We start from the raw sequence: 55,793 nt of genomic DNA, 5'->3' as shown, positions 1-55,793 counted from the left end.
GCATGGGCAAGACGCGGATCATCGCCGAGACGGGCGCGGGCCAGCACGGCGTCGCGACCGCCACGGTGTGCGCCCGCTTCGGGCTGCCGTGCGTCGTCTACATGGGCGCCAAGGACATCGAGCGGCAGGCGCCGAACGTGTTCCGCATGCGCCTCCTGGGCGCCGAGGTGGTGCCGGTGGAGGCGGGCGCCGGCACGCTGAAGGACGCGATGAACGAGGCGCTGCGCGATTGGGTCGCCAACGTCGACAATACCTACTACCTCATCGGCACCGCCGCGGGGCCGCATCCGTACCCGGCGATGGTGCGTGACTTCCAGTCCGTCATCGGCAACGAGGCGCGCACGCAGATCCTGGAGATGGCGGGCCGCCTGCCGGACCTGCTGGTGGCCGCGGTCGGCGGCGGCTCCAACGCCATCGGCCTGTTCCACCCGTTCCTGGACGACGCGGCGGTGGCGATCACCGGCGTCGAGGCCGGCGGGGAGGGGCTCGACGGCGACAAGCACTGCGCCTCGCTGACGGCGGGCGCGCCGGGCGTCCTCCACGGCAACCGCACCTACCTCCTGCAGGACGACGACGGGCAGATCCTCGAGGGCCACTCGATCTCGGCCGGGCTCGACTATCCCGGCATCGGTCCGGAGCACTCGTGGCTGAAGGAGACGGGCCGCGTCTCCTACGTGCCGATCAACGACGAGGAGGCCCTGGCCGCGTTCCAGCTCCTCGCCCGGACGGAGGGCATCCTGCCGGCGCTCGAGCCGTCGCACGCGCTCGCGCACGTGGCAAAGGTTGCACCGACGATGGGTCGTGACCAAATCGTCCTGATGAATCTGTGCGGGCGCGGGGACAAGGACGTTCACACCGTCGCCGCCGCGATCGACGCCCGCGCTCAGAAGGCCAATTAATTGTACGCTCTCGTTTACATGCTCGACATGACGACGGTTCAGCACGCCATGCCTGCGACCGAGGTCGATCCGGAAAACTGGGCCGACCGGCAGATCGCCGAGATCCTGCTGACCCACGGCGGCGACTGGTGGCACGGCCGGTTCTTCGTCTTCTCCGGCGAGGACGCGCTGTCGTCGATCTACCAGAACGTGGAGCGGCTGCGCACGATCCGCTGGTTCGTGGACGCGCTCGAGAGCATCGAGATCTTCGCCATCTCCCACAATTCCGATATCGGCGCCCTCTTCGGGATCCAGACCAAGCACAGGGGTCACTGATGAGCCGCATCGCTGCGTGTTTCGAGGGGCTCTCGCGCGAAGGCCGTGCGGGGCTGGTGACGTTCGTCACGGCCGCCGACCCGGACATCGAGAGCTCCGCCCGGATCCTCGACGCGCTCGCCGAGGCGGGGGCGGACGTGATCGAGCTCGGCATGCCGTTCACCGACCCGATGGCCGACGGCCCGGCGATCCAGGCCGCGTCGCTGCGCGCCCTCGCGGCGGGCGGGTCCATGACCGTGACGCTCGACCTGGTGCGCCGCTTCCGCGCCAGGAACGACACGACGCCCATCGTGCTGATGGGCTACTACAATCCGATCTACCATCGCGGCGTCGACACCTTCCTCGAAGAGGCGAAGACGGCGGGCGTGGACGGGCTGATCGTCGTCGACCTCCCGCCGGAGGAGGACGACGAGCTGTGCCTTCCGGCGCGCAACATCGGCCTCGACTTCATCCGCCTCGCGACGCCGACCACCGATGACGCACGCCTGCCGGCCGTTCTGGCGAACACGTCGGGATTCCTGTACTACGTCGCCATCGCCGGGATCACGGGAACCGCCAGCGCGGCCACGGTCGACGTCCACCGCGCGGTGGAGCGGCTGAAGGGCGCGACGGATCTTCCGGTCGCCGTCGGTTTCGGCGTCAAGACCCCCGACCAGGCCGCCGCCATCGCCCGCGTCGCGGACGCCGTCGTGGTCGGCTCGGCCATCGTCGACACCATCGCGAAGGCCGCGCCCGGAGAGGCGGCCACCGCGGCCAAGACATTCGTCGCCGCGCTCGCCAGAGGCGTCAGGGACGCCCGGAAGGTTGCTGCATGAACTGGATCTCGTCCGTCGTCCGCCCCAAGATCTCGTCCTTCTGGACGAAGCGGGACACGCCGAAGAACCTCTGGATCAAGTGCCCGGAAACGGGCGAGATGGTCTTTCACCGGGACCTCGAGCAGAACGGCTGGGTCGTTCCGGGGTCCGGGTTCCACATGCGCATGCCGCTGCCGGACCGCCTCGCCTCGATCTTCGACGCCGGCGCCTACGAGCTGCTGCCGCTGCCGACCGTCCCTCACGACCCGCTGAAGTTCCGTGACGAGCGGCGCTACCAGGACCGCCTGCGCGACGCCCGGGCCAAGACCGGGCGCGACGACGCCGTGACGGTCGCCAGGGGCACGCTGGAGACGATCCCGGTCACCGTGGCCATTCAGGACTTCGCCTTCATGGGCGGCTCGCTCGGCATGGCCGCGGGCGAGGCGATCGTGATGGGTGCGCAGACCGCGCTTGCGAACAAGACCCCCTACATCCTCTTCGCCGCCTCCGGCGGGGCGCGGATGCAGGAGGGGATCCTGTCGCTGATGCAGATGCCGCGGACCACCGCCGCGCTCATCGCGCTGCGCGAGGCGGGGCTGCCGTACGTCGTCGTCCTGACCAATCCGACCACGGGCGGCGTGACCGCGTCGTACGCGATGCTGGGCGACGTCCACATCGCCGAGCCGGGCGCGCTCATCGGCTTCGCCGGCCCGCGCGTGATCGAGCAGACGATCCGCGAGAAGCTCCCCGAGGGCTTCCAGCGGGCCGAATACCTCTACGACCACGGCATGGTCGACATGGTCGTCCACCGCCACGAGATGAAGTCGACGCTCGGCCGCCTGCTGCGCGTCCTGCTGCACCGTCCCGCCCTCGCCGTCGGCGCGCTGCCGGCGCCCGAGGCCGTTCCCGAGCCGGAGGCCGCACCGCAGAAGGCCGCCGCCGAGGTCGCCTCCACGACGCCGGAGACCCCGGACGAGGAGACGGCACCCGCCGTCTCCTGATCCATATGGACGCGACCAGTCCGCTTTTGGAGCGCATCTCCGCGCTCCACCCCAAAAGCATCGACCTCTCGCTCGGCCGGCTGGAACGGCTGCTCGAGCGGCTGGACCATCCCGAGCTCCGCCTGCCGCCGGTGATCCACATCGCCGGGACCAACGGCAAGGGTTCCGTCACCGCCATGCTGCGCGCCATGCTGGAGGCCGACGGCCAGCGGGCGCACGTCTACACCTCGCCGCACCTGGTGAGCTTCAACGAACGCATCCGCCTCGGCGCGGAGGGCGGCGGCAAGCTCGTCTCCGACGAGGTGCTGACCGAGGCGCTGGAGCGCGTCGAGGCTGCGAACAACGGCGAGCCGATCACCTTCTTCGAGATCACCACCGCGGCCGCGTTCGTGCTCTTCAGCGAACACCCCGCGGACGCGGTCGTGCTGGAGACGGGCCTCGGCGGCCGGCTCGACGCGACCAATGTCGTGCCGAAGCCCATCGCCTCGGTGCTGACGTCGATCGGCATCGACCACGTGGGCTTCCTCGGCCCGACGCTGGGCGAGATCGCGATGGAAAAGGCGGGCATCATCAAGAGCAACGTGCCGGTGATCTCCGCGCCGCAGAAGGAGCAGGTGACGGCGGTGATCGAGCGCCAGGCCGGCCTGACGCGCGCCCCGCTGCACCTCGGCGGGATGGACTGGACCGCCACGCAGGAGAACGGCCGCCTCGTCTTCCAGGACGAGAACGGGCTCCTCGACATGCCGCTGCCGCGCCTTCCCGGCCGGCACCAGACGGTGAACGCTGGCGTTGCCATCGCCACGGCGCGGGTGACGGGCATCCTGCGCGACCCGGCGTCCATCGAGACGGCGATGAGCACGGTGGACTGGCCCGGGCGCATGCACCGCCTGACGCGCGGGCGCATCTGCGACTGGGCGCCGCCGGACGCCGACATCTGGCTCGACGGCGGCCACAACGCGGACGCGGGGGAGGTGGTCGCGGCCGCGCTCGCCGACCTCGAGGACCGCGTCTCGCGGCCGCTGTTCCTGATCACCGGGATGCTGACGACGAAGGACCCGGCCGGCTTCTTCAAGCACTTCGCCGGGCTGGTGCGCCACGTCTTCACCGTGGGCGTCCCGTCCAGCGACGCGGCGATCCCGCCGGCCGCGCTGGCGGATGCCGCCGCCGAGGCGGGGCTGTCGGCCGAGCCGGTCACCTCGGTGCGCACCGCTCTACGACTTTTGTCGGAGAACTGGCGCTATGAGCCGCCCCCGCGCATTCTGATCTGCGGGTCACTTTATCTTGTTGGCGATGTTTTGGCCCAGAACGGTACTCCACCGACCTAGAGCGCGTGCTAAAACGCCAGTCGGATAAAGCGAGTAGACGCCATGACCCTGGAAGTGGACGCCCTCCTCGATCGTCGCCGGCAGGCGAGGCGGATCGCATTCTGGCGGGGACTGGCGTTCGTCCTGGTCGCGGGCGCGATCGCCGTCGCAGTGGCGATGGTCGTGAAGCCGCAGGGCCAGCACGTCGCCCGCATCACGATCAACGGCGCCATCGTCTCCGACCGGCCGCTGATGCAGCTCATCGAGAAGGTGCGCAAGGACAAGAGCGTCGCGGCGATCCTGCTGTCGATCGATTCGCCGGGCGGAACGTCCGTCGGCGGCGAGCGCCTGTACGATGCGCTGCGCAAGGCGGCTGTGGATAAACCGGTCGTCGCGCATATCAACACGCTGGGCGCCTCCGCCGCGTACATGACGGCGATGGCGGCCGACCACATCGTCGCCCACCGCACCAGCCTGACCGGCTCGATCGGCGTCCTGATCCAGTACGGGCAGGTGGAGAAGCTCCTCGACACCCTGGGGATCGAGGTCGACAAGGTCGCCTCCGGCCCGCTGAAGGCGGAGCCGAGCCCGTTCGACGCGGCGAGCCCGGAGGCCGTCGCCGTTCTGCAGAGCGTGGTGGACGACAGCTATAACTGGTTCGTCTCGCTGGTGGTCGAACGGCGCGGCCTGCCGGAGCCAGAGGCTCGCCGTCTGGCGGACGGCCGGATCTACACCGGCAACCAGGCCCTCGAGGCCAAGCTCATCGACGAGATCGGGGGAGAGGAGCAGGCGGTCGCCTGGCTGGCGCGCGAGCACGGCCTTTCACCCAACATCCCGGTCCAGACCTATAAGGCGAAACGCGAAAGCGACCTTTCTTTGACCGCCCGCATGGCGAACGCGATGATTGATCGAATTTTTGCCGCGATTGGAGTGAGTTTACCGGCAATTACACCAACAAGCTCGGTTGACGGTCTTATGTCCCTTTGGCACGCTTCAATTTCTTCGGACACTAAGGTGAAAAACAATGATTAAGTCCGAGCTAGTCACGCGTCTCCAGCTCCAGAACCCGCATTTGCTCCAGCGGGACGTGGAGGGCGTGATGAATGCGTTCGTCGATGAGATCGCGAATGCTATGAGGGACGGAAACCGCGTCGAGCTGAGGGGCTTTGGAGCCTTCTCCGTTCGGATCAGAGAGGCACGTACGGGGCGCAATCCGCGTACGGGCGAACCGGTGAAGGTGGAGCAGAAGGCTGCACCATTCTTCCGGACAGGAAAGGAAATGCGCGACCGCATCAACGCGGCGGCGCAGGTCCGATCCGGGAGTCGCCCTAGTTTGGGTGAGGACCCCGACGGTCGATACAGCCGCGCGGCGGAATAGCGATCGGTGCGCCGTGCGGCGGGCGTCGCCACGCTGATCATCTCCGCCGTGCTGGTGGGGGTGGCGGTGGCGAACCGGCACACGGTGGTGCTGTATCTCGATCCGCTGCGGGACCCGGGACGTTCGGTCGAGGTGCCGGTCTATGCCGCGCTCCTCGCCGCACTCGCGCTTGGTGTTTTGCTGGGCGGCGTGGCGACACGCCTCTCGGGGAGACGTCGTGTGTTGTCCCGGACTGGTCCGGCACGGGGGGCGCCGTCCGCGTCCCCGCTGCCGGAACGCCCGCTTCTCACCCATCGCAAGTCGGACCGACTGCTGACCTGACCCCCTCATGACGCTCCGCACATCGCACCCGGCCCGGGCGATCCGCCCGGCAGGGCGACATGGCAAGCGTGAGAGGCAATCCTCCGGGCCACCGGGGGAGTTGAGTTCAGCCGGTCCTGACGGCTCGGGACGACCCTGTGGAGGCCTCGGAGAGGCGTGAGGGCTCTTCGCGCATGGTGTACTGGCCACTGGCGCACCACCCGTCGAAGGGGCCTGACGCGGCTTCTGGCCGCCCAGACACGCCTCGCCATCAAGGCGGGGCGCAATCGAGCGTGATGCAGGCATGGGCAGAGACCCGCGCCGCGCGGCCCCCGGCGGCTGCCGGAGGAGCTTCACGGCCTGTCCGACTGCTCTCCCGCCCGACCGTGGGCGCGGCCTGCGGAACTGACCCGACAGAAAACGGCTCGACAGAAAACGGCCCGGGGTCGCGGGACCGCCGGGCCGTGCATTGCGTGCGGCGCCTCCGTGGAGGCCCTCGTCGGCCCCGGCCGCGAGCGGCGGGGCCCCGGGCGATCACATGTGGATCGCGCGGTTGGCGACGGCGAGGGCGGCTTCCTTGATCGCCTCGGAAAGCGTCGGGTGCGCGTGGCAGGTGCGCGCGATGTCCTCGGCCGCGGCGCCGAACTCCATGCCGAGCGTGACTTCGCCGATCATCGTGCCGGCATCCGGGCCGACGATGTGGACGCCGAGCACCCGGTCCGTCGTCTTGTCGGCGAGGATCTTCACGAAGCCGTCCGTCGTGCGGTTCACCTTGGCGCGCCCGTTGGCGGTGAAGGGGAACTTGCCGACGTTGTAGGCGACGCCGTCCTTCTTCAGCTGCTCCTCGGTGCGGCCGACGGAGGCAACCTCGGGGTAGGTGTAGACGACGGAGGGGATCGCCTCGTAGTTCACGTGCGGCTTCTGGCCGGCGATCAGCTCGGCGCAGGCGACGCCCTCGTCCTCGGCCTTGTGGGCCAGCATCGGACCGGTGATCACGTCGCCGATCGCCCACACGCCCGGCACGTTGGTGCGGTAGTGGTCGTCGGTCTTGATGCGGCCGCGCTCGTCCATCGCGATGCCGGCCTCCTCGAGGCCGAGGCCCTTGGTGTACGGCACGCGGCCGATGGCGACGAGGACGACGTCCGCCTCGATCGTCTCCGTGTCGCCGCCCTTGGCCGGCTCGACCGAGACCTTCAGCGTCTTGCCGGAGGTGTCGACGCCGGTCACCTTGCTGGACAGCTTGAACTTGAAGCCCTGCTTGCCGAGGATCCGCTGGAACTGCTTGGAGACCTCGTTGTCCTCCGGCGGGAGGATCTTGTCGAGGAACTCCACCACGGTGACCTCTGCGCCGAGGCGGCGCCACACCGAGCCGAGCTCCAGCCCGATCACGCCGCCGCCGATGACGACCATCTTGCCCGGCACCTGGTCGAGCGTCAGCGCGCCGGTGGAGGAGACGACGCGCTTCTCGTCGATCTCGACGCCCGGGAGGCGGGCGACGTCCGAGCCGGACGCGATGATGGTGTTCCGGGTCTCGATCTCCTGGACCGAGCCGTCCTCGGCGGTGACCTTCACCTTGCCCTGACCGGCGATCGAGCCGGTGCCACGGAAGGTGTCGATCTTGTTCTTCTTGAACAGGAAGTCGACGCCCTTGACGTTGCCGGCGACGCCCTCGTCCTTGAAGGCCAGCATCTTGGCGACGTCGAGCTTGGGCTCCACGGCGATGCCCATGTCGGCGAAGCCGTGGCCGGCTTCCTCGTAGAGCTCGGAGGCGTGAAGCAGGGCCTTGGAGGGGATGCAGCCCACGTTGAGGCAGGTCCCGCCGAAGGTCGGCCACTTCTCGACCACTGCCGTCTTCAGCCCGAGCTGGGCGCAGCGAATGGCTGCCACGTATCCGCCCGGACCCGAGCCGATCACCGTTACGTCATAGGCTGCCATCGTCCGCTCCTTCGAAAATTGCCGCGCTCCACCTGTGCGCTTCCGGGCGGCGGGTCAAGTCTCTCGACTGTAATTGCAGGTCAGAGCGCCCCGAGGAGCAGGGCTATGAGCTCCAGCACGATCCCGAGCATCGACAGGCCGTAGATCATCGAGCGCAGCGGGCCGAGGCCGTAGACATAGGCGGGCCAGTAGGCGACCCGCGCGACCACGTAGAGGACGGCGCCGATGGCCGACAGCGTCGACGTCGCGCCGCCGAGGACGACGGCCAGGGTGACGGCGGCGAACACCGGGAAGGTCTCCAGGATGTTCCGCGCGGCGCGCTCGGCGCGTTGGCTGCGCAGCCCGGTCTGCGGCGCGGTCCCGTCGCGGTTGCCGGCGGCCCACGCGGGCGAGGAGAGGGCGCGGGCGACGGCCGGCGCCAGGATGTAGAAGACGACGAGAATGCCGGCCAGCCCGACGCAGACGAGTTCGGTGGCCATCGCTACGCGGCCTTCGCCCGTCTCACGCGCGCCGACAGGGGCGGGACGTGCGCGAAGTCAGTGAGGGTTTCCCCGGCGTACCGGCTCCCCACGCCAGAAGCCGTGTCGGCGAGCGCCGTGTCGGTGGCAGTCATCGGGATAGGCGCCCATTCGTTGCGGATGGCCGGCCGGATCCTGGCACAGGCTGCCGGCTGCCGAAACCCGGACGGGACGGCAGCCGGCATGATGGGCGCTTGCTGCGCCGCGGCGACCCCTAGAGGTCGAGCAGCAGGCGCTGCGGGTCCTCGATGGCCTCCTTGACGCGCACCAGGAAGGTGACGGCCTCTTTGCCGTCGACGATGCGGTGGTCGTAGGAGAGGGCGAGGTACATCATCGGCCGCAGCTTGATCTCGTTGCCGACGGCGACGGGACGCTGCTCGATGCGGTGCATGCCGAGGATGCCGGACTGCGGCGCGTTGAGGATCGGAGTCGACATCAGCGAGCCGTAGATGCCGCCGTTGGTGATCGTGAAGGTGCCGCCCTGCATCTCGTCCAGCTTGAGCTGGCCGTCGCGGGCGCGCTTGCCGAAGTCGGCGATGGTCTTCTCGATGTCGGCGAAGCCGAGCTGGTCGCAGTTCTTCACCACCGGGACGACGAGGCCCTTATCGGTGCCAACGGCGACGCCCATGTGGTAGTAGTTCTTGTAGACGAGGTCGTTGCCGTCGATCTCGGCGTTGACCGCGGGAACTTCCTTCAGTGCGTGGACGCAGGCCTTCGCGAAGAACGCCATGAAGCCGAGCTTCACCTTGTGCTTCTTCTCGAAGACATCCTTGTACTGCTTGCGCAGCTCCATCACGGCGGACATGTCGACGTCGTTGAACGTCGTCAGCATCGCGGCGGTGTTCTGGGCGTCCTTGAGGCGCTTGGCGATGGTGCGGCGCAGGCGCGTCATGGGGACGCGTTCCTCGCGCTCGGCGTCGTCGCCGGTGCTGGGCGCGCGGCTCTGCTGCGCCGGGGCGGCGGACGCGGACGGGGCGGTCACGCCGCTCTCGAGCGCCTTCAGGACGTCGCCCTTCAGGATCTGGCCGCGCTTGCCGGTGCCCTCGACCTGGTCGGCGGAGAGGCCGGATTCGGCCATCGCCTTCTTGGCGGACGGGGCGGGCGGCATGTCGCCGGAGGCGGCGGGCGCGCTCGCTTTCGGGGCCTCGGCGGCCTTGGCCGGGGCGGGAGCGGCGGCGGGCGCGGCCGCAGCGCCGGAGCCGCCGATCGTGGCGATCAGGCCGCCGACCTCGACGGTGTCGCCTTCCTTGACGGCGAGGCTCGCGATCGTGCCGCCGACCGGGGCCGGGACCTCGACGCTGACCTTGTCGGTCTCGAGCTCGACGATCGGCTCGTCGGCGCCGATGCTTTCGCCGGCGTTCTTGATGATGCGGGCGACCGTCGCCTCGGTGACGCTCTCACCGAGGGTGGGGACGCGGACTTCGGTCGTCGCGGCGGAGGGGGCGGCACCGTTGCCGGACGGGGCCGGCTTCTCGGCCGGGGCGGCTTCGGCCTTCGGCTTCGCCGCGGCACCGGACTCGCTGATCTGACCGAGGAGGGCGCCGACCTCGACCGTCTCGCCGTCCTTGGCGGTGATTTCGGACAGGGTACCGGCGGCCGGGGCGGGAACCTCGACCGACACCTTGTCGGTTTCCAGTTCCAGCAGCGGCTCGTCCGCAGCGACAGTGTCGCCCTCCGCCTTGAACCACTTGGCTATCGTGGCTTCGGTGACGGATTCACCCAGGGTCGGGACGCGAATATCGGTCATGGCGCTCTTGTCGCAATTGTCGCGGCGGCGGTTCGTGAGGCCGGTGCGGGGCCGCAAAATCCGCACCGAGCCCGTGGCTATGTGGACCGATCGGGATCGCGAAGCAAGCGCAACGCCAAGTGATCGGTCCCGGGCTGGAATACCCGGTGGTTACCCGTAGACCTGCTCGAGGAAGGCCTCGAGCTGCTGCTGGTGACGCTTGGCGAGACCTGTCGCCGGCGACGCGGCCGCCGGACGCCCGGCGTAGCGCGGCCGATCGTTGGTCATCTTGGTCTGGCCGAGGCACCAGTCGAGGTACGGCTGCACGAAGGACCAGGAGCCCATGTTGGCCGGCTCCTCCTGGCACCACACCAGCTCCGCGTTCGGGAAGCGCTTCAGCTCGCTGATCACCGACTTGGCCGGGAACGGATAGAGCTGCTCCACCCGCAGCAGGTAGACGTCGTCGACGCCCCGCTCCTCGCGCGCCTCGAGAAGGTCGTAGTAGACCTTGCCGGTGCACAGCACGACGCGGCGGATCTTGTCGTCGGCGGCGAGCTTGAAGTCGCCGGTGCGGCCGAGCTGCGCATCGTCCAGAAGGACGCGGTGGAAGGTGGAATCCGGACCCAGCTCGTCGAGCGTCGACACGCAGCGCTTGTGGCGCAGCAGCGACTTCGGCGTCATCAGGATCAGCGGCTTGCGCAGGTCGCGCTTCAGCTGGCGGCGCAGGATGTGGAAGTAGTTCGCCGGCGTCGAGCAGTTGGCGACCTGCATGTTGTCCTCCGCGCAGAGCTGGAGGAAGCGCTCCAGGCGGGCGGAGGAGTGCTCCGGACCCTGGCCCTCGTAGCCATGCGGCAGCAGGCAGACGAGGCCCGTCATGCGCAGCCACTTGCGCTCGCCCGACGAGATGAACTGGTCGAACACCACCTGCGCGCCGTTGGCGAAGTCGCCGAACTGGGCTTCCCAGGCGACCAGCGCGTTCGGCTCGGCGAGGGAGTAGCCGTACTCGAAGCCGAGGACGGCCTCCTCGGAGAGCATCGAGTTGATGACCTCGTAGCGCTTCTGCTCGCCGCCCAGGTTGTTGAGCGGGATGTAGCGCTCCTCGTTCTCCTGATCGTAGAGCACCGAGTGGCGCTGCGAGAACGTGCCGCGCTCGCAGTCCTGGCCGGAGAGGCGGACCGGGTAGCCGTCCTTCAGCAGCGTGCCGAAGGCGAGCGCCTCGGCGGTCGCCCAGTCGACGCCCTGGCCGGTCTCGATCATCTTGCGGCGGTTCTCCATGAACCGGCCGACGGTGCGGTGGATGTGGAAGCCCTCCGGTACGGTCGAGAGCGCCTCGCCGATGGACTTCAGCTCGTCCATGTCGACGCCGGTGTGGCCGCGGCGCGGGTCGTCCGCGTCATCGCCCGGCTTGATGGCCTTCCAGCGGCCGTCGAGCCAGTCGGCCTTGTTCGGCAGGAACGACTGGCCGGCCTCGAACTCCTCGTCGAGGTGCTTGCGCCAGTCGGCCTTCATCTGCTCGACCTCGTCGTTCGAGACGACGCCCTCGTCGACCAGGCGCTTGCCGTAGATCTCCAGCGTGGACGGGTGCTGGCGGATCTTCTTGTACATGACCGGCTGGGTGAACGAGGGCTCGTCGCTCTCGTTGTGGCCGAACCGGCGGTAGCAGAACATGTCGATGACGACCGGCTTGTGGAACTTCTGCCGGAACTCGGTCGCCACCTTCGCCGCGTAGACCACCGCCTCGGGGTCGTCGCCGTTCACGTGGAAGATCGGCGCCTCGATCATCTTGGCGACGTCGGACGGGTAGGGCGACGAGCGCGAGAAGTGCGGGTTCGTCGTGAAGCCGATCTGGTTGTTGATGATGACGTGGATCGAGCCGCCGGTGCGGTGGCCCTTCAGGCCCGACAGGCCGAAGCACTCCGCGACGACGCCCTGGCCGGCGAAGGCCGCGTCGCCGTGCAGCAGCAGGCCGAGGACCTTCATGCGCTCGGTGTCGTTGAGCTGGTCCTGCTTGGCGCGCACTTTGCCGAGCACGACGGGGTCCACGATCTCGAGGTGGGAGGGGTTGGCGGTCAGCGACAGGTGGACGGAGTTGCCGTCGAACTCACGGTCGGACGAGGCACCGAGGTGGTACTTCACGTCGCCCGAACCCTCGACCTCGTCGGGCTTGAACGAGCCGCCCTTGAACTCGTGGAAGATGGCGCGGAGCGGCTTGCCGAGGACCTGGGCGAGCACGTTGAGGCGGCCGCGGTGGGCCATGCCGACGGCGATGTCGCGGACGCCGAGGTTGCCGCCGCGCTTGATGATCTGCTCCAGCGCCGGGATGACGGCTTCGCCGCCGTCGAGACCGAAGCGCTTGGTGCCGGTGTACTTGATGCCGAGGAACTTCTCGAAGCCTTCCGCCTCGACGAGCTTGTTGAGGATCGCCTTGCGGCCCTCGAGCGTGAAGGCGATGCCCTTGTCCGGCCCCTCGATGCGCTCCTGGAGCCAGCCCTTCTCGTAACCGTCGGAGATGTGCATGAATTCCACGCCCATCGTCTGACAGTAGGTGCGCTCCAGGATGTCGATCATCTGGCGCACGGTCGCGAACTCGAGGCCGAGCACGTTGTCGAGGAAGATCGGGCGGTCCATGTCCGCCTCGGTGAAGCCGTAGGCCTGCGGGCGCAGCTCCTCGTCGCGCATGCCGGTGATGCCCAGCGGGTCGAGGTTGGCGTGGTAGTGGCCGCGCATGCGGTAGGCGCGGATCATCATGATCGCGCGGACCGAGTCGCGGGCGGCGCGGCGGATGTCCGACTCGCCGACGACCTGGCCCTGCTGCTGCGCCTTCTGGGCCACCTTCTCGGTGACGCGGGTCTCGATCTCACCCCAGTTGCCGTCGAGCGCGGAGACCAGCTCGCCGTTCATCGGCACAGGCCAGTCCTGGCGGGCCCACTTCGGACCCTTCGCCTGGACTTCGACGGCGTGCCGGTCGTCCTGCATCTCGGCGAAGAAGGCCTGCCAGCCCGCATCGACCGAGGTCGGGTCGACCTGGTACCGAGCGTACAGCTGCTCAAGGTACTCGGCGTTGCCGCCGTATAGGAATGAGGAATTGAGAAACGCGGCGTTCGCGTCTTGGCGAGCCATGGCAGGGGTCCGTGAGTTTGATGCCCCTATAGCATAGGGTCTTTGGGGCAAAATCTGAACCGTCTAGGCGCCGCCGGGCAGCCACAGTCAAGTCACGATTTCAGCGTTGCCTCCGAACCGTTCGCCTCATGGCTCGGATTGCCGGCTTTCTGGTCAGAATGCCGTGCTTTTTCGGTCAACTGGGCAGACGGCCCGTCATCGTCCCCGTCGCCCTCGGCGACCCGGTCCGGGTAGAGGAGGTCCAGCGTCTTTTCGTCCCGCCGGCCGCCGTAGAACGTCGTTAGCGCACGAGCGAGTGTCTCCTCGCCCGGCTCGACCTCCAGAAACAGCGTCAGGCACGAGCGGACCTTGAGGTCGTCGGGACTGCCGAAGAGCGCGGTGGGGTCGGTGACGCCGGAGGCGAGCGCGGCCTCCGTCGCCTCGATCAGCCGGGCGCCCAGGACCGGATGGTGGAAGTAGGCGGCGGCCTCCTGCAGCGACGCGATGCCGTAGAGGCGCGCGGTCGCCGAGCGGCCGAGGTCGACGTGCTGCGGGAAAATATACCAGATCCAGTGCGAGGCCTTGAAGCCCGTTCCGAGCTCCGAGAGCGCCGCCGCGTAATCCCGCTCCTGTGCCGTTAAGAATCGATCCAGATTAAAGGTATCGGTCACCGAGACTCCCCACGTCGCTTATATTTTTGTTTCCATCCATTTTACACACGGATGCACTCCGGCGCACGCGCTTTCCCTGCGGGACATCGCGCGCGGACGGTGCGTGACGGGGGTCAGAGCGTGCCGTTCGGGCGCAGGCGGTGGACCGATGGGCCGGTTGTCGTTGTTTCGACACGGAGTTGGGGTTGGGTCCGACCGGAAAACATTCCGGAGGTTTCCATGTCATTTCGCCTTTGGGGCGCGGCCGCGCTCGTCCTCCTGTCCGTGCCGGCCGCGGCCGACGGCTTCGCCACGCGCGACCTCAGCAGTCTCTCCGTCGACACCGCCGGCTACGACGGCGGCGCCTTCGTCTTCCGCGCCGCGCCGGAGCGGCTGATGCTGGTGTGCAACGGCTGCGACGCGATGACGGCGGTCGACGTCATCATCGGCACAAACACCGACGGCACGGAGGGGCGGTACCGCAACGGCGATACCCCGATCGAGGAGCTGGAGGCGATATGCCAGTCGCGGGAGCCCGAGTGCAGGATGCAGGCGGTCGAGGTCGGTGACGCGGTCGGCTGGCAGACGACCTATCCGATCGCCAAAATGGGGCTGCAGGGCAGCACCGCGTACCTGATGCGCGATGGCGACACGCTCACCATCCGCTCGGTCGCGGGCGACGGGGCCCGCGCGAAGGCCAACGCCGAGGAGGCGCTGAGCAAGATCGCGCCGCAGGTGGTCGGCCCCTGAGGCCGTCAGGCGGGCGCGCCGTCCGGTGACCGCTCCGGGCGGGAGGCCGATGCCTCCCGGACCGGAGCGTCGCTGGTTCGCCGGCCGGGAACGAAGGCCCGGGCCGGCGGCGTCGTCAGCCCTTGAGGACCTTGACGAGGGTCTTGCCGAGCTGGGCCGGGGACGGGGAGACCCGGATGCCGGCCGCTTCCATCGCGGCGATCTTGTCTTCCGCGCCGCCCTTGCCGCCGGAGATGACCGCGCCGGCGTGGCCCATGGTGCGGCCCGGAGGCGCCGTGCGGCCGGCGATGAAGCCCGCCATCGGCTTCTTGCGGCCCTTCTTCGCTTCGTCGGCGATGAACTGGGCGGCTTCTTCCTCGGCGGAACCGCCGATCTCGCCGATCATGATGATGGACTCGGTCTCGTCGTCGGCGAGGAACATCTCCAGCATGTCGATGAACTCGGTGCCCTTCACCGGGTCACCGCCGATGCCGACGGCGGTCGTCTGGCCCAGGCCCTCGGCCGAGGTCTGGAACACCGCCTCGTAGGTGAGGGTGCCCGAGCGGGACACGATGCCGACGGAGCCGTCGCGGAAGATCGAGCCCGGCATGATGCCGATCTTGCACTCGTTCGGGGTCAGGACGCCCGGGCAGTTCGGCCCGATGAGGCGCGAGGACGAACGGTCGAGCGCGGCCTTCACCTTCACCATGTCCATCACCGGAATGCCTTCCGTGATGCAGATGATGAGCGGCACCTCCGCCTCGATCGCCTCGAGGATGGCGGCGCCGGCGCCCGCGGGCGGCACGTAGATCACCGACGCGTCGGCGCCGGTGGCCTCGCGGGCGTCGCCCACGGTGGTATAGATCGGCAGGGACTTGCCGCTTTCGCTCGTCCAGGTCTCGCCACCCTTCTTGGGATGAACGCCGGCCACCATCTGCGTGCCGTGGTAGGCGAGTGCCTGCTCGGTGTGGAACGAGCCGGTCTTGCCGGTCAGGCCCTGCACGATGACTTTGGTATTCTTGTCGACGAGGATGGACATAAGGTCAGTTGTCTCCGGCTTCCGGCAGGGCGTGAAACGCGAGTGTTGGCTAGACCAGAGGGGGGCGGACCGCAACCGTTTGCCGCGCCAATCGGCGTCGGAAGGCTGCGAAAAGCACGCTTCGCATCCCAAAGGTGCGTATATATCCCCGCGAGCCCCTCTAGATTGCGTGATGGGTGATGCGATTGGGGTGGGCGGCGGGCCCGGGCTGGCGCCGCCGCGGAGCCCGCGGCCGGCCGGCGGACCCGCCGATGTTCGCCCCCGCCGCCTCGGACAGGCCGTGCCGTCCGGGCCGGGCGGGACCGATTGTCTCAACAATAGGGCGGACTTAGGTCACTGGCGAGGTCCCGTTGCGGGTGCCGCCCGGCGCGGCCCCCCTGCTGCGAAGCGCGCCCGTCCGGGCGAGCCGCCGCTTCAGGTCCGTGACCGGCGGCGCGTAGAGAAAGCCGAAGGACACACAACCGTCCCGTCCGTCAACCGCGTGGTGCATCTTGTGGGCCTGCACCAGGCGCTTCAGGTAGCCCCGCCGCGGCACCCAGCGGAACGGCCAGCGCTGATGTACCAGCCCGTCGTGCACGATGAAGTAGAGGATGCCGTACACCATCAGGCCGACGCCGATCTGCCGCAGCGGCCACACCCCGGCGATCCCGAAGGTGATCAGCGCACCCGACAGGACGGTGAAGACGACGGCGTAGAGGTCGTTCTTCTCGAGGACACCGTCGGCCTCCTCGTGGTGCGAGCGGTGCCAGCCCCAGCCGAGCGGGCCGTGCATGACGAAGCGGTGGGTGGCGTAGGCGACCCCCTCCATCGCGACGACGGTGGCGATCACGATGAGGGTGTTGAGGATCATGCCCGCCCCCTCGCGGCGGCGGGGCCGGCCGGCGGGACGGCGCCGGCGGTCATCGCACGGTGCGCGGCGGGAAGGCGCCACCAGGGCGTCGTCGGCGCGAGGTGATGCTCGTGGTGGTAGCCGAAGTGGAAGCAGGTCAGGAGCGACAGCAGCGGCGGGAAACCGTCCGTGCGCGTGTTGTGCCTGTCGGCGAAGGGCGCCGCGTCGATCCGGTGGGGCCGGAAGGTGCCGAAATAGAAGAGCTGCACCGCCGACAGCACCGCGGGCACGGCGTAGAACAGGAGGAGCGCCGGCACCGAGACCCCCGTGGCGAGGATGTAGAGCGCCATCGCCGCCGCCATCGCGCCGAGTTCGCGCCAGCCGTAGTATTCGAGGAAGAAGCGCAGGAACCACGGGGCGAACGCGTCCGGCGCGTCGGCGTGGAAGTCCGGGTCCTGCGGCGATCCGGGGCGGCGGTGGTGCATGTGGTGCTTCGGCAGGAGCCGGTCGTACGAGAACGCCGCGTAGAGGAACAGCGCGACGCGGCCGAAGGCACGGTTGACCGCGGGCCGGCCCGGTGCGAGCGAGCCGTGCATGCAGTCGTGGGCGACGATGAACAGCCCGACCGAGAGCCACGTCTGCACCGCGACGAAGGGGAGGGCGAGCCATCCCGGCGTCACCTGCCAGTCGACGATGAAGATCGCGGACACATGGACCGCGAGCCAGGCGCCGATGATGGCAAGCGCCAGCGTCAGGCCGACGATCGTGTCGCGCTGCCGGGCGCGTGCGGGCGACAGGACGTTCCCGTTCATGGCGGTATGACATACACGGATGGACGCGGCGAGGCGAGGGCATGGCGCAACGACTGATCATCGCGGGCGGCGGCCTCTCGGGTGTACTGACCGCGCTCGCCTTCGCCGACCGGCCGGACGTCTCCGTGACGCTGCTGGAGGCGGGCGAGCGTCTCGGCGGTGCCCACACCTGGAGCTTCTACGCGACGGACCTCGACGCGCCCGGGACCCGCCTCGTCGATCCGCTCGTCGCCCATAGCTGGCCGGGCTACGACGTGCGCTTCCGCGGTCTCTCGCGCACGCTGTCGACGCCCTACCGCTCGATCACCGCGCAGAGCCTCGACCGCGCCGCCCGGCAGCGCCTCGGCGAGCGGGTCCGGCTGGGCACCTCCGTGACGGGGCTCGATGCCGGCGGGGCGACGCTCGGCGACGGCACGCGCGTCGAGGGCGAGGCGGTGATCGACGCGCGCGGGCCGACGCGGCTCGCGGGACTTGCACTGCGCCACCAGGTCTTCCTCGGTCAGGAGGTCCGGCTCGCGGCGCCGCACGGCCTGACGCGCCCGACGATCATGGACGCGACGGTGGAGCAGCTGGACGGTTACCGCTTCGTCTACCTGCTCCCGTTCACCGCCGACACGCTCCTCGTCGAGGACACCTATTATACCGACCAACCGGCGCTCGACCGCGCGACGGTCGCGGCGCGCATCGCCGGCTACGCCGCAGGGCGGGGTTGGCGTGTCACGGAGGTGATCCGCGAGGAGGCCGGTTCGCTGCCGCTCGTCCTGGGGGGCGACGCGCGCGCCCTGTGGGTGGACGCGGCGCCGGATGGCGGGGCGGTCCCGATCGGACTGCGGGCGGGCCTCTTCCATCCGGTGACGAGCTATTCGCTCCCCGTCGCCGTGGAGACGGCGCTGATGCTGGGGGCGATGCCGGGACCGGTCACCACCGCGCGCGTCTCGGAGCGGGTCGGCGACCTGGTGCGCCGGCATGTCGCACGGACGGCGTACGAGCGGCTCCTGAACCGGATGCTCTTCCTCGCCGGCCGGCCGGAGGACCGGCACCTCGTCCTCGAGCGCTTTCACCGCCTGCCGCAGCCCCTCATCGAGCGCTTCTACGCCGGCCGCATGCGCCGGTCCGACCGGCTGCGGGTGCTCCTCGGCAAGCCGCCGGTGCCGGTCGCCGGCGCGCTCCGCGCCCTGCCGGAGCGCTCCGCCGGCTGATCAGCGCGCGGCGGCGATAATCGCGTCCGCCGCCCGCTCCGCGCCGTTCTCGGCTGCGATCAGCGGGGCGAGACGGGCGCTGGTCGCCCGCATCCCGCCGTCGTCCAGGACCTGTCGGAGGATCGGCGCAGCGGAGAGACGGTAGCGCCAGCGAGGCACGACCCGCGCCACGCCCGCCCGGGCCGCGCGGGCCGCATTGTCGGGCTGGTCGTGGGAGAAGGGAACGGCGACCATCGGCACGCCGGCCGCCATCGCGAGCGCGATCGTGCCGATTCCGCCCTGGTGCACCACCGCTGCCGCATGCGGGAAGACGGCCTGGTAGGGCGCGCTTCCCGCGACCATGAGCGCCGGATCGGACGGCAGATCGCGACCTGCGCCCGCGCCCCCGGCGAGGAGGAGGGCACGCACGCCGAGGCGGCGCGCGGCGCGGGCGCTGTCCTCGAAGAAGCGGCGGGCGACGTGGGCGGAGGCGGAGCCGAGGGTGAAGACCACGGGCGGCTCGCCGTCCGCCAGGAAGTCGGCGATCCGCGGATCGAGCGGCGGGCTGCCGGTCTGCAGCACCTGTCCGGTCTGGACGGTGCCGCGCGGCGCGTCCGCCGGCACCGGGCCGAAGAGGGGGGAGTAGAGCGCCAGCACGCCATCGGGCGAATGCTGGCCACGGAAGGCGGGGTGGGCGGGGTAGTCGCCGAGGCCGGCGGCGGCGCGGTAGGCGCGAAGCGGCGCGGCCCAGGCCTCGACGCCCTTCTCGGCGTAGGCGAGCACGCGCGCGTTGTACTGCGGCCAGCCGCGCACGAGGGGGAGCATCGCGAGGCGGGGCGGGTCGAGCGCGCTGTAGAGCATCGCCGGCTGGAACGCCGCGGAGAGCCACGGCACCCCCGTGCGCGCGGCGACGATCGGCGCGGCGAGTGCGAGCGTCACGCTGACGAGGACGTCGGCGCCCGCCACCGCGGCGGAAAGGTCGGCGTCGCTCGCCGCGACCGCCGGGCCGAGATACCTGGTGTAGGCGAAGGCGGGGCCGCGGCGCGGGTGCATGAAGCGGGCGTGGAAGGCGGGATCGTCCGGCCGGTCCGGGCGCATCGGCGCGAAGCCGAGCCCGGCGGCGGCGACGCTGGCGCGATGCGCCGGATGGGTCGCCACCGTCGCGGTGTGGCCGCGGGCCGCGAGCGCCTTGCCGATCTCCAGGAACGGCACAAGGTCGCCGAGCGAGCCGTGGCTGGCGAAGACGACCCTCACGGCGCCACCCGCGCGGCCGCGGATGCGCGCCTCAGCGCATCACTTGACCGGAAACCAGCTCGAATCGATGTGCGGGTCGCCGTTGAAGTTGCAGAGCTCCGCCATCGTCCGGAGCTTGAGGATCCTGATGCGGTTGCCGTCACGGCTGATCAGCCCGTCGTTCTCGATCCGCGACATCGTCTTGGAGACGTAGACGTTGGTGAGGCCGAGCAAGTCGGCAATGTCGCTCTGCGTCAGCGGCACGCGGAAGTCGCGGCTCGCCGAGTTCTCGTCCGTCGCGTCGAGCCGGAAGGCGATCTCGAGGATGAGATAGCACACCCGCTCGTAGGCGCTGAACCGGCCGATGGCGCGGATCCGGTCGAGCAGCGTCGCGTTCTCGCGCACGGTCATGGAGAAAAGGAGCGCCGTAAGCCGCGGCGAGTGGGTGAACACTGGCTCCAGCCCGGCCTTTGGAAATGGGCAAAGGACCGTCGCCGTCAGGCACTTGATGTCATGCCGCGACACCACCAACGCGATCTCCGACAGGTCCACGATGTCCCCGGGATAGAACAATCGCAAGATCTGCCGACGTCCATCGTCCAGCAACGAATAAGAGGCGAGCCAACCCGACTTGACGACGTAGAGTTCCGTGACCGAGCCGCCGGAACGGATCACGATCTCGTCCTTGCGATACTCGCGTTCCTCTTTCTCCAGCGCCGCGAGCATCAGCTCGTCGGCCTCCGACAACGCGGCAAACCGACCCAGCTTGGCGACCAAACAGCTATCGGGCACTGTTCATCAATCTTCCTGTTTGTCGAGCCGGACGGCGTCGGCGGGACACGCGCCATTGTGTATGAAGGCAGTCGCACAACAGATGCAACCTGTCACAGGCCACGTCCGCAAGTCCGGCTGGACAATAATGATGCGCTGCGCGATCAGCGAGAAAGGCAAAGCCGAATCATCGGCGTGGGAGGCTATATGGCACGCGCGATCTTTGCAGCCGTGATCGCGACACTGGTTGCGTCAGGTCTGATCTATCTCAACGGCCAGCTGGCCGACCTGCCGCAGTTCCCGCTTCTGGCGCAAATTCAAAGCTTTAATGCCCGTATCGGCATGCCGCAGACGGTCGAGGCGGCCTGGGCCGCCCACGCGTTCCTGGGCGTCGTCGTCTACGGCGTGATCTTCGCGCTGATCCAGCCGGTCCTGCCGGGGAGCGCCTTCCTCGAGGGACTGACGTTCGGGATCCTGACGTGGCTCGCGATGATGGTCGTCTTCGCCCCGCTGACGGGCCACGAGATCTTCCTGCAGGATGCCAACAATCCGGTGCTGGTCGCGATGAGCTTCGCGTTCAACATCGTCTACGGCATCGTCCTCGGCTTCGTCTTCGCCATCGTGGGCGGCCGGGCGGAAGCCGAATAGGCGCCGGTCCGCGGGCGCCGCGCCGTCCCCGGACCGTGCGGCGTCAGCGGATGCCGGGCTTGTAGGGGAAGCTGCCGTCCGCGGAGCCTATGGTGCGGGCGGGAAAGATCTGGTGGAGCTGCGCCGCGCCGACGATCCGGCCGGGACCCTTGAACGTGTCGACCTGGGCGATCACGACGCAGCCCGACGTCGCGTGCTTCTCCACGTCCGACAGCGGCAGCTCGAGCTTGATCGGCTGACCCTTCCAGATGCCGACCGGGCGCATGTCGCGCACCACGTTGTAGTAGTCGAGCTTGCGGCCGCGGTTCTCGCCCGCGCTGACGGGGACGTGGACCCGGTCGTCGAGCACCATCAGCCAGATCGTGGCGCTCTCGGCGTCGATCTCGGCGTCGCCGAGGTCGATCTCCAGCACGCCGTTGTTGAGGGACAGGTCGATGGGGAGGGGGAGGTCGGACGTCGCGACTTCCTGGTCGATCGCGTCCTTGTCGCTGCCGAGCATCGCCGTCTCGCCGTTGATGACGAGCTGGGGCGTGTAGACGTCGCGGTCGCCGCGCGCCACCGAATACGCCATCTGCCGCTTGGTGTTGATCTCGGTCGCCAGCGTGTCGGACCAGCCGAGATAGTCCCACAGCTTCACCGGCAGCGTCATCGCGAGGACGTCGTCACGTCGGGCGTACTGGGCGATCAGCTTGTCCGCCGACGGGCAGGACGAGCAGCCCTGGCTGGTGAAGAGCTCCAGAACGGCCTTGGGTGACTTCTCCTCCGCCCGGGCCGTCAGGGTCGCGATGCCGAGAAGGACGAGAGCCGACACCAATGTCGACAGAAAATAGGTGGCCTGCTTGCGGTAGGGCACACGCTGCATGCGATCGCTCCATGGTCCGTTCCGGGCACACCGAACGTGAGGTCGTCAGAGGCGGACGTTGATTCAGGGGCGCCGCGTCATCCAGACGCCCAACACGCCATGTTTAGACTGCGGCGGCGCTCCTTTCCAATCAACGCAAGGTGACAGAAGAGGTGGAAAGTCGTGATTGGCGGTTATTCTGGGCCCTTCGGGTCCACGATTTCCGGGTTCACGAACGGCCCGCCGGGTTCGCGCTCGTGGGCCAGCGCCCACCGCACGGTCGGAAAAGCTATGTCTTCATAAGGAATTTCGTCCGGCTCGAAGAGCGCGACCGCCTGGCTCTCCGGCCCGGGGGCAAAGACGGGCGCGTCGAGGTGCGCCCGGTAGATGAGCTGGACCTGCGACAATCTGCGGATGGTGTAGATCGCCAGCAGCGAGTCGATGACGATCGGCGCGGTCGCCTCCTCGAAGGCCTCCCGCAGCGCGCCCTCGACGGGCGACTCGCCATTCTCGAGGTACCCCGCGGGGAGCGTCCAGCGCCCGCGCGCCGGCTCGATGTTGCGTTTGCAGAGGAGGATGCGCGTGCCGTAGCGCACCACGGCGCCGGCGACGATCTTCGGGTTCTGGTAGGCGATGAAGCCGCAGGTGTCGCACACGTCGCGGACGACCGTGTCCCCGTCGGGAACACGGCGGGAGAAGGACGGCGTCACGACCCCGCCGCCTCGCCGTGTTCGCTGATGAGGCGTGTCATCATGTTGCCGAAGGAGCCGGAGAGCGCCTCCTCGGTGAGCGGGCCCACGTGCTTGGCGCGGACCCGGCCCTCGGGGCCGATCAGGAAGCTTTCCGGAACGCCGGTGAGGCCCCACTCGATGGCGCCGCGCCCGTCCGGGTCGACGCCGACCGCGTCGTAGGGATCGCCGAGCTCGGCGAGGAAGCGCTTCGCGTCCTCCGGCTTGTCCTTGTAGTCGATCCCGACCACCGTCAGGCCCGGCGTCCTGGCGAGCTCCACCAGCAGCGGATGCTCGATCCGGCATGGCCCGCACCACGACGCGAAGATGTTCACCAGCGTCACCTTGCCCTTGAAGGTGGCCGGGTCGACGCCGGCCGCGTCCGGGAGTAGGGCGGCGAACGTCGTCGCCGGCGCGTCGCGGCCGATCAGTGCCGAGGGGATGACCGAGCGGTCCTCCCCGTCACCGACGCGCAGCGCGAAGACGGCCGCGAGCCCGGCGAATACCAGCAGGGGGACGGCGAGGAGGAGGCGGCTAGCGCGCACGGCCGATCCTCTCGGCCGAGCGCTCGGCACGCGCGAGGTCGCGCTTCGCCGCGATCCGGCTCAGCACCGCCCACAGGACGAGGCCGAGGATGGCGCTGAAGACGATGGCGTAGGCGGATATCACGTACGGGGCGTACTGGCCCATCAACCGGCACTCCGGGCGGTGCGAAGCCGCAGCGAGCGGGCGCGGCGGCGGATCAGCTCCGTGCGCATCGCCGCGAGATGCAGCGTCATGAAGAGGAGGGTGAAGGCGAGCGCCATCACCAGCAGCGGCGTCAGCATCGAGGCCGGCATCGCCGGACCGTCGAGCCGGATGACGCTGGCGCCCTGGTGGAGCGTGTTCCACCAGTCGACCGAGAACTTGATGATCGGGATGTTCACGAAGCCGATCAGCGTGGCGATGGCGGTGATCCGCGCGGCGCGCACCGGCTCGTCGATCGCCCGCACCAGGGCGATGAGGCCGAGGTACATGAAGAAGAGGATGAGCATCGAGGTGAGGCGGGCGTCCCACACCCACCAGGCGCCCCACATGGGCTTGCCCCAGATGGCGCCCGTCGCCAGCGTCGCGACGGTGAAGACTGCGCCGATCGGCGCCGCGCAGCGCGCCGCGACGTCGGCCAGCGGGTGGCGCCACACGAGGGTGCCCAGCGAGGCGGAGCACATCACGAGGTAGGCCATCAGCGAGATGTAGGCGGACGGCGCGTGGATATACATGATCCGCACCGTCGAGCCCTGCTGGTAGTCCTCCGGCGAGGCCCAGAGCGCTAGGTACAGGCCGACGGCCAGCGCCAGCACCGTCGCCACGCCGAGGATCGGCACCGCGCGGTCGGCGATCCCGGCGAAACGGCCGGGGTTGATGATCGACGGCCGCTTCGCAGCCCCTTCACTTACGACGGACATGACCACTCCTGTGGCGCTGATCGTAATTCGTCCAACTCGGCTTTCAAAGTCCGTCCGAAAGCATCGCATGCGCCAGTCCGCCGCGGACGGCCGCGACCGCGTTTCGCCGCGGCGGGCCGGGCCGGCGCGCGGTCAGTCGGCCTCGCGCAGCGCCGCCGCCGCGGCGATGGGGCCGAGCACCGCGAAGAGGAGCGTCGTCGCGCCGAGGAGCGCGAAGGGCGGGCCCACGGCCCGGCCCGCCGCCGCGGCCTCCACGGCGCCGACGCCGAAGATCACCACCGGGATCGACAGCGGCAGCACCAGCACGGCGATCAGCACCCCGGCGCGCCGCAGCGTCACGGCGAGCGCCGCGCCGACGGCTCCGATCAGCGCCAGCGCCGGCGTGCCGAGGACGAGGCTCGCGAGCGTCACAGCCAGCAGGCCCGGAGGAAGGTTGAGGAGGATGCCCGCGAGCGGCGTCGCGGCGATGAGGGGGAGGGCGGCCGCCGTCCAGTGCGCCGCCGCCTTGGCGAGGACCACCAGGACGAGCGGCGTGTCGGCGAGGCGGAGCTGGTCGAGCGTCCCGTCCTCGTGGTCGGCCTGGAACAGCCGCTCGAGGCCCAGGAGCAGCGCCAGCAGCATCGCGATCCACAGGAGCGCCGGGCCGATGCGCGCCAGCAGAGGAAGGTCCGGCCCCAGCGCGAACGGCGCGACCGCCGTCACCGCCAGATAGAAGATGACCCCGACGCCGCCGCCGCCGCCCGCGCTCCACGCGAGGCGCACGTCGCGCATGTAGAGCGCGAGCAGCCTCATTCCGCCTCCGCCACGGCCGGGGCGGCGTCTTCGGACGGCGCGGCGGCCGAGGTGAGGTCGAGTGTCACGGTGTCGATACCGAGCGGCTCGTGCGTCGCGGCGAGGATCATGCCGCCGCCGGCGACGTGCTCGGCCATCAGCGCGGCAAACGCCGCGCGCGATGCGGCGTCGAGCCCGGCGGTCGGCTCGTCGAGCAGCCAGACCGGCCGGCGCACCGCCACGAGCCGCGCGAGCGCCAGGCGGCGCCGTTGCCCCTGGCTGAAGAGCTGCGCGGGCGTGTCGATCAGCGTCAGCAGACCGACGCGGTCGAGCGCGCTCTCTATCGAGGCATCGATATCCACAGCACCGGCGGCTTCGGCCGCGTTGCCGGACCAGTCGCCGATGTCCGGGGCGTCGAGCGTGCGGATCCAGAATCGCACGTTCTGGTCGGCGGTTAGCGGCAGCTTGATCGCATTCTGGTGTGCGACGAGATGCATCGCCCGGAACGGCGGGCCGTCGACGCCGGACAGCCGGATGGTGCCGGAACGCGGGCGAATCAGCCCGGCGACGGTGCGCAGCAGGGTCGACTTGCCGGCGCCGTTCGCGCCGACCACCGCCATCGCCTGGCATCCGGCGACGCGGAGGCTTATGTCCTTGAGAACCCGCCGACCGCCCCGTTCGACGTCGAGTCCGTCAACTTCTAGAGACAGCATGGCGCGCTAATTGTATCGAGTGGGCCGCTGCCGCTTGATCATGGCGTCGATTGGGCGTTTGTAGCGGCAAGTTGCAAATCGTTCCAATGAAGGGGGCCGCCGTGACCCGCTCGCTCGACAGCTTCAAATGCCGAACAGAACTCCAGGTCGATGGCAAGACCTACACCATCTTCGACCTCAAGGCCGCCGAGCGCAACGGACTTTCCGGAGTCTCCCGCCTGCCGATGTCGCTGAAGGTCCTCCTCGAGAACCTGCTGCGCTACGAGGACGGCAACACCGTCACCGCCGACGACATTAAAGCCATTGCAAAGTGGGTCGAGGACAAGAAGTCCGACCGCGAAATCGCCTACCGCCCGGCCCGCGTGCTGATGCAGGACTTCACCGGCGTTCCCGCCGTCGTCGACCTCGCCGCGATGCGCGACGCGACCGAGAGCCTCGGCGCCGACCCGAAGAAGATCAACCCGCTCGTCGAGGTCGACCTCGTCATCGACCACTCGGTCATGGTGGACCACTTCGGCACCCCCTCGGCCTTCAAGCAGAACGTGGAACTCGAGTACGCGCGCAACGGCGAGCGTTACCAGTTCCTGCGCTGGGGCCAGTCCGCCTTCAACAACTTCCGCGTCGTCCCGCCGGGAACCGGCATCTGCCACCAGGTGAACCTCGAGTACCTCGCCCAGACCGTCTGGACGCGTGAGGTCGACGGCGAGCTGCAGGCCTTCCCGGACACCCTCGTCGGCACCGACTCGCACACCACCATGGTGAACGGCCTCGCCGTCCTCGGCTGGGGCGTCGGCGGCATCGAGGCGGAGGCGGCCATGCTCGGCCAGCCGATCTCGATGCTGATCCCCGAGGTCATCGGCTTCAAGCTGCACGGCAAGCTGCCCGAAGGCACCACCGCGACCGACCTCGTGCTGACCGTCACGCAGATGCTGCGCAAGAAGGGCGTCGTCGGCAAGTTCGTCGAGTTCTACGGCGCCGGCCTCTCGGCCCTGTCGCTCGAGGACTGCGCGACCATCGCCAACATGGCCCCCGAGTACGGCGCGACCTGCGGCTTCTTCCCGGTCGACGACGACACGATCCGCTACCTCACCTCGACCGGCCGCGAGCAGCACCGCATCAACCTCGTCAAGGAGTACTCCAAGCTCCAGGGCATGTACCGCACCGACGAGACCGAGGACCCCGTCTTCACCGACACGCTGGAGCTCGACCTCTCCACGGTCGTCCCCTCGCTCGCCGGCCCGAAGCGCCCGCAGGACCGCGTCGCGCTGACCGACGCCGCGTCCGCCTTCAAGGATGCCGTCGTCGGCATCAAGGGCGGCGCCAAGTCCAAGGCGCCGGAGACGGCGGCCGCGGGCGGCGACGCGCGCTACATGGCCGAGGGCGCCCAGGCCGACCAGTCCGCCTACCCGGGCCACGTGGTCGAGGGCGAGGAGTACACGCTGTCGGACGGTGACGTCGTCATCGCCGCCATCACGTCGTGCACCAACACCTCCAACCCGTCGGTGCTGATCGCCGCCGGCCTCGTCGCCAAGAAGGCGCACGAGAAGGGGCTGAAGGTGAAGCCGTGGGTGAAGACCTCGCTGGCGCCCGGTTCCCAGGTCGTCACCGACTATCTCGCCAAGGTGGGCCTGCAGGAGCACCTCGACGCGATGGGCTTCGACCTCGTCGGCTACGGCTGCACGACCTGCATCGGCAACTCCGGCCCGCTGCCGGAGAAGATCTCCAAGACCATCAACGAGAACGACCTCGTCGCGTGCTCGGTGCTCTCCGGCAACCGCAACTTCGAGGGTCGCGTGAACCCCGACGTGCGCGCCAACTATCTCGCCTCGCCGCCGCTGGTGGTCGCCTATGCGCTCCTCGGCACGATGACGAAGAACATCACCACCGAGTCGCTCGGCAAGGACAAGGACGGCAACGACGTCTTCCTGAAGGACATCTGGCCGACCTCCCAGGAGGTCGCGGAGATGGTCCGCACCGCGATCACCCGCGAGATGTTCGACACCCGCTACGCCGACGTCTTCAAGGGCGACGAGAACTGGCAGGCCGTGAAGGTCTCCGGCGGCCTCACCTACGACTGGCCGCTGTCCTCCACCTACGTGCGCAACCCGCCCTACTTCGAGGGCATGGGCATGGAGCCGGAGCCGATCGAGGACATCGAGGACGCCCGCATCCTGGCGCTCTTCCAGGACTCGATCACGACCGACCACATCTCCCCGGCCGGCTCGATCAAGCCGTCCTCGCCCGCCGGCACCTACCTCAGCGAGCACCAGGTCGGCGTGAAGGACTTCAACTCCTACGGTGCCCGCCGCGGCAACCACGAGGTCATGATGCGTGGCACGTTCGCCAATATCCGCATCAAGAACCAGATGGTGAAGGGCGTCGAAGGCGGCGTGACCTACCACCAGCCGGACGGCGCCGAGATGCCGATCTACGACGCGGCGATGAAGTACCAGGACGAGGGCGTCGACCTCGTGGTCTTCGCCGGCAAGGAGTACGGCACGGGCTCCTCGCGCGACTGGGCCGCGAAGGGCACCCGTCTCCTCGGCGTGAAGGCGGTCATCGCCGAGTCGTTCGAGCGCATCCACCGCTCGAACCTCGTCGGCATGGGTGTGCTGCCGCTGGTCTTCACCGGCGGTGACACCTGGGAGTCGCTCGGCATCACCGGCAAGGAGCAGGTCTCCATCCCCGGCCTCGCCGACCTGAAGCCGCGCCAGACGATCACCGCCACCGTCACCTACGAGGACGGGTCGACGAAGGACATCGAGCTCCTCGTGCGCATCGATACCGCCGACGAGCTCGCCTACTACAACAACGGCGGCATCCTGCACTACGTGCTGCGCGGCCTCGCCAAGGACAGCGCCGCGGCGGCGTAAGCCTCGCGGAAGGGGCGGCCCTCGGCCGCTCCGCCTCACAGCGCGAATGCCGCTCCCCCGGGGCGGCGAAAAGGGGCCTCAGGGCCCCTTTTGTCTGTCCGCTCGTATGTCCGCCGGTGCGCCGGTGGTGTCTAATGATCCTCCCAGAACAGATAACGGGAGGATCACTCATGGCCGTCACCGACGCCCCCAGCGACCAGACTTTCGTCCACACCCACCTCGCCGACACCGCCTTCAAGGAAGGGCTGCGCCCGTACGCATCCTACCGCGACCTCGGCATGGCGCGGGGATCGGCCGGACGGGCGACCGCGCACGTCATCCGCTTCCACCCGCCCTGCACGGACGAGGTGCGCGTCTGGCACACCCACGACGTCGAATTCCAGATGGTCTACGTGCTGAAGGGCTGGGTCGTCGCGGAGATGGAGGGCCACGAGCCGGTCAAGATGGTGGCGGGCTCCGCCTGGATGCAGCCGCCGAAGATCCGCCACCGCCTGGTGGACTACTCGGACGACTGCGAGGTGCTGGAGGTGGTCCTGCCCGCCGACTTCGAGACCGAGCTCGTCTGACGGCCGGTGCCACGAGCCGCATCGCGGCCCAAATCACGCAAGATGCGCGGCCCGCGTCACGCAAGCCGGACCGCAACGCGTCCCGCGTTACGCAGGGCGGACCGGACGTCGCCCCAATGACGCAAGACGCCCGGCGCCGCAGGGCGGCTCCGGGCGTTAGTTGCGGCATGGCGCGGCGGCGGCTGCGCCGCCCGCGGCGTCGTCGCCGGGGATCAGAAGGTGGTCTCGACCACGTCGCTCTTCGCCGCGTCCTGCACGTTGCGGCCGAGCAGCGCGGCGGTCATGTAGTGCAGGAACTCGCCGGTGCCTGCCTTCCAGATCTGCGCCGGGCCGAGGTCGAAGCGCAGCAGCGTGAGGTCGGGATCCTCGCGGCCCTTGTCGAACCACGCCCCCACCGCGGGCGACCAGAACCTGTCGATCACCGCCGGGTCGTTATCGATGCTGAGCGTGCCGTGGATGCAGGCGAAGAGGTCGTGCCCCTTGGCCGAGAAGTTGATCACGCCCGCATGCGTCGCCGACAGCGACTGGACGAGGCGGTTCTGCCGGTTGGTGTAGAAGTAGATGCGGTTCGGCAGGTCGTCGTCGAACTGCGCCGTCATCGGCTGGCTGTGCGTCTCGTCGACGCCGTTGAGGCCGAGCATGACGAAGCGGCTGTGGTCCAGCGTCTCCCAGAACTTGTCCTTCAGGGTCTGTGCGTCGGTCATATCCGTGTCTCCTGATGTTGCAGGGGAAACGGCGGACCGGGGGACAGGGTTGCGTCGGCGCGCTGTCGCGGCGGCATGATGGCCGGGGACGCGGCGGAAACGCTGGGCTTACGCCTCAGAAATTGTTGTTGAGGAGGGCGGCGATGAGCAGCAGGCCGATGGCGACGCCGATCCAGCGCCCGATCCCGCCCTGCGACTCGCTCGGCTCCTGCAGGCGCGGGCGGCGCGCGGGGACGGAGTATACGTCCGTCTCGAGGCGCCGCGCGCCCGGTGTCGCGGTGTGGCTGGCGGTCGGCTCCGCGACCTCCGCCTCGTCCTGCGTGGGAGCCGCGTCGACGAAGCCGCCGGTGGCGTCGGTGGCGGCGGTGGTCGGCTCCAGCGTCTTCACCTCGTAGGCGACGGGTCTGGAGGGGATGCGCTCCGGCTCGGCCACGGGCTCGACCTCCGGTGTCTTCGGCTCGTCGACCGTGTCGCCGTCGAGCAGGGTCTGCAGTCGGGAGAAGAACTCCGCCGTCAGCGTGCGTGCCGTGGTCTCGAGGCGCAGCACCTCGACGCTGGCGAGCGGACCCTCGAGCTCGAGGGTCACGTGATAGGCGAGGTTGGTGGCGTCCTCGTCGATCGCGGCGAGCGCGACGTGGGCGCTGCCGGCCGCGGTGCCGTTGGCGCTGTCGGCCTGGCCGCGCAGGGAGTAGCCCGACGGCGGATCCTGGTTATAAAGCTGCACAACTCCACTGAGGGTCGGCCGGAAGGGGCCGACCTTCAAGGTCGCGGAAAGGTCGAAGGTGTTGCTGTCGACTTTATTGAGGGTCTGGATCCCGGGGATCGCCTGGCGCAGAACGACCGGATCGTGGAGTGCATCGTAGACGCGCCACTGACTGGCACCGATGACCCTTTCACCCGAAAATTCCACGCGTGCGCTCCACCCGGCATCGTCGTGCGCAATCAATAAAGGACGGCCCCAATGGCGTCAAAAGCTTCGAGCCCGGTTCCGACTGCTTGCCCGATCTGTCTGGGTACGTCGTTAACGCTGGGACCGAACGGGCGGCTGTCGCCGAACGGCACGATGCCGCGGTGCGCCGGCTGCGGCGCCCTGGAGCGGCACCGCGCCTTCCGCACCGTGTTCGACGCCATCGTCCCGGTGCTGGCCGGGTCGCGGGTCCTTCAGTTCAGCCCGGACACCTGCGCCCCGCGCGAGCCGTTCGCCCACTTTGAGATCTCGGAATTCAACGGTCCGAACCACCTCGACATGGCCGACATCGCGAGGCCGGCCGCGAGCTACGACCTCGTCATCGCCAACCATGTGCTGGAGCATGTGGAGGACGACATGGCCGCGCTCGGCGAGCTCGGCCGCATCACGGCGGACGAGGGCGTGGTCTTCCTCTCCGTGCCCGATCTCCTGCGCGTCGCGCGCACCAAGGAGTACGGCTACGCGCGGGAGGACAAGTACGGCCACTGGCGCCTCTACGGGCCCGACATCGTCGAGCGCTGGCGCCGCGCGGTGCCGGACTGGCTGGGCCTCGGCGTGGTCGCGCGGGACCCGATCACCGACGAGCCGGACCGCGCGACGCTCCTCTCCCGCAGCCCGGAGCGCATCGCGGCCCTGGCGGGCGCCCTCACGGACGCCGGCCTGGAGCCGTTCGACGCCTTCGCCCCCGCCCGCGTCCACTGAGGCGGGCGCGCAGGGGAGGCGCCCCGGAAGCGTGCCGCGAGGCCCGACCGGCGGACCGGCCGGGCGGCGGGGCGGTCAGCTCTTCGGCGCGGCCGGGCTGAACTTCGGGATCGCCATCTCCGACGCGGGCTGCGCCTCGATGCCGGGCCAGTTGTGCTCGGACTTCTCGAGGTTGCCGCCGATGTCCTCCTCCCAGAAGGTGACGACGTTGGGGGTGATGTTCAGGTAGAGCTTCCCGTCGACGATCCGCCACAGGTCGGGATTGCCGGGCACCTTGCCGCCCTGGGCGACGCCGTAGGCGCAGTGGCCGTCGTACTGCGGCGCGTACTTCGCCGGATCCTCCTGGAACCTTGCGAGGTTGTCTGCGTTCGCGAAGGCAAAGGTGGAGCCGTTGTACTCGGCGGTGAAGGCCTTCGACCCCGGCACTGCGGCCGGCTGCGGGGACCCTACGGGGGCCTGTTTCAGGTCGAAGTAGGCGACGACGTCGTAGCCCGAATTCGCGAACCCGGTCGCGTTGACGTACTGCTCGCCCGCGAAGGCGGGGACCGTCAGGAAGGCTGCGAGGGCAGCCAGGGCATAACGCATCATGGATCTCTCCTCTGAGGTTGCCGCCAGCCGCCTTTCTCCCGTTCTTCGTTGTTCGGGCGGCCGCGCGCCACTCGACATAGGCAACGCTCTTTCGCGCCGCTGTTGCCTCGCGCGAATCCAACGAACATTTGATAGCCACGTGCGTTATAGATTTTCGTTCCAGGAAGGTGCCACGACAGGACGGGCATCTTCCCACCGACCAAGAGGATGGGGACCATCATGCTTCAATCGTTAGCGGATTGGCTCGGGCGCCTGACGCACGCCGACACAGCGGAAGAGGGCTTCTCCGTCGCCGACCCGCGCCTGTCGGTGGCGGCGATCCTCGTCCACATCATCGCCATCGACGGCATCGTCACCGACGAGGAGAAGACGCGCCTCAGCGAGGTGCTGCGCTCGCACTACGAGCTGTCCGAGGCCGAGACCAGTGACCTCATCGAGGAGGCCACGCGCCGCGACGACGAGGCGGTCGACCTCTACAGCTTCACCTCGATCCTGAAGCGCGAGCTCGACGAGGAAGGCCGGCGACAGGTTGTGATGATGATGTGGGAAATGGTGTACGCCGACGGGGTTGTTTCCGAGTTCGAAGATAACATTGTCTGGCGTGTGGCCGAGCTGATCGGAGTCTCCTCGCGTGACCGGGTGACGTTGCGCAAGGAGATCGAGGAGAAGCAGCAAAAAGGCCAGTAGCGTCGGCAATATAGGTCTGGTAGCATCAAGCCATGGCGTCTGAACATTCGCACGACACGGACCAGTCTCGACCCATGGCCGCTCCGCCGGCCGAACGCCCCATCCTCACCGTTCTGCACCAGGCGCACTCGACGCCGGGACGCGTCGGCCAGGCGCTCGTCGCCCGAGGATACAAGCTCGACATCCGCCGCCCGGCCCTGGGCGACCAGCTTCCGGAGACGACCGAGGAGCACGCCGGCGTGCTCATCTTCGGCGGCCCGATGAGCGCCAACGACACCGACGCGTTCGTCAAGAAAGAGATCGACTTCATCAACGTGCCGCTGCGCGAGGGGACGCCCTTCCTGGGCATCTGCCTCGGCGGCCAGATGCTCGCCAAGACGATCGGCGGCACCGTCGGCCCCCACCCGGAAGGGCAGGTGGAGATCGGCTACTACGACATCACGCCCACGGCCTCCGGCGAGGCGCTGATGGAGTGGCCGAGGAAGGTCTACCAGTGGCATCGCGAGGGCTTCAAGACCCCGCGCGGCACCGACCTCCTCGCCTCCGGCCACCACTACGAGGAGCAGGCCTTCCGCGTCGGCAGGAACGCCTACGGCATCCAGTTCCACCCCGAGCTCACGCTCGCGATGATGCACCGCTGGACGACGCGCGCGGCCGAGCGGATGAAGCTCCCCGGCGCCCGGCAGCGCGGCGACCACTTCGCCGGGCGTGCCGTCTACGACGGTCCCGTCCGCGCATGGCTCCACAACTTCCTCGACCTCTGGCTCGCCAGCGGCTCGGCAAGGGCTACCCAGTCCACGGTCCGCGATACCGAGGCGTCCGATGCGCCTCCGGGAACGGAGACCAATCCGCGCCGCTGCGCCATCGCCTGACGCCGCACGAGGCGCTGGCCGTCCCGCGCGGGCCGGCCGCCCCATTCATCGCCGCAACCGCTCCGGCCCCGGTTTTCCGGGGCCTTTCCGTTTGTGCGGCCGGCCGATCCCCCGATCGCGCTCTCTCCAGCGGCGCCGGTCCGGCTGCCGGACCGGCAAAAGAAAAGGCGGCCGCGTCGTACGCGGCCGCCTCGGTGCGGTTGAAGCTCTTGCGCCGCTCAGCCTCCGCGAGGCGCGGCGCGGGGCTTACTTGACGGCGGCGACGATCTTCTGCGCGGCGTCGTCGAGGTCGTCGGCGGAGGTGATGGCGAGGCCCGAGCCGTCCAGCAGCGCCTTGCCCTGCGCGACGTTGGTGCCCTCGAGGCGCACCACCAGCGGCACCTTCAGGCCGACTTCCTTCACCGCGGCGATCACGCCCTCGGCGATGACGTCGCAGCGCATGATGCCGCCGAAGATGTTGACCAGGATGCCCTTCACGTTCGGGTCGGCGGTGATGATCTTGAACGCCGCCGTCACCTTCTCCTTCGAGGCGCCGCCGCCGACGTCGAGGAAGTTGGCGGGCTCTTCGCCGTAGAGCTTGATGATGTCCATCGTCGCCATGGCGAGGCCGGCGCCGTTGACCATGCAGCCGATGGTGCCGTCGAGCGCGACGTAGGCGAGGTCGTACTTGGACGCCTCGATCTCCTTGGCGTCCTCCTCGGTGAGGTCGCGGAGCTCGGCCACCTCGGGGTGACGGAACATCGCGTTGCCGTCGAACGAGACCTTCGCGTCGAGAACGCGGATGTGGCCGTTCTCCATCACGATGAGCGGGTTGATCTCGAGGAGGCTCATGTCCTTCTCGGTGAATGCCTTGTAGAGCTGGCGGGCGAGGGTCGCCATCTCACCCTTGGCCGGCTCCTCGAGCGCGAGGGCCTGCTGGATCTTGGCGACGTCCGTGTCCGTCACGCCCGCGACCGGGTCGATGTTCACGGTGACGATCTTGTCCGGCGTCTCCTCGGCGACGGCCTCGATGTCCATGCCGCCCTCGGTCGACACCACGAAGGCGACGCCGCCGGCCGAACGGTCGACCAGGATGGAGAGGTAGAGCTCGCGGGCGATGTCGGCGCCGTCCTCGATGTAGAGGCGGTTCACCTGCTTGCCGGCGGGGCCGGTCTGCTTCGTGACCAGCGTGTTGCCGAGCATCTCCTTGGCGTTGGCGACCACCTCGTCGATCGACTTGGCGAGGCGCACGCCGCCCTTGGAGTCGGGGCCGAGCTCCTTGAACTTGCCCTTGCCGCGGCCACCGGCGTGGATCTGGCTCTTCACCACGTAGAGGGGTCCAGGGAGCTTCGCGGCAGCGGCGGCAGCCTCGTCGGCGCTGGTGATCGCGACACCTTCGGCGACCGGAGCGCCATAGGTCTTCAACAGCTGTTTGGCCTGATATTCGTGAATGTTCATGAGATCCTCGGGTCGCGTCGACGTCGATGGCGCTGCTTCGCTGTCGCCCCTGATACCAGACTTTCGGTCGTCGTCCACGCTCAAGGGGCGAATGGAGCGGCCAAGCACATGTCGATGTGCTCGCATTCCGCCTCGAGCGCAACATTCCACTTCACGGAAGTGCCCGTGACGGTGAAGCCGAGCTTCTCCAGAACGCGGCAGGAGGCAACGTTTCCCGCAAGGTAGCCGGACTGGAGCCGGCCGAGGCCGAGAGTGCCGAAGGCATGGGCGACGACCGCCGCGGCCGCCTCGGTCGCGTAGCCCCGGCCCCAGAAGGGCGGGCCGAACCAGTAGCCGAGGAGCCCCCCGTCCGCCCCCACCGGGGAGATGCCGACGATGCCGGCGAGGGGGCCGCCCGCCGCCTCGCGCACGGCGAAGCACGCGTGGGCGGGGGCGATGTCGCCGAGGAAGACGTCCGCATCGGCGGCGGTGTAGGGATGCGGCACGCGCACCAGCCAGCGGCTCACCGAAAGGTCGCCCGCATAGCTAATGACCGCGGCCTTGTCGGTCAGGCGGGGGGCGTCGAGGACGAGCCGCGCGGTGCGGATCTCGGGTACCGGCGACCAGTCCATCGGGGCGTGCCTTCGGTCGGAAACGGGGAGGGCGCTCGCCGGATCATAGCGCCGGAGAGCGCGGAGGAAATGCGTCGGCGCTCAGGCGCCCGCGTCCGTCGCGTCGCACTGGGCGGTCGCGGCGTTGATGGCCGCGTGGGAGCCGGCGAGCGGAACGTCCACCACACGCCCGTCGGCGGCGTTGCCGATGACCGACGCCTTCAGCGTCATTCCCTTGCGCAGGCGCTCCATCAACTCGTCCTGCCGCGTCACCTTGGTGACCGGGAACCAGGCCTTGTCGTGGTCGGAGAACTCAAGCGAGGCGATGCGCGTCATCACGTGCCCGTCGACGTCGAACTGCAGGCCGCCGATGATGCGGGGCTCGGCATAGGAGACGCCGGTCACGTGGATCGCGAGGGTCTGGGCCGAGTCGCACGTCACGACCAGCTTGATCGTCTCGGGCGGCGGCGGCGGCGGCGGCGTTTCGGGGAAGGCGGTCGACCGCTGCCCGTCGTCCACGGTGTGGACACTGAGGTCCGGCCATTCGTTTTCACCCGGTACGCGGATGTAGGCCGCCGGCGTATCGTCGGTCTCCGCCGTGGCGTTCCAGGTGTCGGCCGCGCGGGCCGGGAGGGATGTCGAAGCGGTCGCGATCACCAGGACCGCGGCTGCCGTACGCAACGCTGTGTACATGGATCCTATCCATCAACTCGATGTCGTCACCGAGCGCGGACCCGTCTCCCGACCGGGACCCGTTTCACGCATGTCCCGCCCGGAGGTGCCGCGATCGTCCATGGTCGGATCGCGGCGCCCGGCCGCCCGTCACTCGGTCGCTCATGTCCGCCCGGCGCCTCGGAGGCCGCCGTGCGAACCGCGATAGGTGGACCAAGGTGCGGCCCAATTGCAACACTCCGGCGTGCACGGCAGGGCTCACGAAACGGTGCCGGCGCCTCGCAGGCCCGGCGACGTCCGGAATATCACTTTGATATCAATGGGAGGCCGCGCGATGGGCTGCGCCGACTTGTCCGAGGCGGTGCGCCGTCGGATGCGGGGAAATCAACAGCCGTCGATGACCTTGTTGATCGCGTCGCCGGACCCCTTCAGCGACACCGTGAAGGCGTCGCCCTCGCGAAGGGGCGGGTCGAAGTCGTACGTCACCGTGCTGCCGCGCTTGAGCGCGGTGAGCACCTCGTCCTCGGTGGAGACGACGGCGGTTGCACGCCAGGCGGCATCGCGCTCGCTGAACACCAGCAGCGCGTCGCGGACGTAGGTGTCGTCGTCGACGGTGAACCGGATCTTCTGCGATCCCGTGGGCTCGCTCATCGCGTAGAGGGCCGGGCTCAGGATCACGTTGGATCCCGAGGTGCACGACACGGTGAACCCGACGGCGTCCGTGTCGGGCACGCCCCAGAACGCGACGTTGCCCGACGGCGCCTCCTGGACGAACCAGCGAGGCTCGTTTGCGGCGCTCGTCACAACGAGCGCCGCGCCAAAAGCCGCTGTCAGGACCGATCGACTACGCCAGCGACGTGTCGATCGACTTGCAGGCATCGAGCAGGCCCTTCACGGCGTCCACCGACTTGTCGAACTGGGCCTTCTCCTCGCCCTGCAGCTCGATCTCGACGATGCGCTCCACACCGCCGGCACCGATCACCACCGGCACGCCGACGTAGAGGTCGTCGACGCCGAACTGGCCCGACAGGTGCGCCGCGCACGGCAGCACGCGCTTCTTGTCCTTCAGGTAGGACTCGGCCATCTGGATCGCCGCCGCGGCCGGGGCGTAGAAGGCGGAGCCCGTCTTCAGCAGGCCGACGATCTCCGCGCCGCCGTCTCGGGTGCGCTGGACGATGGAGTCGAGCTTCTCCTGCGTGGTCCAGCCGAGCTTCACCAGGTCCGGGAGGGGAACGCCGGCGACGGTGGAGTAGCGGGTCAGCGGAACCATCGTGTCGCCGTGGCCGCCGAGCACGAACGCCGTCACGTCCTCGACGGAGACGTCGAATTCCATGGCGAGGAAGGTGCGGAAGCGGGCCGAGTCGAGCACGCCGGCCATGCCGACGACCTTGTTCTCCGGCAGGCCCGAGAACTTCTGCAGCGCCCAGACCATCGCGTCGAGCGGGTTGGTGATGCAGATCACGAAGGCGTCCGGGCAGTTCTCCTTGATGCCCTGGCCGACCGAGCTCATGACCTTGAGGTTGATGCCGAGAAGGTCGTCGCGGCTCATGCCGGGCTTGCGCGGCACGCCGGCCGTCACGATGACGACGTCGGCGCCGGCGATGGCGCTGTAGTCGTTGGCGCCGGAGAGCCGGGAGTCGAAGCCGTCGATGGGCGAGGACTGGTAGAGGTCCAGCGCCTTGCCCTGCGGGGTGCCTTCGGCGATGTCGAACAGGACGACGTCACCCAGCTCCTTGAGGCCCGCGAGGTGTGCGAGCGTGCCGCCGATCTGGCCAGAGCCGATGAGAGCGATTTTCGAGCGTGCCATGTGCATTTCCGAGGGAATTGTACGGTATCGCCGAGGGGCTAGCGCGTTCCCCCATCCCCCGCAAGCAAGTTTAAGCGGCATCGGGATGGAGCGGGGGGCCGGGGAGGGCCCCGAAACCGGCCGCATCTGCACGCCCACGTAGTTCGATGGCATGCAATGCAACCGCTGCGGGCCGGGCCGGCGGAGCGGCGCGCGTCACCGTGCGGCGGGCGGGGGGTCAGGTGAGGGGAGTCGATTCGAGGTCAGACAGGTAGCTCGCCGAGCGCATCTCGTGGAGGCGCGAGGCGGTGCGGGCGAAGGCGAAGCCCTCGTAGCGGCCACCGTCCTCGCCGGCGTCGAACAGCGCGTCCGGCTCGGCAGCCGCCGTGACGATCAGCCGGACCTTCTGGTCGTAGAGGACGTCGACGAGGTTGATGAAGCGCCGCGAGGTCTCCCGCCGCGCCGGCGACAGCACCGGGACATCCTCCAGAAAGATGGTGTGGAAGCGCTTGGCGAGGGCGATGTAGTCGTTGGCGCTGCGGGGCGCCTCGACGAGCTCGGCGAAGGTGAAGCGCGCCATGCCGCCGGCCGCCCGCGGCACCGCCAGCGAGCGCGAGGCGACCTTGACGGTGGCCGGCTCGGCGGTGCGCTCGCCGAGGAGCGTCTGCCACAGCCGCTCGAAGCCCTCGTCGCCCGGGCCGAACCAGACCCGGAAGTCCTTCAGCCGGTCGAGCCGGTAGTCGACGTCTGCGTCGAGGCGGACGACGTCGACGTACTCGCGCAGGAGGTGGATGAAGGGGACGAAGAGCTGGCGGTTGAGGCCGTCTCTATAAAGGTCGTTCGGCGCCACGTTGGAGGTCGCGACCAGAGTGACCCCGCGCGCGAAGAGCTGGCGGAAGAGGCGGGCGAGGATCATCGCGTCGGCGATGTCGGTCACGGCGAACTCGTCGAAGGCGAGGACGCGCGCCTCCTCGGCCATGTCGTCGGCCGCTTTCTGGACCGCGTCGTCGGCCTTCTCCTTGCGCAGGGCGGCGATCCTTCCGTGCGCCTCCGCCATGAAGTCGTTGAAGTGCATGCGGCGCTTCTTCTCGACGTCGATGGTGTCGAAGAAGAGGTCCATCAGCATCGTCTTGCCGCGCCCCACCTCGCCCCAGACATAGAGTCCCTTCACCGCGCGCGGTGTGCGGCCGAGCCGGCGCCGGAAGAAACCGCCGACGCCGCCCTCCTGGGCCGAGAGGTCGCTCGCCACGTCGTCGAGGGCCGCGGCCACGGCGAGCTGCGCGGGGTCGTGCTGCACCTCGCCTTCGGCGACGAGAGCCTCGTAGCGTTGGGTCACGCGGTTGGTCATCAGGATATGTCGTCCGCAGTTAATTAAGGAGGCGCTGTCTGGTGGGTGGATCCGTCTTGCCAGAAAGTGCGGTACGCCAAAAGCCTTGCCCCGCGGCGGGGGAGTGGTACCGGTCGTGCCCGGTTCAACTGGGAGGACGGCGTGGCCGAATACGAAACGATCCTGACCGAGACCGACGGCGCCGTGGGCATCGTCACCCTCAACCGCCCGAAGGCGCTCAACGCCCTCAGCGCGCAGCTGGTCGACGAGCTGGTCGACGCCCTCGGCGCGTTCGACGCCGACCCGGCCATCGGCTGCATGATCATCACCGGCTCGGAGAAGGCCTTCGCCGCCGGCGCCGACATCACCGAGATGGCGACCAAGTCCTTCTGGGACGCGTTCGGCGACGACTTCCTGGCGAAGTGGGACCGTGTCGGGACGATGCGCAAGCCGGTGATCGCGGCGGTGCAGGGCTTCGCACTCGGCGGCGGCTGCGAGATCGCCATGATGTGCGACTTCATCATCGCGGCGGACACGGCGAAGTTCGGCCAGCCGGAAATCAACCTCGGTGTCATCCCCGGCGTCGGCGGGACGCAGCGCCTGACGCGCGCCATCGGCAAGGCCAAGGCGATGGACATGGTGCTGACCGGGCGGATGATGAGCGCGGAGGAGGCGGAGCGGTCCGGCCTCGTCTCGCGCGTCGTCCCGGCGGCGGAGCTGATGGACGAGGCGAAGAAGGCGGCGGCGACCATCGCCTCGCGCTCGCTCCCGTCGGTGCTCGCCGGCAAGGAGAGCGTCAATCGCGCCTTCGAGACGACCTTGTCTGAGGGTTGTCGGTTCGAACGGCGGATTTTCCATGGACTCTTCGCCACGGACGATCAAAAAGAGGGCATGGCGGCCTTCGTGGAGAAGCGCAAACCCTCCTTCCGGAACCGCTGAAAAAGAGCAAAAGACTTGACGTGTGCCTCTTGAAGCGATAGGCGCGCGCTTCAATCTTGTCATGCGAGCGAGCGGATGCGGTGCGGGACGCGCCCCCCGGCGCCCGCTCGCCGTCATTGGAAGAGTACATGGCTAACACGAAGTCCGCACAGAAGATGGTCCGCAAGCTGAAGAAGCGGACGGAGATCAACGGTGCCCGCCGCTCGCGCATGCGCACGTTCGTCCGCAGGCTCGAGGACGCGATCAAGGCCGGCGACAAGGGCGCCGCGCAGGAGGCCTTCCAGGCCGCGCAGCCCGAGATCATGCGCGCCGCCCAGAAGGGCATCCTTCACAAGAACACCGCCTCCCGGAAGATCTCGCGCCTCGCGAGCCGCGTGAAGGCGATCGCCTGAGCTGAGACGCTCTGCCGGGTGGTCACGCTCGGCGGCCCTGTCCGGCGGTCCGGTCGGCCGCCCGCCGACGCCGGGGCCAGCAAACATCCTCGCTCGATGACATTCCGCCGGACGGAGCATTCGCTTCGCCGGCGAAATTGTTTGCGGGGGACGGCAGCCACCGTTCTGCCTCAATTTTGAGCGGTACCCCGCGGAACCAAACTCCGGTTTCGGACATTGTTCGAGGGGTTAGCCCGACCGGGCCCTGTGGACAGAATCATGTCCCCCGAGTGGCCGCCAGCGCATCCCAACCTTGGGTTCGGTCATTTTTGTCCGCAACCGGATGCCCGTTTCCACTCCCTCCGGTGGTTAGCCGGCAACCTTTGCGGACGGCGCGGCAGCCGCCTGTCCGGACGTGTCAGCTGGGGACAAAGCGAACGTCCGGTGGTCCCGGGAGCTGACAACATGTCACGGTTCCGTCATGTAAATCTCAGTTTCACCGGATATGGTTTCCGTGACCGGTCGGACGGAGAGATGGGAAAATTCCCATCGCCCCTACGGTGTCGGGTGTGAGAGGGTCGCAACCTAAAGAAGAAAAGTTGGCCATCGACGTGACAAATTTTAGCGATGTCCGTGTGATTTTTTGCCAGCGAAGTTAACGGCTCCACCCGCCGATTCCGTCAGCCGGTCAACCAAAAAAATTTCCGATCGGGTACAAATTCACGCCTGATTGCGAACCCCTTTGCGTGCCACGCGTTTTTCGAAGGCCGCTATGCAAAAGCGCCGGCAGGTGCGGATTTGCTAAACAATTCGTCGGATTCTGCTGCGCCGAGGTGCTTGCCCTCGCTGTCCCCTCGTGCGAGAAGTTAATCAGCCGACGGGGCAACGAACCCCGTTGGAAATAGACAAGCCCAGGTCGTCCGCGAAACTGGGCAGTTAACGTCGAAGAGGGTCATGGGCATGTCGGTGAATGCAATTTCAGGTTGCGGTATCGCATCTGCTTTTTGCGTCACCGGTCCGGCTTAGCCACGGTTCGCGTTCCTGTAGCGATCCCTTTAAGAAGGCTTCCGGTACCCAAAACCGGGCGACTGTTCGCCCGGAGGAGGAATATTGTCCATGATGCAGAGCGAACATTCACCCATTGCCGAGGTCACGCCGGCGGAGACGTTCCAGGAGCTGACGGCGGACCCGTCGGCTCGTCTGGTCGACGTCCGGACGAAGGCCGAATGGGCCTATGTCGGTCTGCCCGACGTCAGCTCGACCCCGTCGCGTGAGCCCGTCCTCCTCGAGTGGCAGGTGTTCCCGACGATGGCGGTCTCGGACGATTTCGGCCAGACGCTCCAGAGCGCCTGCCCTGACAAGTCGACAGCGCTGTACTTCATCTGTCGCAGCGGGGCGCGCAGCCTCGCCGCCGCGAGGCTGATGAGCGCTCTCGGCTACGAAAGGTGCTTCAACGTGACCGATGGCTTCGAAGGGCCGCCGGACGCACACGGGCACCGTGGAACTGTCGCCGGGTGGAAAGCCTCCGGGCTTCCGTGGCGGCAGAATTAACGACCAAAGACCCACGCGTCGTCAGTCGAGTCCTTGCGGAGCGCACCCGGGCGCCCGGCGGGGAGGGTTTGTGCCGAGTTCAAGCGGTGTCCGGGCAAGAAATTCATACACGGGACCTTCAGGAGTAGTGCGAACGATGGAGCCAACCCAAGCATCGGCCGGAACGACTCAAAGCAACGATAGCGATATTTGGTCTCAGATTAAGTGTGAGCTTCGGTCCGTCCACGGCGAAGACATCTACACGTCGTGGTTCGAGCGGATCGAGTTCGAGAGCGCGTCGGAGAAGGTGGTCGACCTTTCGACTCCGACGTCGTTCATTCGCCACTGGGTGCAGACGCACTATGCGACGGACATCGTCCAGCGCTGGCGCGCCCTGCGCCCGGGGATCGGCGAAGTGCGCTTCAAGGTGCGCAGCTCCCTGCGCCCCAAATCGGCTCCCACCCGCCGCAGCGGTCCCGCCGCGGGTGCCCCCAACACCGTCGATCAGACCAGCGGGTCGGCCGCCCCGCGCCGTCAGATCGACGGCCCTCAAGTTCCGCCGAACTCGGCTGGCGGCCTCGAGGGCTCGACCTTGGAGCAGCGATACACGTTCGAGAGCCTCGTCGAGGGGCCGTCGAACCAGCTCGCGGTCGCGGTGGCCAAGAAGGTCGCCTTTGCGCAGCCCGGTGAACGGGCCGCCTACAACCCGCTCTTCGTCACCGGCGCCGTCGGGCTCGGCAAGACGCACCTGTTGCAGGCGATCGCCTCCGCGACGGGGACCGTCAACCCGGCTCGCCGCACGCTGTACCTGACGGCCGAGCACTTCATGTACCGCTTCGTCTCCGCGGTGATGAACCGCACGACGATCTCGTTCAAAGACATCCTGCGTGATATCGACGTCCTGCTCATCGACGACATCCAGTTCCTGAATGGCGCCAAGGTGCAGGAAGAGTTCGGGCATACCCTGACGACCCTCGTCGACAGCCAGCGCCAGGTGGTGATCGCCGCCGATCGGGCTCCGGCCGATTTGGAGGGTCTCGATGCGCGGGTCCGCTCGCGCCTCAGCGGCGGTCTCCTCGTGGAACTGACGCCGCCGGACTACGGCATGCGCAAGGCGATCCTCGAGCAGCGGATCGCGGCCCAGCGCGAGATGTTCGACGACCTCAACTTCCCGGAGGAGGTCATCGACTTCGTCGCCCGCTCGATCACGACCAACGGGCGCGACCTCGACGGTGCGGTGAACCGCCTCGTCGCCCACAACCAGCTGACCTCGGCGCCGATCGACCTCAAGATGGCCGAAAACGCGCTGCGTGATCTGCTTCGCGCCCGTGAGAGCAAGAAGCCCAAGATCGAGGACATCCAGCGCGTCACGTCGCAGCACTTCAATGTGTCGCGGCAGGACCTCGTTTCGGCGCGCCGCACCAAGGTGATCGTGCGCCCGCGGCAGATCGCGATGTATCTGTCCAAGACACTGACGCCGCGCTCCCTGCCGGAGATCGGCCGCCGCTTCGGCAACCGCGACCACACGACCGTCCTGCATGCGGTCCGCAAGGTCGAGGACCTGATCACGAAGGACACCCAGATGGCCGAGGACATCGAGACCTTGAAGCGTCTCCTCGACCAGTAAGACACCAGCGTTCCGTATCAGTGAAGGCCCGGATCCCTCCGGGCCTCTTTTTTTGCCCCGAGCGGGGATCAGTGCCCTTCGGGGGGCTGACATTCTCGGCAATTTGTGGACCGATGGTGCCGCAGACGCGTTGCCGGGTGCCAAGTCTTGCAACCACGGCCACCATCTGGTCAACGTACCCTCCCAGCGGGTATCCCCGCGCCTTTCCGACGGACTCCCGGTATGCGTGCGACCCTCGAACGGGCCCATCTGTTGAAGCCCCTCAGCCACGTCCAGCGGGTCGTTGAGCGCCGCAACACGATCCCCATTCTGTCAAACGTGCTCATCCGGGCCGATGGGGCGTCCCTGACGCTGAAGGCCACCGACCTCGACCTCGAGCTCGTCGAGACCGTGGAGGCCGGGGTCGAGCAGCCCGGCGCCATCACCGTCCCGGCCCACATGCTGCACGACATCGTGCGCAAGATCCCCGAAGGCGCCCGCATCGCGCTGGAGACCAACCCGGACGGGTCGACCATGACCCTCACCGCCGGCCGCTCCCGCTTCGCCCTGCAGATGCTGCCCGAGAGCGACTATCCGGACATTTCCGGCGGGGAGTTCACCAACTCGTTCAAGCTGAAGGCCGCCGACTTCAAGTGGCTGATCGACCGGACGCAGTTCGCGATCTCCACGGAGGAGACGCGCTACTACCTGAACGGCATCTACTTCCACACCGTCGACACGCCCCACGGGACCATGTTCCGCGCCGTCGCGACCGACGGGCACCGCCTCGCCCAGGCGCAGATCGAGGCGCCGGACGGCGCCGCCGGGATGCCCGGCGTCATCGTACCTCGCAAGACCGTCGGCGAGCTGCAGCGCCTGATGGACAATCCCGAGGTCGAGCTCACGGTCGAACTGTCCGACACCAAGATCCGGGTGTCCTTCGCCAACGTCGTGCTGACGTCCAAGCTCATCGACGGCACCTTCCCGGACTATGACCGGGTGATCCCGAAGAACAACACCAAGATCATGCACGTCGACCGGCTGGACTTCGCCTCCGCCGTCGACCGCGTCTCCACCGTCTCCTCGGAGCGGGGCCGCGCGGTGAAGCTGTCGCTGACGGACGGCGCGCTGACCCTCTCCGTCATCAACCCGGATTCGGGCACCGCGACGGACGAGCTGGTGGTCGACTTTGACAGCGAGCCGCTCGATATCGGCTTCAACTCGAAATACCTGCTCGACATCACGAGCCAGCTCTCCTCCGAGAACGCGACGTTCGCGCTCGCCGATCCCGGCTCGCCGACGCTGATCCACGACGGTGACGCGGAGAAGACCCTTTACGTGCTGATGCCGATGCGCGTCTGAGGACGCGCCGATCCGCGTGGCACTCCCGGAGCCGCCGCCCGCACGCGTCCGCCTGACGCGCATCGGCCTCTCCAATTTCCGCAACTACACCGAGGCCCGCCTCACCACCTCGCGCGACCATGTCGTGCTCGCGGGACCCAACGGGTCGGGCAAGACCAACGTTCTCGAAGCGATCTCGCTGCTCTCGCCGGGGCGCGGGCTGCGCCGCGCGACCTATGCCGAGATGGTCCGCCAGGGCGCGCCGTTCGAGACCGGCTGGGCGGTGTCCGCGCGGGTCGACAAGGGCGGGGAGGAGAGCGCCATCGGCACTGGCCTCCAGGGGGAGGGAAGCCGGCTGGTGCGGATCGACGGCGCCGACGCGCGGCCCGACGACCTCACCCGCGTCGCCCGGATCCTGTGGCTCACCCCGGCGATGGACGGCCTCTTCAGCGGCGGCACCTCCGACCGCCGGCGCTTCCTCGACCGGCTGGCCCTCGCGCTCTTTCCCTACCACGGCCGCCGCGCCAACGCGTACGAGCGCGCCATGCGCCAGCGCAACAAGATGTTCGAGGACGGCGTCTCGGATCCCTCCTGGTACGAGGCGGTGGAGCGCGAGATGGCCGAGCACGGCGCCGCGATGGCCGCCGCGCGGGTCGAACTGATCGTCAAGCTCAACGCGGCGCAGGCCGTGCGGGCGGCCGCCGGCGGCGATTTCCCGCAGGCGGTCCTCGCGCTGAACGGCGACGAGGGGGATGCGGACGGGGCCGCCTTCGCGCGGCGCCTGCGCGACGGGCGGACGCGCGACAGGGCGGCGGGGCGGACGCTCTCCGGGCCGCACCGCGTCGACATGTCGGTGACGCATGTCGAGAAGGACATGCCGGCGGCGCTCGCCTCGACGGGGGAGCAGAAGGCGCTCCTGATCGGCATCGTCCTCGGCCACGCGGCGCTCGTCACCCGCGTCACCGGCGAGACGCCGATCCTCCTCCTCGACGAAGTGGCGGCGCACCTCGATCCCGGCCGGCGCGCCGCGCTCTACGACACGCTGGACGGGCTCGGCGCGCAGACCTTCATGACCGGCACCGACGATTCGCTCTTCACCGCGCTCGGGGACCGCGCCGACCGCTTCCGCGTCGAGGCGGGGACGATCACGCCACAGAACGACGCCTGAGCGGCCCCTGTGCTCCGCCACCGCGATGGACGCGGCCGCACGGCGGTCGAGGCGTCAGGTGGCCGGCGACGGGTGCCGGCGGGGGCGGGTCCAGAGGCCGTCGCGCGGGATGGACGCCCGGGGCGGGCTGATCGCGGGCCCGAGGGCACCGGCAATCAGGCGGAACTTTTCCGAACCGCTGGTGCCGACACGCTCGGCGAGACCCTCCGGCCCCGCGGCTTGCCGCCGGACGCCGATCTCGCGGTACACCCCGCTCGCCGCCGCCACGGCCCAGCGGGCGCGCAACGGAAGGTGCATCAGCCCGGCGCGGGCGGAGCGGTAGTAGGGCTCCGCCGCCCGCACGAGGCGGACGGCGACGCGGTGGACCTCTCCGGCGTGGCCGGGATGGCCGAGCGCGCCGGGGGAGGCCGGCACGCCCGCCTCCGCGAGCCAGTCCGACGGCAGGTAGATCCGGCCCACCGCGGCGTCCGCAACCACGTCCCGCGCGATGTTGGTCATCTGGAAGGCGAGGCCGAGGTCCGAGGCGCGGTCCAGGGTGTCGTCCTCGCCGGGCGCGACGCCCATCACGAGCGCCATCATCACCCCCACCACGCCGGCGACCCCGTAGCAGTAGGCGGCGAGGTCATCGAGGGTCTCATACGTTCGCCCCTCGACGTCCATCGCGAAGCCGTCGAGGTGGTCGTGGGCCAGCGCGCGGGGGATCGCATGCCGCTGCGCGACCTCGGCGAACCCGGCGAACACGGGCGAGGACGCACGGCCGGCGAGCGCCTCGTCGGTCGCCCGGCGCAGCTCGGCGAGGCGCGCGGCCGGGTCGTCGACCGGCCGCTCCCCGTGACCCAGCACCTGCCCGTCGATGACGTCGTCGGCGTGGCGGCACCAGGCGTAGAGGCGGGCGACGTCGTCGCGCAGGGCGCGCGGCATCAGCGTCGAGGCGGCCGCGAAGCTGCGCGAGCCCCGGGCGATGGTCGCGCGGGCGGCCGCCGCGTCGCTCATTCGGCGGCGAGCGGCATCGGCACGGCGTCGCCGACGATGAGCCGCGCCGTCGCCTTCGCCGAGCCGACGACGCCCGGCACGCCCGCGCCCGGATGCGTCCCCGCCCCGACGAAGTAGAGGTTGGAGTAGACGTCGTCCCGGTTGTGGCAGCGGAAGAAGGCGGACTGCGTCAGGATCGGCTCCAGCGAGAAGGCCGAGCCGAGGTGCGCGTTGAGTTCGCGCGAGAAATCCGCCGGCGTGAAGGTGCGGCACGTCACCATGGTCTCGCGCAGCCGCGGGATCGCCCGCCGCTCGACCTCGGCGAGGATCGCGTCGCGGTAGAGCGGGCCGACCTCGTCCCAGTCGATCGGCGCCGCGCCGAGGTGCGGCACCGGGGCCAGCACGTAGTAGGCGCTCATCCCCTCCGGCGCCATCGACGGGTCCGTCTTCGTCGGCGCGTGGAGGTAGAGCGAGACGTCCTCTGGCAGGCCGGGACCGGTGAAGATCTCGTCGATCAGCTCCCGGTAGCGCGGGCCGAACAGGATCGTGTGGTGCGGCAGGTCGCTCGGCACGTCCCGGTCGAGGCCGAAATAGACCACGAACAGCGAGTTCGAGTAGCGCTTGCCGGAGAGCCGCCGCGTCTCGGCCTGACCCCGCGCGGTCTCTCCCAGCAGCGTCTTGTAGGTGTGCATGACGTCGGCGTTGCTGGCGACGAGGTCGGCTCGGAGCCGCTCGCCCGTGGCAAGGCGCACGCCGGTGACCCGCTCGCCCTCCGTCTCGATCCGCCGGACGGGGGCGGAGAGGCGCATGGTGCCGCCCAGCTCCTCGAAGAGCTGCACCAGCGCCGCGATCAGCGCCCCGGTGCCCCCCTCGGCGAACCAGACCCCCCAGCGCCGCTCCAGCGCGTGGATCAGCCCGTAGATCGCGCTGGTGGCGAACGGGTTGCCGCCGACGAGGAGCGTGTGGAACGAGAACGCCTGGCGCAACCGCTCGTCCTCGATGAAGTTCGCGACGCGCGCGTAGAGTGTCCGGTAGCTCTTCAGCCGGACGAGCTGCGGGGCGACGCGCAGCATCGAGCCCATGGACAGGAACGGGGAGGCGCCCAGCTTGACGTAGCCCTCCTCCAGCAGCGCCTTCGAGTAGGCGAGGAAGCGCGCGTAGCCCTCCACGTCCCTGGGGTTGATGTCGTGGATCTGCCGGTCGAGCTGGTCCTGGTTGTTGACGTAGTCGAACACCGTGCCGTCCTGCCAGCGGAGCTGGTAGAAGGGCGAGACGGGGACCAGCGAGACGTACTCGTCCATCGTCCGGCCGGTGAGGGAGAAGAGTTCCTCGAGGCAGGTCGGGTCGGTGAGGACGGTGGGGCCGGCGTCGAAGGTGAAGCCGGCGTCCTCGTAGACATAGGCGCGGCCGCCGGGCTTGTCCCGCGCCTCCAGCAGCGTCGTGGCGATTCCGGCCGATTGCAGCCTGATGGCGAGGGCGAGACCCCCGAAGCCGGCTCCAATGACGATCGCACGCTGCATCCCACTCTCCCGAATCACGCGTGGAGAACTAGTGGACGGTTGCGCGCGGCCAATGTTGGGCGACACCGTGGCGCTGCTGCCTTTCGCCGCTGGTCCTCCACCGTCCGCCGCTCATGCCGCGGCGAGCACGTCGGCGAACGATGCGAGGTCGGGGGGGAGGGGCGAATCGAAGCTCATCACCTCGCCGGTCAGCGGGTGGGCGAAGGTGAGGTGCGCGGCGTGGAGCGCCTGCCGGCCGAGCGCCTGCGCGGCGGCCTTCGCGGCGGGCGGGAGGCGGTTCGCCTTGGTGGCGAAGCCGGCGCCGTAGACCGGATCGCCCACCAGGGGCGTGCCGATCGCGGTCATGTGCACGCGGATCTGGTGCGTGCGGCCGGTCTCCAGCTCCAGCTCCATCTCCGACACCGGGCCGAGGGTGCGCAGGGTGCGGTAGTGCGTGATCGCCTCCTTGCCGCTCGCCCGCACGGCGAAGCGCTGGCGGTCGGTGGGGTGGCGCGCCAGCGGCTTGTCGATGACGCCGTAGGGCGGCTCCGGCGTGCCCCAGGCGAAGGCGCGGTAGCGGCGCCGCAGCGGGCCGGTGCGTCCATGGTCGGCGAACTGCGCCGCCAGCGACTGGTGCGCCGCGTCCGACTTCGCGACCACCATGACGCCGGACGTGTCCTTGTCGAGGCGGTGGACGATCCCCGGCCGCGCCACCCCGCCGATCCCCGACAGCGACCCCGCGCAGTGCGCCAGCAGCGCGTTGACGAGCGTCCCGGACGCATGACCCGCGGCCGGATGGACCACCATCCCTGCCGGCTTGTCGAGGACGAGGACCGCGTCGTCCTCGTAGAGGACGTCGAGCGGGATCGCCTCGGGGAGCGGTTCGGCGGGTGCCGGCGGGGGGACGACGAGCGTCACCGCGTCATCTGGCGACAGGCGCGTGGACGGGTCGAGGAGCGCTTGGCCGTTGAGTTTTGCGGCGCCCGACTTTATCAGCGCCTGCACGCGGGTGCGGCTCAATCCAGAGGCGGCGGCGAGGAGCGCATCGGCGCGCCCGCTCGCTTCCATGGTGTAGGTCTCGCCGTCTTCCAACGCGAGATCGCCGTCGGCGAAATCGCCATCGTCTGCAGGAGCACTGGTGTCGTCACCTGAGGTCGAAGAGGTCGAGGAGCCGCTGGATCCGGCGGTGGAGCGGGTCCGTCGCAAACTGGTACGCCTTCTGATGGTGTCTTCCGGGGTCATGGTGATCGGCTTCGCCGCCGTCGCCATCGCGGTGTTCTACCGTCTTTCCGCCAACAGCGCGCGGCCCAATTCGGAGGCTGTGGCCATCGCGGTGTCGCCGGCCGACCTCGTCTCGGTCTCGATGGGCGACGGCACGATCGCCTTCACCATCGGCGGGGCGACGCCGCGGGTGGAGGTGCGCCGCGTCTCCGACGGCGAGCTGGTCCAGACCTTCGCGCTCGGCACGCCCGCCGCGACGCCCGAGTAGGCGTCAGCGCCGGACGAGGGCGGCGATGTCGTCCATCATCGCCTTCGCCCCGGTCTGCGCGCGTTCGAGGTAGGCGGCGATCGCCGTGCGCTCGGTCGCGGTGAAGTCCGGGACGGCGGCGAGCACGGCGGGGTCCATGGAGAGCGCCTCGCTGGCGGTGATGTGGCGCTCGTCGCTGCCCAGCGCATCGACGATGGCGCTGCGGATCTTGCCGGTGTTGGACTGGATGGCGCGGAACGGCCGCCGCGCGAGGATCGAGAACATCAGCCCGTGGAAGCGCCCGGTGAGCACCCGCTCCGCCGCGGCGACGCGCGCCAGCACGTCCTGCGGGCGGCTTTTCCGGGCGAGCCGGTCGCGCACGAAGGGCAGCTTGCGGATGCGGTAGAGCGGGCCTGCGAGGACGCGCGGGTCCATCCTGAGGAGCGGCAGCCCCTCCGCCGCGGCGACCTCGGCGAGGCGCAGGTCGATCGCCGGCTCCACCGAGTCGATGACGAGGGTGCCCGTGCGGGGGCCGGCCGGCGGCTCGTACGGCATCGCCAGCGACAGGTCCGGCACCATCCGCGGCCGGCCGATGTGCGGGGCGAGGTAGTCCGCGCTCTCCCCGTCGCGCACCACCACGAGGTCGAACGCCGCCAGCGCCCGCAGCGAGGCCTCGTCGAGCGCGGCCACGGTGGCGTTGATGAGGATCAGCGGGCAGCCGCGCTCGGCCTTCATGGCGACCGCCGCCTCCAGCAGGCGGCGCACCTTGGGGCGTGCGTCGGTGTGGTGGATGCCGCCCTCGCCGTGCAGCACGATGGCGTCGACGTCGCCGAACCGCGCCTCGTCCGCCTTCGTCGGCGTGCGCAGGAACGGCGTGCGGGCGGCGATCGTGTGGCCCGCCTCGGCGAAGAGGCGGTCGATGTTGGTCGACGCGAGCCGGCTTCCGGGATGGAGCGACCCCGAGGTGTCGCTCAGGAGCGCGACTCGTGCCATGGCGCTACGCTCCGGGCAGCGTCAGACCAGCGCGCCGCCCTGGACGACCACGACGGGCGTGCCCACCGAGACGCGCTCGTAGAGGTCGATCGCATCGCGGTTCAGCATGCGGATGCAGCCGGAGGACATCGCCTTGCCGATGGAGGACGGGTCGTTGGTGCCGTGCAGGCGGTAGAGCGTGTCGCGACCGCCGCTGTAGAGGTACATGGCGCGCGCGCCGAGCGGGTTGGCCGGACCGCCGGGCATGCCGCCGGCCCACCGGCGCAGCTCCGGCTGGCGCTGGATCATGCGCGACGGCGGCGTCCACGTCGGCCACTTGGCCTTGCGGCCGATCTTGGCGCGGCCGCCCCACGAGAAGCCCTCGCGCCCGACGCCGATGCCGTAGCGGATCGCCGTGGTGCTGTCGACGATCAGGAAGAGATGCCGGCCTGCCGTGTCGACGACGATGGTGCCGGGAGAGTACTTGCCCGAATGCGACACGAACTGGCGCCGGAACTCGACCGGGATGGTGCTGTACTCGACCGGCGGCAGGCGGAACTCCTCGCGGTCGGGCGAGCCGAGCTGGGGAACGGGGCGGTAGCCGAGTGCGGCCGACTGGAACGACTCGCCGCTCACGCAGCCCGAAAGGGCAGCGGCTGCACTGGTCGTCCCCAGGACGAGGAACGTCCTGCGATTCATGAAGTCACTCGGCATTATCCGTATCCCTTTTCCGGCAGGTCACGGCACGCGGCGTCGCGCCATGATCAACTCACTGTTGATGCGGAATTAACGCCCGATCTCAAGGCGCGGACGGCCTTCCTCAACTTCTCGTGAGCCCTCGAAGGGCACGCCGTCCGCCGGGTGTGGTGATGTTGCAACGGTGAGGCGCCCTGCGCTTATGCCGCCGGCCGTCCGGAGCTTCCTCCGGCGGGGCGGCCGACAGGGTCAGGCCAGGATCTCCCGCGCGATGATCATACGTTGAATCTCGCTGGTGCCTTCGTAGATCGTCGTGATGCGCACGTCGCGCGCGTAGCGCTCGACCGAGTGGTCCTTGATGTAGCCCGCGCCGCCGTGGAGCTGCAGGGCCACGTAAGTTGCGCGCTGCGCCGCCTCGCTGGCGTAGAGCTTGGCCATCGAGGCCGCCTTGCCGAACGGCTCGCCCGCATCCTTCAGCGCGGCCGCGTTGAGGATCAGGAGGCGCGCCGCCTCGAGCTCGGTCTCGGTATCAGCGAGCATCCACTGCGGGCCCTGCATCGCGGCAATGGGCTTGCCGAACTGTTCCCGCTCCCTGATGTAGGCGATGGCCGCGTCCGTCGCCGCGCGGGCGATGCCGAGGGCGAGCGAGGCGATGCCGATGCGCCCGCCCGCGAGCTCGCTCGCGGCGATGCGGAAGCCGCCGTTCAGGGGGCCCAGCAGCGCGCCGGCTGGGATGCGGCAGTCCTCGAAGTGGACCTCGTTGGTGGCCGAGCCGCGCTGGCCCAGCTTGTCCTCCTCGCGGCCGATGACGAGGCCCGGGGTGCCGGCCTCCACCAGGAAGGCGGAGATGCCCTTGCCCTTCGGTGCCGCAGGGTCGGTGACGGCCCACACCACGAAGAGCCCGGCGTAGGCGGCGGAGGTGATGTAGAGCTTGCTGCCGTTCAGCACCCACTCGTTGCCGGACATCTCCGCCCGGGTCTTCAGCCCCGCGGGGTCGGAGCCGGCCCCGGATTCGGTGAGGCAGAAGGCGCCGGCCGGATAGGTGCCGTCGGCAAGGCGGGGGAGGTAGGTCTCCTTCTGCTCCTCCGAGCCGACGGCGGCGATGACCTCGCCGACCATGTTGGTGACCGAGACGGTCACCCCTGTGGCGGCGCACGCCTTGCCGAGCGCCTCGACGGTGAGGGCGAACGCGGCGGCGCCGGCTTCCGTGCCGCCGTACGCGGCCGGGACGTTGACCGCCATGAAGCCGTTCTCGGCGAGGCGCTTCAGGTTGGCGAGGAAGGCCTCGCGCGAGCCCGCGGCGCCGCGGTCGAGCGCGACGGCGTTGGGGGCGATGTGCTCCTCCGCGATCCGGGCCGCGGCGTCGGCGATCATCCGCGCGTCGTCGTTGAGCAGCATGGGGCGTTCCTCTTTGTTCTGTCGTCTTGCTGTGGTGGCGGGCGGGTCCGCCGCGGGTGCGGACGGCGCTGCGCGCCGGCATCCTAGCTCAAGGCGAGGGGCGTTCCTCCCCTCGCGCTCCCCTCCGCCTCGCCGGCGGGCAGGGTTTGACGGGGCGTCCGGTGCTCGGGCTGCGCCCTGCGCTCCGGGTCCCCCTCAAACCCCTGTCCAGGCTGGGTCGGGCTGCGACCTCGTCAAGGGTGAAGGCTTCGCCCGCACTGCGTGCGCCCTTGACGAGCCCGCAGCCCTCGGAGCGTCAGCAATCCGTCAGCGGGGGGCCATGCGGATGGCGCCGTCGAGGCGGATCACCTCGCCGTTCAGGATCGGGCTCTCGACGATGAATTTGGCGAGGTCCGCATATTCCTCCGGCTTGCCGAGGCGCTTGGGGAAGGGGACCTGCTCGCCGAGGGAGGCCTGCGCCTTCTCCGGCAGGCCCTTCAGCATCGGCGTCTCGAAGATGCCGGGCGCGATCGTGGCGACGCGGATGCCGAACTGGCTCATCTCGCGCGCCAGCGGCAGCGTCAGGGCCGCGACGCCGCCCTTCGACGCGGCGTAGGCGACCTGGCCGACCTGGCCGTCGAACGCGGCCACCGACGCCGTCATGATGATGACGCCCCGCTCGCCGTCCGCCGTGATCGGGTCGAGCCCGGTCATGCCGATCGCCGACAGCGCGGACGCGCGGAAGGTGCCGATCAGGTTGATGTCGATGGTCTTGGCGTAGAGTTCGAAGGAGTGGAGCTCGCCGCGCGAGATCGTCTTGGCCGCCGGCGCGATCCCCGCGCAGTTGACGAGGATGCGCTCCTGGCCGTGCGCGGCGCGGGCCTCGGCGAAGGCCGCCTTGAGGCTCTCCTCGCTCGTCACGTCCGCCTTGTGGTAGGTGCCGCCGATCTCCCGGGCGACCTCGGTGCCGTCGTTGAGGTCGAAGAGGGCGACCTTGGCGCCCTCGGCGGCGAGACGGCGCGCCGTGGCCGCGCCGAGACCGGAGGCGCCTCCCGTGACGACCGCGGCAGGGGCTTCGGAGAGCTTCATCGATCGTTCCTTTGCGAATTTTATGAAACGATGTTTGCCCGAAGCTCCGGCGGGCCCGCAAGGGTCGTCTGACGATCCGCCGCGCCGTGCCGTGGCGCGTGGCGGCGCGGGCAGGGCCGCCAGCGAGACGAGGGGCGCCAGCGAGTGGAGGGCCGCCAGCGAGGCGAGGGGGCGCCTGCGAGCGGCGTCGAGGCGGAGGGCGGCGCTCAGGCGGCGCGGCTGGTGCCGATCTCGACCTTGCCGTTCGTCAGGTGGATCGTCTGCCCCTGGGTGGCCACCTGGGCGCCGGGGAGCTGCGTCGCGACCTCGCGCGCCACCATGTCGAGCGCGTCGTCGCTGCGGGACGGGTCGTGGTGGAAGATCATCGGGATCGCGACACCCGCGCGGGCGGCGAGGTCGAGCGCCTGCGTCGGCGTCGAATGGCCCCAGCCGACGTACTTCGGGTATTCCTCCTCGAGGTACATCGCGTCGTAGATCATGAGGTCGGCGCCGGTCACGAACTCGGCGATGGCGTCGTCGATCATGTCGTCGCCGTGCTCGTGGTCGGTGATGATCGCGATCGAGGAGCCGCCCCACTCGATCCGGTAGCCGCAGCCGTTGCCGGGGTGGTTCAGCCGGGTCGAGGCGATCGAAAGGCCGGAGTCGAGGGTGAAGGTCTGGCGGGCGCGGAAGGAGCGGAACACCGTGTTGCGCAGCGCCGAGGTCGCGACGGGGAAGATCGGCGGGCTCATCATCCGCTCGACGATCTCCTCCAGCGTGCCGCCGGGGGGGATGTGGCCGGCCCACAGGCTGACGGCGCAGTTGGGGTCGTAGGCGGAGCAGAAGAACGGCAGCCCGCACAGGTGGTCCATGTGCGTGTGCGTGAACAGGACGTCGAGCTGCTCGATGCCCTCCTGGGCGAAGGCGGCGCCGCAGCTTCGCGCCCCGGAGCCGCAGTCGATCAGGAGGACATGCGATCCGGCGCGGATCTCCAGACACGTCGTCTCGCCGCCGTAGCGCAGGGTGTGCGGGCCGGGCGCCGGGATCGAGCCGCGGGCGCCCCAGATGGTCAGCGAGAGCGTGTCGGGGTTGCGCTTCGTCACGTGTTGGCAACCGCGGCGCGCAGGCGGCCGAATTCGCGGGTCGTTCGCTCCAGACGATGGGCCAGGGCCCGCATCACCTCCAGCGCCATGTCCGGGAAGTTGCTGAGGAGCTTGAAGAAGTGTTCCTTGGTGACCGCCAGCGCGACGACGTCGGATGTCGCTCGTACGGTGGCGGTTCGGGGCACGTCGATCAGGAGAGCGATTTCGCCGACGAAGTCGTTCTCCGAGACGGTGGCCACCAGTTGTTCCCCGCTGG

At 69.2% G+C, this 55,793-nt stretch carries 57 protein-coding genes and 1 pseudogene (2 of these 58 running past the window's edge); 23 read left to right on the top strand and 35 right to left on the bottom strand.

Translation table 11 applies throughout. The annotated features are described in order from the left end of the window. The 8 genes in view from trpB to DLJ53_RS23415 are tightly spaced (at most 42 nt apart) and all read left to right on the top strand, a layout consistent with a single transcriptional unit that may run on beyond the window. Positions 1-899: the 3' portion of a tryptophan synthase subunit beta gene (trpB, locus tag DLJ53_RS23450; RefSeq protein WP_111349701.1), read on the top strand. 328 nt of this gene lie to the left of the window's left edge; the window shows 899 of its 1,227 coding nt (coding positions 329-1,227); its start codon lies off the left edge, out of view; the stop codon is at positions 897-899. Further along, positions 900-1,214 (top strand): hypothetical protein, encoded by a 315-nt coding sequence (locus DLJ53_RS23445; protein WP_111349699.1) that lies wholly within the window; start codon positions 900-902, stop codon positions 1,212-1,214. It begins immediately after the preceding gene. Next, complete coding sequence (trpA, locus tag DLJ53_RS23440; protein WP_404801182.1) at positions 1,211-2,029, top strand: tryptophan synthase subunit alpha; 819 nt, start codon at positions 1,211-1,213, stop codon at positions 2,027-2,029. Before DLJ53_RS23445 ends, trpA begins: the two co-directional genes overlap by 4 nt. Then, complete coding sequence (accD, locus tag DLJ53_RS23435) at positions 2,026-3,009, top strand: acetyl-CoA carboxylase, carboxyltransferase subunit beta (RefSeq protein WP_111349695.1); 984 nt, start codon at positions 2,026-2,028, stop codon at positions 3,007-3,009. Before trpA ends, accD begins: the two co-directional genes overlap by 4 nt. A gap of 5 nt (positions 3,010-3,014) precedes the next feature. After that, positions 3,015-4,334, top strand: coding sequence for a bifunctional folylpolyglutamate synthase/dihydrofolate synthase (locus DLJ53_RS23430; protein ID WP_111349693.1), 1,320 nt, complete (start codon positions 3,015-3,017; stop codon positions 4,332-4,334). A gap of 42 nt (positions 4,335-4,376) precedes the next feature. Next, positions 4,377-5,345, top strand: coding sequence for a signal peptide peptidase SppA (gene sppA, locus DLJ53_RS23425; protein ID WP_111349691.1), 969 nt, complete (start codon positions 4,377-4,379; stop codon positions 5,343-5,345). Beyond that, the gene (locus DLJ53_RS23420; RefSeq protein ID WP_111349689.1) at positions 5,338-5,691 is read left to right on the top strand and encodes an integration host factor subunit beta; all 354 of its coding nucleotides are present in this window, start codon (positions 5,338-5,340) and stop codon (positions 5,689-5,691) included. Before sppA ends, DLJ53_RS23420 begins: the two co-directional genes overlap by 8 nt. Before the next feature lie 6 nt (positions 5,692-5,697). Beyond that, positions 5,698-6,012, top strand: a complete 315-nt coding sequence (locus DLJ53_RS23415; RefSeq protein WP_111349687.1) for a DUF1049 domain-containing protein — start codon at positions 5,698-5,700, stop codon at positions 6,010-6,012. A gap of 513 nt (positions 6,013-6,525) precedes the next feature. Here the strand turns inward: DLJ53_RS23415 and lpdA are convergent. The 5 genes from lpdA to DLJ53_RS23390 form a co-directional block, all read right to left on the bottom strand. Beyond that, the gene (gene lpdA, locus DLJ53_RS23410; protein WP_111349685.1) at positions 6,526-7,926 is read right to left on the bottom strand and encodes a dihydrolipoyl dehydrogenase; all 1,401 of its coding nucleotides are present in this window, start codon (positions 7,924-7,926) and stop codon (positions 6,526-6,528) included. A gap of 80 nt (positions 7,927-8,006) precedes the next feature. Continuing rightward, complete coding sequence (locus DLJ53_RS23405) at positions 8,007-8,405, bottom strand: MAPEG family protein (RefSeq protein ID WP_111349683.1); 399 nt, start codon at positions 8,403-8,405, stop codon at positions 8,007-8,009. A 253-nt stretch (positions 8,406-8,658) separates the two neighbouring features. Next, positions 8,659-10,191, bottom strand: a complete 1,533-nt coding sequence (gene odhB / locus DLJ53_RS23400; RefSeq protein WP_111349681.1) for a 2-oxoglutarate dehydrogenase complex dihydrolipoyllysine-residue succinyltransferase — start codon at positions 10,189-10,191, stop codon at positions 8,659-8,661. A gap of 150 nt (positions 10,192-10,341) precedes the next feature. Next, entirely contained in the window at positions 10,342-13,290 is a 2,949-nt protein-coding gene (locus DLJ53_RS23395) for a 2-oxoglutarate dehydrogenase E1 component (protein WP_111349679.1), read from the bottom strand. 92 nt (positions 13,291-13,382) lie between these two features. Further along, positions 13,383-13,940: a DUF1810 domain-containing protein gene (locus DLJ53_RS23390; protein WP_111349677.1), complete on the bottom strand. Its 558-nt coding sequence runs from the start codon at positions 13,938-13,940 to the stop codon at positions 13,383-13,385. 219 nt (positions 13,941-14,159) lie between these two features. Between DLJ53_RS23390 and DLJ53_RS23385 the strand changes: the two genes are divergently transcribed. After that, positions 14,160-14,669: a hypothetical protein gene (locus DLJ53_RS23385; RefSeq protein ID WP_111349675.1), complete on the top strand. Its 510-nt coding sequence runs from the start codon at positions 14,160-14,162 to the stop codon at positions 14,667-14,669. Positions 14,670-14,784: 115 nt separating this feature from the next. Here the strand turns inward: DLJ53_RS23385 and sucD are convergent, their stop codons facing one another. The 3 genes from sucD to DLJ53_RS23370 all read right to left on the bottom strand — a co-directional run bounded on the left by sucD (position 14,785) and on the right by DLJ53_RS23370 (position 17,328). Beyond that, the gene (gene sucD, locus DLJ53_RS23380) at positions 14,785-15,687 is read right to left on the bottom strand and encodes a succinate--CoA ligase subunit alpha (protein WP_111349673.1); all 903 of its coding nucleotides are present in this window, start codon (positions 15,685-15,687) and stop codon (positions 14,785-14,787) included. Positions 15,688-16,015: 328 nt separating this feature from the next. Further along, entirely contained in the window at positions 16,016-16,537 is a 522-nt protein-coding gene (locus tag DLJ53_RS23375) for a sterol desaturase family protein (RefSeq protein ID WP_111349671.1), read from the bottom strand. Then, positions 16,534-17,328 carry a fatty acid desaturase gene (locus DLJ53_RS23370; RefSeq protein ID WP_111349669.1) on the bottom strand — a complete coding sequence of 265 codons (795 nt, stop codon included), beginning with the start codon at positions 17,326-17,328 and terminating at the stop codon, positions 16,534-16,536. Before DLJ53_RS23370 ends, DLJ53_RS23375 begins: the two co-directional genes overlap by 4 nt. Positions 17,329-17,369: 41 nt before the next feature. Here DLJ53_RS23370 and crtY point away from each other — a divergent pair, with 41 nt between their 5' ends. Beyond that, on the top strand, positions 17,370-18,527 hold the full coding sequence (gene crtY / locus DLJ53_RS23365; protein WP_111349666.1) for a lycopene beta-cyclase CrtY: 1,158 nt from the start codon (positions 17,370-17,372) through the stop codon (positions 18,525-18,527). Here crtY and DLJ53_RS23360 read toward each other — a convergent pair whose 3' ends face one another. Both DLJ53_RS23360 and DLJ53_RS23355 read right to left on the bottom strand, forming a co-directional pair. After that, positions 18,528-19,760, bottom strand: coding sequence for a glycosyltransferase (locus DLJ53_RS23360; RefSeq protein ID WP_111349663.1), 1,233 nt, complete (start codon positions 19,758-19,760; stop codon positions 18,528-18,530). 39 nt (positions 19,761-19,799) lie between these two features. Next, complete coding sequence (locus DLJ53_RS23355; protein ID WP_111349661.1) at positions 19,800-20,516, bottom strand: Crp/Fnr family transcriptional regulator; 717 nt, start codon at positions 20,514-20,516, stop codon at positions 19,800-19,802. Between the two features lie 201 nt (positions 20,517-20,717). On the opposite strand from DLJ53_RS23355, the gene DLJ53_RS23350 reads away from it, so the two are divergent. Then, positions 20,718-21,158 carry a DUF6789 family protein gene (locus tag DLJ53_RS23350; protein ID WP_111349659.1) on the top strand — a complete coding sequence of 147 codons (441 nt, stop codon included), beginning with the start codon at positions 20,718-20,720 and terminating at the stop codon, positions 21,156-21,158. A gap of 43 nt (positions 21,159-21,201) precedes the next feature. Here DLJ53_RS23350 and DLJ53_RS23345 read toward each other — a convergent pair whose 3' ends face one another. The 7 genes from DLJ53_RS23345 to ccmA form a co-directional block, all read right to left on the bottom strand. Further along, a complete protein-coding gene (locus DLJ53_RS23345; protein ID WP_111349657.1) occupies positions 21,202-22,020 on the bottom strand; it encodes a DUF1223 domain-containing protein in 819 nt (272 codons plus the stop codon). A 173-nt stretch (positions 22,021-22,193) separates the two neighbouring features. Further along, positions 22,194-22,709: an NUDIX hydrolase gene (locus tag DLJ53_RS23340; RefSeq protein WP_111349655.1), complete on the bottom strand. Its 516-nt coding sequence runs from the start codon at positions 22,707-22,709 to the stop codon at positions 22,194-22,196. Next, positions 22,706-23,272: a DsbE family thiol:disulfide interchange protein gene (locus DLJ53_RS23335; protein ID WP_202913311.1), complete on the bottom strand. Its 567-nt coding sequence runs from the start codon at positions 23,270-23,272 to the stop codon at positions 22,706-22,708. The genes DLJ53_RS23340 and DLJ53_RS23335 overlap by 4 nt, the downstream gene beginning before the upstream one ends. Next, positions 23,262-23,417 (bottom strand): heme exporter protein CcmD, encoded by a 156-nt coding sequence (gene ccmD, locus DLJ53_RS23330; protein WP_111349651.1) that lies wholly within the window; start codon positions 23,415-23,417, stop codon positions 23,262-23,264. Before ccmD ends, DLJ53_RS23335 begins: the two co-directional genes overlap by 11 nt. Next, the gene (locus DLJ53_RS23325) at positions 23,417-24,172 is read right to left on the bottom strand and encodes a heme ABC transporter permease (RefSeq protein ID WP_111349648.1); all 756 of its coding nucleotides are present in this window, start codon (positions 24,170-24,172) and stop codon (positions 23,417-23,419) included. The genes ccmD and DLJ53_RS23325 overlap by 1 nt, the downstream gene beginning before the upstream one ends. Positions 24,173-24,304: 132 nt before the next feature. Then, on the bottom strand, positions 24,305-24,958 hold the full coding sequence (gene ccmB / locus DLJ53_RS23320) for a heme exporter protein CcmB (RefSeq protein ID WP_111349952.1): 654 nt from the start codon (positions 24,956-24,958) through the stop codon (positions 24,305-24,307). Between the two features lie 2 nt (positions 24,959-24,960). Then, positions 24,961-25,656: a heme ABC exporter ATP-binding protein CcmA gene (gene ccmA / locus DLJ53_RS23315; RefSeq protein WP_111349647.1), complete on the bottom strand. Its 696-nt coding sequence runs from the start codon at positions 25,654-25,656 to the stop codon at positions 24,961-24,963. Positions 25,657-25,757: 101 nt separating this feature from the next. Here ccmA and acnA point away from each other — a divergent pair, with 101 nt between their 5' ends. Both acnA and DLJ53_RS23305 read left to right on the top strand, forming a co-directional pair. Further along, a complete protein-coding gene (gene acnA / locus DLJ53_RS23310) occupies positions 25,758-28,529 on the top strand; it encodes an aconitate hydratase AcnA (protein WP_111349950.1) in 2,772 nt (923 codons plus the stop codon). Positions 28,530-28,768: 239 nt separating this feature from the next. After that, positions 28,769-29,095, top strand: a pseudogene (locus DLJ53_RS23305) (cupin domain-containing protein); the annotation flags it as partial. 212 nt (positions 29,096-29,307) lie between these two features. On the opposite strand, the gene DLJ53_RS23300 reads toward DLJ53_RS23305, so the two are convergent. Both DLJ53_RS23300 and DLJ53_RS23295 read right to left on the bottom strand, forming a co-directional pair. Beyond that, positions 29,308-29,799, bottom strand: coding sequence for a pyridoxamine 5'-phosphate oxidase family protein (locus tag DLJ53_RS23300; protein WP_111349643.1), 492 nt, complete (start codon positions 29,797-29,799; stop codon positions 29,308-29,310). Positions 29,800-29,914: 115 nt separating this feature from the next. Further along, positions 29,915-30,709: an SRPBCC family protein gene (locus DLJ53_RS23295; protein WP_162409495.1), complete on the bottom strand. Its 795-nt coding sequence runs from the start codon at positions 30,707-30,709 to the stop codon at positions 29,915-29,917. A 153-nt stretch (positions 30,710-30,862) separates the two neighbouring features. Between DLJ53_RS23295 and DLJ53_RS23290 the strand changes: the two genes are divergently transcribed. Next, positions 30,863-31,468, top strand: coding sequence for a class I SAM-dependent methyltransferase (locus DLJ53_RS23290; RefSeq protein ID WP_202913309.1), 606 nt, complete (start codon positions 30,863-30,865; stop codon positions 31,466-31,468). 75 nt (positions 31,469-31,543) lie between these two features. Here DLJ53_RS23290 and DLJ53_RS23285 read toward each other — a convergent pair whose 3' ends face one another. Then, positions 31,544-32,056: a YHS domain-containing (seleno)protein gene (locus DLJ53_RS23285; protein ID WP_202913308.1), complete on the bottom strand. Its 513-nt coding sequence runs from the start codon at positions 32,054-32,056 to the stop codon at positions 31,544-31,546. Positions 32,057-32,275: 219 nt separating this feature from the next. Here DLJ53_RS23285 and DLJ53_RS23280 point away from each other — a divergent pair, with 219 nt between their 5' ends. Together DLJ53_RS23280 and DLJ53_RS23275 are read left to right on the top strand one after the other, a co-directional pair. After that, positions 32,276-32,743 carry a tellurite resistance TerB family protein gene (locus DLJ53_RS23280; RefSeq protein WP_111349946.1) on the top strand — a complete coding sequence of 156 codons (468 nt, stop codon included), beginning with the start codon at positions 32,276-32,278 and terminating at the stop codon, positions 32,741-32,743. Positions 32,744-32,817: 74 nt separating this feature from the next. Then, positions 32,818-33,615: a glutamine amidotransferase gene (locus DLJ53_RS23275; RefSeq protein WP_111349638.1), complete on the top strand. Its 798-nt coding sequence runs from the start codon at positions 32,818-32,820 to the stop codon at positions 33,613-33,615. A gap of 246 nt (positions 33,616-33,861) precedes the next feature. Here the strand turns inward: DLJ53_RS23275 and sucC are convergent, their stop codons facing one another. The 6 genes from sucC to zapE form a co-directional block, all read right to left on the bottom strand. Next, positions 33,862-35,052, bottom strand: a complete 1,191-nt coding sequence (sucC, locus tag DLJ53_RS23270; RefSeq protein ID WP_111349636.1) for an ADP-forming succinate--CoA ligase subunit beta — start codon at positions 35,050-35,052, stop codon at positions 33,862-33,864. Between the two features lie 80 nt (positions 35,053-35,132). Next, complete coding sequence (locus tag DLJ53_RS23265; RefSeq protein ID WP_111349634.1) at positions 35,133-35,663, bottom strand: GNAT family N-acetyltransferase; 531 nt, start codon at positions 35,661-35,663, stop codon at positions 35,133-35,135. Positions 35,664-35,744: 81 nt separating this feature from the next. Continuing rightward, positions 35,745-36,335 (bottom strand): hypothetical protein, encoded by a 591-nt coding sequence (locus DLJ53_RS23260; protein WP_146620070.1) that lies wholly within the window; start codon positions 36,333-36,335, stop codon positions 35,745-35,747. A 363-nt stretch (positions 36,336-36,698) separates the two neighbouring features. After that, on the bottom strand, positions 36,699-37,118 hold the full coding sequence (locus DLJ53_RS23255) for an invasion associated locus B family protein (protein WP_111349631.1): 420 nt from the start codon (positions 37,116-37,118) through the stop codon (positions 36,699-36,701). A 40-nt stretch (positions 37,119-37,158) separates the two neighbouring features. Then, positions 37,159-38,121 (bottom strand): malate dehydrogenase, encoded by a 963-nt coding sequence (gene mdh, locus DLJ53_RS23250; protein ID WP_111349629.1) that lies wholly within the window; start codon positions 38,119-38,121, stop codon positions 37,159-37,161. 217 nt (positions 38,122-38,338) lie between these two features. Beyond that, positions 38,339-39,448: a cell division protein ZapE gene (gene zapE / locus DLJ53_RS23245; protein ID WP_111349628.1), complete on the bottom strand. Its 1,110-nt coding sequence runs from the start codon at positions 39,446-39,448 to the stop codon at positions 38,339-38,341. Between the two features lie 141 nt (positions 39,449-39,589). On the opposite strand from zapE, the gene DLJ53_RS23240 reads away from it, so the two are divergent. From DLJ53_RS23240 to recF, 6 genes are all read left to right on the top strand, one after another. Further along, the gene (locus tag DLJ53_RS23240; protein WP_111349626.1) at positions 39,590-40,366 is read left to right on the top strand and encodes an enoyl-CoA hydratase; all 777 of its coding nucleotides are present in this window, start codon (positions 39,590-39,592) and stop codon (positions 40,364-40,366) included. Between the two features lie 128 nt (positions 40,367-40,494). Then, positions 40,495-40,758 carry a 30S ribosomal protein S20 gene (gene rpsT, locus DLJ53_RS23235; RefSeq protein ID WP_111349625.1) on the top strand — a complete coding sequence of 88 codons (264 nt, stop codon included), beginning with the start codon at positions 40,495-40,497 and terminating at the stop codon, positions 40,756-40,758. Between the two features lie 1,095 nt (positions 40,759-41,853). Beyond that, positions 41,854-42,288 carry a rhodanese-like domain-containing protein gene (locus tag DLJ53_RS23230; RefSeq protein ID WP_211100661.1) on the top strand — a complete coding sequence of 145 codons (435 nt, stop codon included), beginning with the start codon at positions 41,854-41,856 and terminating at the stop codon, positions 42,286-42,288. 136 nt (positions 42,289-42,424) lie between these two features. Beyond that, complete coding sequence (dnaA, locus tag DLJ53_RS23225) at positions 42,425-43,894, top strand: chromosomal replication initiator protein DnaA (protein WP_111349623.1); 1,470 nt, start codon at positions 42,425-42,427, stop codon at positions 43,892-43,894. Positions 43,895-44,116: 222 nt separating this feature from the next. Beyond that, the gene (gene dnaN / locus DLJ53_RS23220) at positions 44,117-45,235 is read left to right on the top strand and encodes a DNA polymerase III subunit beta (RefSeq protein WP_111349621.1); all 1,119 of its coding nucleotides are present in this window, start codon (positions 44,117-44,119) and stop codon (positions 45,233-45,235) included. A 16-nt stretch (positions 45,236-45,251) separates the two neighbouring features. After that, a complete protein-coding gene (recF, locus tag DLJ53_RS23215) occupies positions 45,252-46,382 on the top strand; it encodes a DNA replication/repair protein RecF (protein ID WP_111349619.1) in 1,131 nt (376 codons plus the stop codon). A gap of 54 nt (positions 46,383-46,436) precedes the next feature. Here recF and DLJ53_RS23210 read toward each other — a convergent pair whose 3' ends face one another. From DLJ53_RS23210 to DLJ53_RS23200, 3 genes are all read right to left on the bottom strand, one after another. Next, the gene (locus DLJ53_RS23210; RefSeq protein ID WP_111349618.1) at positions 46,437-47,375 is read right to left on the bottom strand and encodes a phytoene/squalene synthase family protein; all 939 of its coding nucleotides are present in this window, start codon (positions 47,373-47,375) and stop codon (positions 46,437-46,439) included. Further along, positions 47,372-48,874 (bottom strand): phytoene desaturase, encoded by a 1,503-nt coding sequence (locus DLJ53_RS23205; protein ID WP_111349616.1) that lies wholly within the window; start codon positions 48,872-48,874, stop codon positions 47,372-47,374. The genes DLJ53_RS23210 and DLJ53_RS23205 overlap by 4 nt, the downstream gene beginning before the upstream one ends. A 111-nt stretch (positions 48,875-48,985) precedes the next feature. Beyond that, a complete protein-coding gene (locus tag DLJ53_RS23200) occupies positions 48,986-49,921 on the bottom strand; it encodes an RluA family pseudouridine synthase (protein ID WP_111349942.1) in 936 nt (311 codons plus the stop codon). Positions 49,922-49,991: 70 nt separating this feature from the next. Between DLJ53_RS23200 and DLJ53_RS23195 the strand changes: the two genes are divergently transcribed. Beyond that, a complete protein-coding gene (locus DLJ53_RS23195; RefSeq protein ID WP_111349614.1) occupies positions 49,992-50,342 on the top strand; it encodes a hypothetical protein in 351 nt (116 codons plus the stop codon). A 3-nt stretch (positions 50,343-50,345) separates the two neighbouring features. Here the strand turns inward: DLJ53_RS23195 and DLJ53_RS23190 are convergent, their stop codons facing one another. The 6 genes from DLJ53_RS23190 to DLJ53_RS23165 form a co-directional block, all read right to left on the bottom strand. Beyond that, the gene (locus DLJ53_RS23190; protein ID WP_111349613.1) at positions 50,346-51,314 is read right to left on the bottom strand and encodes a polysaccharide pyruvyl transferase family protein; all 969 of its coding nucleotides are present in this window, start codon (positions 51,312-51,314) and stop codon (positions 50,346-50,348) included. Between the two features lie 21 nt (positions 51,315-51,335). After that, complete coding sequence (locus DLJ53_RS23185) at positions 51,336-51,992, bottom strand: L,D-transpeptidase (RefSeq protein ID WP_111349940.1); 657 nt, start codon at positions 51,990-51,992, stop codon at positions 51,336-51,338. 246 nt (positions 51,993-52,238) lie between these two features. Continuing rightward, entirely contained in the window at positions 52,239-53,387 is a 1,149-nt protein-coding gene (locus tag DLJ53_RS23180) for an acyl-CoA dehydrogenase family protein (RefSeq protein ID WP_111349611.1), read from the bottom strand. Between the two features lie 306 nt (positions 53,388-53,693). Next, positions 53,694-54,455, bottom strand: a complete 762-nt coding sequence (locus tag DLJ53_RS23175; protein ID WP_111349609.1) for an SDR family NAD(P)-dependent oxidoreductase — start codon at positions 54,453-54,455, stop codon at positions 53,694-53,696. Between the two features lie 206 nt (positions 54,456-54,661). Next, a complete protein-coding gene (locus DLJ53_RS23170; protein WP_111349608.1) occupies positions 54,662-55,537 on the bottom strand; it encodes an MBL fold metallo-hydrolase in 876 nt (291 codons plus the stop codon). Beyond that, positions 55,534-55,793 carry the 3' portion of a cyclic nucleotide-binding domain-containing protein gene (locus DLJ53_RS23165; RefSeq protein WP_111349606.1) on the bottom strand. Its footprint extends 199 nt past the window's final position, so the window shows 260 of its 459 coding nt (coding positions 200-459); its start codon lies off the right edge, out of view — the gene reads right to left on this strand; the stop codon is at positions 55,534-55,536. The genes DLJ53_RS23170 and DLJ53_RS23165 overlap by 4 nt, the downstream gene beginning before the upstream one ends.

It is taken from the genome of Acuticoccus sediminis, assembly GCF_003258595.1.
Taxonomy (GTDB): Bacteria; Pseudomonadota; Alphaproteobacteria; order Rhizobiales; family Amorphaceae; genus Acuticoccus; species Acuticoccus sediminis.
Note: the sequence above shows the minus strand (reverse complement) of the source record. Positions and strands in the feature narration are given on the sequence as shown.

Coding starts and splice junctions, on each gene's coding strand:
- accD (WP_111349695.1), top strand. CDS start 2,026: ATGAACTGGATCTCGTCCGTCGTCCGCCCCAAGATCTCGTCCTTCTGG.
- DLJ53_RS23430 (WP_111349693.1), top strand. CDS start 3,015: ATGGACGCGACCAGTCCGCTTTTGGAGCGCATCTCCGCGCTCCACCCC.
- sppA (WP_111349691.1), top strand. CDS start 4,377: ATGACCCTGGAAGTGGACGCCCTCCTCGATCGTCGCCGGCAGGCGAGG.
- DLJ53_RS23420 (WP_111349689.1), top strand. CDS start 5,338: ATGATTAAGTCCGAGCTAGTCACGCGTCTCCAGCTCCAGAACCCGCAT.
- lpdA (WP_111349685.1), bottom strand. CDS start 7,926: ATGGCAGCCTATGACGTAACGGTGATCGGCTCGGGTCCGGGCGGATAC.
- DLJ53_RS23405 (WP_111349683.1), bottom strand. CDS start 8,405: ATGGCCACCGAACTCGTCTGCGTCGGGCTGGCCGGCATTCTCGTCGTC.
- odhB (WP_111349681.1), bottom strand. CDS start 10,191: ATGACCGATATTCGCGTCCCGACCCTGGGTGAATCCGTCACCGAAGCC.
- DLJ53_RS23395 (WP_111349679.1), bottom strand. CDS start 13,290: ATGGCTCGCCAAGACGCGAACGCCGCGTTTCTCAATTCCTCATTCCTA.
- DLJ53_RS23385 (WP_111349675.1), top strand. CDS start 14,160: ATGTCATTTCGCCTTTGGGGCGCGGCCGCGCTCGTCCTCCTGTCCGTG.
- sucD (WP_111349673.1), bottom strand. CDS start 15,687: ATGTCCATCCTCGTCGACAAGAATACCAAAGTCATCGTGCAGGGCCTG.
- DLJ53_RS23375 (WP_111349671.1), bottom strand. CDS start 16,537: ATGATCCTCAACACCCTCATCGTGATCGCCACCGTCGTCGCGATGGAG.
- DLJ53_RS23370 (WP_111349669.1), bottom strand. CDS start 17,328: ATGAACGGGAACGTCCTGTCGCCCGCACGCGCCCGGCAGCGCGACACG.
- crtY (WP_111349666.1), top strand. CDS start 17,370: ATGGCGCAACGACTGATCATCGCGGGCGGCGGCCTCTCGGGTGTACTG.
- DLJ53_RS23350 (WP_111349659.1), top strand. CDS start 20,718: ATGGCACGCGCGATCTTTGCAGCCGTGATCGCGACACTGGTTGCGTCA.
- DLJ53_RS23345 (WP_111349657.1), bottom strand. CDS start 22,020: ATGCAGCGTGTGCCCTACCGCAAGCAGGCCACCTATTTTCTGTCGACA.
- ccmD (WP_111349651.1), bottom strand. CDS start 23,417: ATGGGCCAGTACGCCCCGTACGTGATATCCGCCTACGCCATCGTCTTC.
- DLJ53_RS23325 (WP_111349648.1), bottom strand. CDS start 24,172: ATGTCCGTCGTAAGTGAAGGGGCTGCGAAGCGGCCGTCGATCATCAAC.
- ccmA (WP_111349647.1), bottom strand. CDS start 25,656: ATGCTGTCTCTAGAAGTTGACGGACTCGACGTCGAACGGGGCGGTCGG.
- DLJ53_RS23300 (WP_111349643.1), bottom strand. CDS start 29,799: ATGACCGACGCACAGACCCTGAAGGACAAGTTCTGGGAGACGCTGGAC.
- DLJ53_RS23290 (WP_202913309.1), top strand. CDS start 30,863: ATGCCGCGGTGCGCCGGCTGCGGCGCCCTGGAGCGGCACCGCGCCTTC.
- DLJ53_RS23285 (WP_202913308.1), bottom strand. CDS start 32,056: ATGATGCGTTATGCCCTGGCTGCCCTCGCAGCCTTCCTGACGGTCCCC.
- DLJ53_RS23280 (WP_111349946.1), top strand. CDS start 32,276: ATGCTTCAATCGTTAGCGGATTGGCTCGGGCGCCTGACGCACGCCGAC.
- DLJ53_RS23275 (WP_111349638.1), top strand. CDS start 32,818: ATGGCCGCTCCGCCGGCCGAACGCCCCATCCTCACCGTTCTGCACCAG.
- sucC (WP_111349636.1), bottom strand. CDS start 35,052: ATGAACATTCACGAATATCAGGCCAAACAGCTGTTGAAGACCTATGGC.
- DLJ53_RS23265 (WP_111349634.1), bottom strand. CDS start 35,663: ATGGACTGGTCGCCGGTACCCGAGATCCGCACCGCGCGGCTCGTCCTC.
- DLJ53_RS23260 (WP_146620070.1), bottom strand. CDS start 36,335: ATGTACACAGCGTTGCGTACGGCAGCCGCGGTCCTGGTGATCGCGACC.
- mdh (WP_111349629.1), bottom strand. CDS start 38,121: ATGGCACGCTCGAAAATCGCTCTCATCGGCTCTGGCCAGATCGGCGGC.
- zapE (WP_111349628.1), bottom strand. CDS start 39,448: ATGACCAACCGCGTGACCCAACGCTACGAGGCTCTCGTCGCCGAAGGC.
- rpsT (WP_111349625.1), top strand. CDS start 40,495: ATGGCTAACACGAAGTCCGCACAGAAGATGGTCCGCAAGCTGAAGAAG.
- DLJ53_RS23230 (WP_211100661.1), top strand. CDS start 41,854: ATGATGCAGAGCGAACATTCACCCATTGCCGAGGTCACGCCGGCGGAG.
- dnaA (WP_111349623.1), top strand. CDS start 42,425: ATGGAGCCAACCCAAGCATCGGCCGGAACGACTCAAAGCAACGATAGC.
- dnaN (WP_111349621.1), top strand. CDS start 44,117: ATGCGTGCGACCCTCGAACGGGCCCATCTGTTGAAGCCCCTCAGCCAC.
- DLJ53_RS23210 (WP_111349618.1), bottom strand. CDS start 47,375: ATGAGCGACGCGGCGGCCGCCCGCGCGACCATCGCCCGGGGCTCGCGC.
- DLJ53_RS23205 (WP_111349616.1), bottom strand. CDS start 48,874: ATGCAGCGTGCGATCGTCATTGGAGCCGGCTTCGGGGGTCTCGCCCTC.
- DLJ53_RS23200 (WP_111349942.1), bottom strand. CDS start 49,921: ATGGAAGCGAGCGGGCGCGCCGATGCGCTCCTCGCCGCCGCCTCTGGA.
- DLJ53_RS23190 (WP_111349613.1), bottom strand. CDS start 51,314: ATGGCACGAGTCGCGCTCCTGAGCGACACCTCGGGGTCGCTCCATCCC.
- DLJ53_RS23185 (WP_111349940.1), bottom strand. CDS start 51,992: ATGAATCGCAGGACGTTCCTCGTCCTGGGGACGACCAGTGCAGCCGCT.
- DLJ53_RS23180 (WP_111349611.1), bottom strand. CDS start 53,387: ATGCTGCTCAACGACGACGCGCGGATGATCGCCGACGCCGCGGCCCGG.
- DLJ53_RS23175 (WP_111349609.1), bottom strand. CDS start 54,455: ATGAAGCTCTCCGAAGCCCCTGCCGCGGTCGTCACGGGAGGCGCCTCC.